General features: G+C 45.4%; 61 protein-coding genes and 2 pseudogenes (1 of these 63 running past the window's edge). 44 read left to right on the forward strand and 19 right to left on the reverse strand.

Annotated elements, in window-relative coordinates; genetic code table 11:
• Positions 1–47: 47 nt before the first annotated feature.
• The 14 genes and pseudogenes from WA325_RS18235 (at position 48) to WA325_RS18300 (ending at position 12,049) form a co-directional block, all read left to right on the forward strand.
• Positions 48–179 carry a class III lanthipeptide gene (locus tag WA325_RS18235; protein ID WP_188323623.1) on the forward strand — a complete coding sequence of 44 codons (132 nt, stop codon included), beginning with the start codon at positions 48–50 and terminating at the stop codon, positions 177–179.
• A gap of 139 nt (positions 180–318) precedes the next feature.
• Entirely contained in the window at positions 319–450 is a 132-nt protein-coding gene (locus WA325_RS18240; RefSeq protein WP_188323621.1) for a class III lanthipeptide, read from the forward strand.
• 253 nt (positions 451–703) lie between these two features.
• Positions 704–847: a class III lanthipeptide gene (locus WA325_RS18245; RefSeq protein WP_181185673.1), complete on the forward strand. Its 144-nt coding sequence runs from the start codon at positions 704–706 to the stop codon at positions 845–847.
• 62 nt (positions 848–909) lie between these two features.
• Positions 910–1,194 (forward strand): YfzA family protein, encoded by a 285-nt coding sequence (locus WA325_RS18250; RefSeq protein ID WP_021481197.1) that lies wholly within the window; start codon positions 910–912, stop codon positions 1,192–1,194.
• A 751-nt stretch (positions 1,195–1,945) separates the two neighbouring features.
• Positions 1,946–2,929, forward strand: coding sequence for a tRNA dihydrouridine synthase (locus WA325_RS18255; RefSeq protein WP_336184053.1), 984 nt, complete (start codon positions 1,946–1,948; stop codon positions 2,927–2,929).
• A 250-nt stretch (positions 2,930–3,179) separates the two neighbouring features.
• The gene (locus WA325_RS18260) at positions 3,180–3,752 is read left to right on the forward strand and encodes a GNAT family N-acetyltransferase (RefSeq protein ID WP_202853451.1); all 573 of its coding nucleotides are present in this window, start codon (positions 3,180–3,182) and stop codon (positions 3,750–3,752) included.
• A gap of 105 nt (positions 3,753–3,857) precedes the next feature.
• Positions 3,858–4,310, forward strand: a complete 453-nt coding sequence (locus WA325_RS18265; protein ID WP_336184054.1) for a DUF6884 domain-containing protein — start codon at positions 3,858–3,860, stop codon at positions 4,308–4,310.
• 29 nt (positions 4,311–4,339) lie between these two features.
• A pseudogene (locus tag WA325_RS18270) lies at positions 4,340–5,031 on the forward strand (YfjL-like protein).
• Between the two features lie 230 nt (positions 5,032–5,261).
• Positions 5,262–6,263: an acetoin:2,6-dichlorophenolindophenol oxidoreductase subunit alpha gene (gene acoA, locus WA325_RS18275; RefSeq protein WP_336184055.1), complete on the forward strand. Its 1,002-nt coding sequence runs from the start codon at positions 5,262–5,264 to the stop codon at positions 6,261–6,263.
• Between the two features lies 1 nt (position 6,264).
• Positions 6,265–7,293: an acetoin:2,6-dichlorophenolindophenol oxidoreductase subunit beta gene (gene acoB / locus WA325_RS18280; protein ID WP_336184056.1), complete on the forward strand. Its 1,029-nt coding sequence runs from the start codon at positions 6,265–6,267 to the stop codon at positions 7,291–7,293.
• Positions 7,294–7,306: 13 nt separating this feature from the next.
• Positions 7,307–8,503 carry a dihydrolipoamide acetyltransferase family protein gene (locus tag WA325_RS18285; RefSeq protein ID WP_202853456.1) on the forward strand — a complete coding sequence of 399 codons (1,197 nt, stop codon included), beginning with the start codon at positions 7,307–7,309 and terminating at the stop codon, positions 8,501–8,503.
• Between the two features lie 16 nt (positions 8,504–8,519).
• Positions 8,520–9,896, forward strand: coding sequence for a dihydrolipoyl dehydrogenase (gene lpdA, locus WA325_RS18290; protein WP_101863598.1), 1,377 nt, complete (start codon positions 8,520–8,522; stop codon positions 9,894–9,896).
• A 103-nt stretch (positions 9,897–9,999) separates the two neighbouring features.
• The gene (locus WA325_RS18295) at positions 10,000–11,817 is read left to right on the forward strand and encodes a sigma-54-dependent Fis family transcriptional regulator (protein WP_336184057.1); all 1,818 of its coding nucleotides are present in this window, start codon (positions 10,000–10,002) and stop codon (positions 11,815–11,817) included.
• Between the two features lie 52 nt (positions 11,818–11,869).
• Entirely contained in the window at positions 11,870–12,049 is a 180-nt protein-coding gene (locus tag WA325_RS18300; RefSeq protein ID WP_010333419.1) for a small acid-soluble spore protein H, read from the forward strand.
• Positions 12,050–12,085: 36 nt separating this feature from the next.
• On the opposite strand, the gene WA325_RS18305 is transcribed toward WA325_RS18300, so the two are convergent.
• The 6 genes from WA325_RS18305 to WA325_RS18330 are packed head-to-tail and all read right to left on the reverse strand — an operon-like array spanning position 12,086 to position 15,921.
• Positions 12,086–12,415 (reverse strand): YnfA family protein, encoded by a 330-nt coding sequence (locus tag WA325_RS18305; protein ID WP_081638253.1) that lies wholly within the window; start codon positions 12,413–12,415, stop codon positions 12,086–12,088.
• Between the two features lie 50 nt (positions 12,416–12,465).
• Positions 12,466–13,020 (reverse strand): YfjD family protein, encoded by a 555-nt coding sequence (locus WA325_RS18310; RefSeq protein ID WP_227599247.1) that lies wholly within the window; start codon positions 13,018–13,020, stop codon positions 12,466–12,468.
• Positions 13,021–13,030: 10 nt separating this feature from the next.
• Positions 13,031–13,585 carry a YfjD family protein gene (locus WA325_RS18315; protein ID WP_105954839.1) on the reverse strand — a complete coding sequence of 185 codons (555 nt, stop codon included), beginning with the start codon at positions 13,583–13,585 and terminating at the stop codon, positions 13,031–13,033.
• A gap of 16 nt (positions 13,586–13,601) precedes the next feature.
• The gene (locus WA325_RS18320; protein WP_059353378.1) at positions 13,602–14,387 is read right to left on the reverse strand and encodes a hypothetical protein; all 786 of its coding nucleotides are present in this window, start codon (positions 14,385–14,387) and stop codon (positions 13,602–13,604) included.
• Between the two features lie 11 nt (positions 14,388–14,398).
• Entirely contained in the window at positions 14,399–15,601 is a 1,203-nt protein-coding gene (locus WA325_RS18325; protein ID WP_024120613.1) for a hypothetical protein, read from the reverse strand.
• 5 nt (positions 15,602–15,606) lie between these two features.
• On the reverse strand, positions 15,607–15,921 hold the full coding sequence (locus tag WA325_RS18330) for a WXG100 family type VII secretion target (RefSeq protein WP_024120614.1): 315 nt from the start codon (positions 15,919–15,921) through the stop codon (positions 15,607–15,609).
• A gap of 334 nt (positions 15,922–16,255) precedes the next feature.
• Between WA325_RS18330 and glvA the strand changes: the two genes are divergently transcribed.
• From glvA to WA325_RS18390, 13 genes and pseudogenes are all read left to right on the forward strand, one after another.
• Positions 16,256–17,605 (forward strand): maltose-6'-phosphate glucosidase, encoded by a 1,350-nt coding sequence (gene glvA / locus WA325_RS18335; protein WP_336184058.1) that lies wholly within the window; start codon positions 16,256–16,258, stop codon positions 17,603–17,605.
• Between the two features lie 65 nt (positions 17,606–17,670).
• A complete protein-coding gene (locus WA325_RS18340) occupies positions 17,671–18,435 on the forward strand; it encodes a MurR/RpiR family transcriptional regulator (protein ID WP_024120616.1) in 765 nt (254 codons plus the stop codon).
• A gap of 14 nt (positions 18,436–18,449) precedes the next feature.
• On the forward strand, positions 18,450–20,036 hold the full coding sequence (gene malP / locus WA325_RS18345) for a PTS maltose transporter subunit IIBC (protein WP_059291626.1): 1,587 nt from the start codon (positions 18,450–18,452) through the stop codon (positions 20,034–20,036).
• Between the two features lie 104 nt (positions 20,037–20,140).
• A complete protein-coding gene (locus tag WA325_RS18350; protein ID WP_202853459.1) occupies positions 20,141–21,862 on the forward strand; it encodes an ABC transporter ATP-binding protein in 1,722 nt (573 codons plus the stop codon).
• Complete coding sequence (locus WA325_RS18355) at positions 21,856–23,670, forward strand: ABC transporter ATP-binding protein (protein ID WP_336184059.1); 1,815 nt, start codon at positions 21,856–21,858, stop codon at positions 23,668–23,670. The genes WA325_RS18350 and WA325_RS18355 overlap by 7 nt, the downstream gene beginning before the upstream one ends.
• A gap of 161 nt (positions 23,671–23,831) precedes the next feature.
• Positions 23,832–24,236 carry a DoxX family oxidoreductase CatD gene (gene catD / locus WA325_RS18360; RefSeq protein ID WP_024120620.1) on the forward strand — a complete coding sequence of 135 codons (405 nt, stop codon included), beginning with the start codon at positions 23,832–23,834 and terminating at the stop codon, positions 24,234–24,236.
• 17 nt (positions 24,237–24,253) lie between these two features.
• Positions 24,254–25,111, forward strand: coding sequence for a VOC family protein (locus tag WA325_RS18365; protein WP_248339826.1), 858 nt, complete (start codon positions 24,254–24,256; stop codon positions 25,109–25,111).
• A gap of 95 nt (positions 25,112–25,206) precedes the next feature.
• A pseudogene (locus WA325_RS21505) lies at positions 25,207–25,282 on the forward strand (hypothetical protein); the annotation flags it as partial.
• A gap of 130 nt (positions 25,283–25,412) precedes the next feature.
• The gene (locus WA325_RS18370) at positions 25,413–26,615 is read left to right on the forward strand and encodes a sensor histidine kinase (RefSeq protein WP_336184060.1); all 1,203 of its coding nucleotides are present in this window, start codon (positions 25,413–25,415) and stop codon (positions 26,613–26,615) included.
• Complete coding sequence (gene lnrK / locus WA325_RS18375; protein WP_095714604.1) at positions 26,612–27,274, forward strand: two-component system response regulator LnrK; 663 nt, start codon at positions 26,612–26,614, stop codon at positions 27,272–27,274. The genes WA325_RS18370 and lnrK overlap by 4 nt, the downstream gene beginning before the upstream one ends.
• 143 nt (positions 27,275–27,417) lie before the next feature.
• A complete protein-coding gene (locus WA325_RS18380) occupies positions 27,418–28,353 on the forward strand; it encodes an ABC transporter ATP-binding protein (protein WP_336184061.1) in 936 nt (311 codons plus the stop codon).
• A gap of 11 nt (positions 28,354–28,364) precedes the next feature.
• On the forward strand, positions 28,365–29,555 hold the full coding sequence (locus WA325_RS18385) for an ABC transporter permease (protein ID WP_326325639.1): 1,191 nt from the start codon (positions 28,365–28,367) through the stop codon (positions 29,553–29,555).
• Positions 29,556–29,569: 14 nt separating this feature from the next.
• On the forward strand, positions 29,570–30,727 hold the full coding sequence (locus tag WA325_RS18390; RefSeq protein WP_326325641.1) for an ABC transporter permease: 1,158 nt from the start codon (positions 29,570–29,572) through the stop codon (positions 30,725–30,727).
• Between the two features lie 113 nt (positions 30,728–30,840).
• On the opposite strand, the gene WA325_RS18395 is transcribed toward WA325_RS18390, so the two are convergent.
• A complete protein-coding gene (locus tag WA325_RS18395) occupies positions 30,841–31,404 on the reverse strand; it encodes a PadR family transcriptional regulator (protein WP_336184062.1) in 564 nt (187 codons plus the stop codon).
• Between the two features lie 390 nt (positions 31,405–31,794).
• On the opposite strand from WA325_RS18395, the gene WA325_RS18400 reads away from it, so the two are divergent.
• Entirely contained in the window at positions 31,795–32,427 is a 633-nt protein-coding gene (locus WA325_RS18400; protein ID WP_336184063.1) for an esterase/lipase family protein, read from the forward strand.
• A 556-nt stretch (positions 32,428–32,983) separates the two neighbouring features.
• Positions 32,984–34,072: an acyltransferase family protein gene (locus WA325_RS18405; RefSeq protein ID WP_336184064.1), complete on the forward strand. Its 1,089-nt coding sequence runs from the start codon at positions 32,984–32,986 to the stop codon at positions 34,070–34,072.
• A gap of 36 nt (positions 34,073–34,108) precedes the next feature.
• On the opposite strand, the gene WA325_RS18410 is transcribed toward WA325_RS18405, so the two are convergent.
• Entirely contained in the window at positions 34,109–34,726 is a 618-nt protein-coding gene (locus WA325_RS18410; protein WP_227599235.1) for a TetR/AcrR family transcriptional regulator, read from the reverse strand.
• Positions 34,692–35,945, reverse strand: a complete 1,254-nt coding sequence (locus WA325_RS18415; protein WP_248339862.1) for an MFS transporter — start codon at positions 35,943–35,945, stop codon at positions 34,692–34,694. The genes WA325_RS18410 and WA325_RS18415 overlap by 35 nt, the downstream gene beginning before the upstream one ends.
• Positions 35,946–36,075: 130 nt before the next feature.
• Between WA325_RS18415 and bstA the strand changes: the two genes are divergently transcribed.
• Entirely contained in the window at positions 36,076–36,612 is a 537-nt protein-coding gene (gene bstA, locus WA325_RS18420) for a bacillithiol transferase BstA (protein WP_202853467.1), read from the forward strand.
• On the opposite strand, the gene WA325_RS18425 is transcribed toward bstA, so the two are convergent.
• Entirely contained in the window at positions 36,609–38,165 is a 1,557-nt protein-coding gene (locus tag WA325_RS18425; protein WP_336184065.1) for an MFS transporter, read from the reverse strand. The genes bstA and WA325_RS18425 overlap by 4 nt on opposite strands.
• A 113-nt stretch (positions 38,166–38,278) precedes the next feature.
• Complete coding sequence (locus WA325_RS18430) at positions 38,279–38,761, reverse strand: MarR family transcriptional regulator (RefSeq protein WP_336184066.1); 483 nt, start codon at positions 38,759–38,761, stop codon at positions 38,279–38,281.
• A 172-nt stretch (positions 38,762–38,933) separates the two neighbouring features.
• Here WA325_RS18430 and mprF point away from each other — a divergent pair, with 172 nt between their 5' ends.
• A complete protein-coding gene (gene mprF, locus WA325_RS18435) occupies positions 38,934–41,504 on the forward strand; it encodes a bifunctional lysylphosphatidylglycerol flippase/synthetase MprF (RefSeq protein WP_336184067.1) in 2,571 nt (856 codons plus the stop codon).
• A gap of 18 nt (positions 41,505–41,522) precedes the next feature.
• On the opposite strand, the gene WA325_RS18440 is transcribed toward mprF, so the two are convergent.
• Entirely contained in the window at positions 41,523–42,500 is a 978-nt protein-coding gene (locus tag WA325_RS18440; RefSeq protein WP_105991393.1) for an ABC transporter substrate-binding protein, read from the reverse strand.
• Between the two features lie 156 nt (positions 42,501–42,656).
• Here WA325_RS18440 and WA325_RS18445 point away from each other — a divergent pair, with 156 nt between their 5' ends.
• The 4 genes from WA325_RS18445 to WA325_RS18460 all read left to right on the forward strand — a co-directional run bounded on the left by WA325_RS18445 (position 42,657) and on the right by WA325_RS18460 (position 46,351).
• Positions 42,657–43,658 (forward strand): FecCD family ABC transporter permease, encoded by a 1,002-nt coding sequence (locus WA325_RS18445; RefSeq protein ID WP_105954859.1) that lies wholly within the window; start codon positions 42,657–42,659, stop codon positions 43,656–43,658.
• The gene (locus tag WA325_RS18450) at positions 43,655–44,686 is read left to right on the forward strand and encodes a FecCD family ABC transporter permease (protein ID WP_101863577.1); all 1,032 of its coding nucleotides are present in this window, start codon (positions 43,655–43,657) and stop codon (positions 44,684–44,686) included. The genes WA325_RS18445 and WA325_RS18450 overlap by 4 nt, the downstream gene beginning before the upstream one ends.
• 114 nt (positions 44,687–44,800) lie before the next feature.
• Positions 44,801–45,679 (forward strand): PhzF family phenazine biosynthesis isomerase, encoded by an 879-nt coding sequence (locus tag WA325_RS18455; protein ID WP_105991394.1) that lies wholly within the window; start codon positions 44,801–44,803, stop codon positions 45,677–45,679.
• Positions 45,680–45,766: 87 nt separating this feature from the next.
• A complete protein-coding gene (locus WA325_RS18460; protein ID WP_106021589.1) occupies positions 45,767–46,351 on the forward strand; it encodes a nitroreductase family protein in 585 nt (194 codons plus the stop codon).
• 38 nt (positions 46,352–46,389) lie between these two features.
• On the opposite strand, the gene WA325_RS18465 is transcribed toward WA325_RS18460, so the two are convergent.
• From WA325_RS18465 to WA325_RS18475, 3 genes are all read right to left on the reverse strand, one after another.
• On the reverse strand, positions 46,390–46,581 hold the full coding sequence (locus WA325_RS18465) for a YfhD family protein (RefSeq protein WP_044163723.1): 192 nt from the start codon (positions 46,579–46,581) through the stop codon (positions 46,390–46,392).
• Between the two features lie 65 nt (positions 46,582–46,646).
• Positions 46,647–46,757: a YfhE family protein gene (locus tag WA325_RS18470; protein ID WP_010333447.1), complete on the reverse strand. Its 111-nt coding sequence runs from the start codon at positions 46,755–46,757 to the stop codon at positions 46,647–46,649.
• Between the two features lie 53 nt (positions 46,758–46,810).
• Positions 46,811–47,722: a TIGR01777 family oxidoreductase gene (locus WA325_RS18475; protein ID WP_336184068.1), complete on the reverse strand. Its 912-nt coding sequence runs from the start codon at positions 47,720–47,722 to the stop codon at positions 46,811–46,813.
• Between the two features lie 88 nt (positions 47,723–47,810).
• Between WA325_RS18475 and recX the strand changes: the two genes are divergently transcribed.
• From recX to WA325_RS18490, 3 genes are all read left to right on the forward strand, one after another.
• Entirely contained in the window at positions 47,811–48,602 is a 792-nt protein-coding gene (gene recX / locus WA325_RS18480) for a recombination regulator RecX (protein WP_105954864.1), read from the forward strand.
• A gap of 7 nt (positions 48,603–48,609) precedes the next feature.
• Positions 48,610–48,930, forward strand: coding sequence for a YfhH family protein (locus WA325_RS18485; protein WP_105954865.1), 321 nt, complete (start codon positions 48,610–48,612; stop codon positions 48,928–48,930).
• 136 nt (positions 48,931–49,066) lie between these two features.
• On the forward strand, positions 49,067–50,260 hold the full coding sequence (locus tag WA325_RS18490; protein ID WP_202853877.1) for an MFS transporter: 1,194 nt from the start codon (positions 49,067–49,069) through the stop codon (positions 50,258–50,260).
• A 32-nt stretch (positions 50,261–50,292) separates the two neighbouring features.
• Here the strand turns inward: WA325_RS18490 and WA325_RS18495 are convergent, their stop codons facing one another.
• Positions 50,293–50,445: a small, acid-soluble spore protein K gene (locus WA325_RS18495; protein ID WP_010333452.1), complete on the reverse strand. Its 153-nt coding sequence runs from the start codon at positions 50,443–50,445 to the stop codon at positions 50,293–50,295.
• A gap of 124 nt (positions 50,446–50,569) precedes the next feature.
• On the opposite strand from WA325_RS18495, the gene WA325_RS18500 reads away from it, so the two are divergent.
• A complete protein-coding gene (locus tag WA325_RS18500) occupies positions 50,570–50,839 on the forward strand; it encodes a YfhJ family protein (protein WP_024120650.1) in 270 nt (89 codons plus the stop codon).
• Between the two features lie 34 nt (positions 50,840–50,873).
• Here the strand turns inward: WA325_RS18500 and WA325_RS18505 are convergent, their stop codons facing one another.
• Together WA325_RS18505 and WA325_RS18510 are read right to left on the reverse strand one after the other, a co-directional pair.
• Positions 50,874–51,257, reverse strand: coding sequence for a hypothetical protein (locus WA325_RS18505; protein WP_095714802.1), 384 nt, complete (start codon positions 51,255–51,257; stop codon positions 50,874–50,876).
• 1 nt (position 51,258) lies between these two features.
• On the reverse strand, positions 51,259–51,471 hold the full coding sequence (locus WA325_RS18510; RefSeq protein WP_010333455.1) for a helix-turn-helix transcriptional regulator: 213 nt from the start codon (positions 51,469–51,471) through the stop codon (positions 51,259–51,261).
• Between the two features lie 192 nt (positions 51,472–51,663).
• Between WA325_RS18510 and WA325_RS18515 the strand changes: the two genes are divergently transcribed.
• From WA325_RS18515 to WA325_RS18535, 5 genes are all read left to right on the forward strand, one after another.
• On the forward strand, positions 51,664–52,182 hold the full coding sequence (locus WA325_RS18515) for an SH3 domain-containing protein (RefSeq protein WP_202853730.1): 519 nt from the start codon (positions 51,664–51,666) through the stop codon (positions 52,180–52,182).
• Positions 52,183–52,267: 85 nt separating this feature from the next.
• On the forward strand, positions 52,268–52,600 hold the full coding sequence (locus WA325_RS18520; protein ID WP_095714800.1) for an SdpI family protein: 333 nt from the start codon (positions 52,268–52,270) through the stop codon (positions 52,598–52,600).
• Positions 52,587–53,450 carry an alpha/beta fold hydrolase gene (locus WA325_RS18525; RefSeq protein WP_105954867.1) on the forward strand — a complete coding sequence of 288 codons (864 nt, stop codon included), beginning with the start codon at positions 52,587–52,589 and terminating at the stop codon, positions 53,448–53,450. Before WA325_RS18520 ends, WA325_RS18525 begins: the two co-directional genes overlap by 14 nt.
• 231 nt (positions 53,451–53,681) lie before the next feature.
• A complete protein-coding gene (locus WA325_RS18530; protein WP_010333459.1) occupies positions 53,682–54,671 on the forward strand; it encodes a glycosyltransferase family 2 protein in 990 nt (329 codons plus the stop codon).
• Between the two features lie 69 nt (positions 54,672–54,740).
• Positions 54,741–57,326 carry a YfhO family protein gene (locus WA325_RS18535; RefSeq protein ID WP_202853731.1) on the forward strand — a complete coding sequence of 862 codons (2,586 nt, stop codon included), beginning with the start codon at positions 54,741–54,743 and terminating at the stop codon, positions 57,324–57,326.
• On the opposite strand, the gene WA325_RS18540 is transcribed toward WA325_RS18535, so the two are convergent.
• Positions 57,323–57,671: the 3' portion of a metal-dependent hydrolase gene (locus WA325_RS18540; protein WP_024120657.1), read on the reverse strand. It continues 635 nt past the right edge of the window; only the last 349 of its 984 coding nucleotides appear in the window; its start codon lies beyond the right edge, outside the window; the stop codon is at positions 57,323–57,325. The genes WA325_RS18535 and WA325_RS18540 overlap by 4 nt on opposite strands.

The raw sequence follows: 57,671 nt of genomic DNA on the forward strand, positions 1-57,671 counted from the left end.
TACTATTAGCAAAGTTGTAATAAATGATAAAAAGGAGGTCAAACCAAATGAAAGATGTATTGGAACTTCAACAACTCAATGAAGGATCTGACGTAGAAGCTTCAAAAGGCAAAGGTGGCTTGCTTACACTAATCACAACGATAGTAGGCACATCTACTATTAGCAACAACTGTGGATAAAAGGCCACACATAACAAAAAAGATTTTCTACGTACATCAAGTGCTGAAGTAGGAACAATGGGTAGGCACTTCTAACAACACTCATTGTCATTTACTATTAGCAAAGTTGTAATAAATGATAAAAAGGAGGTCAAACCAAATGAAAGATGTATTGGAACTTCAACAACTCAATGAAGGATCTGACGTAGAAGCTTCAAAAGGCAAAGGTGGCTTGCTTACGCTAATCACAACGGTAGTTGGCACATCTACTATTAGCAACAACTGTGGATAAAAGACCAAACACACTAAAAAAGTATGCTTGGTCGTTATACATTATATGAAAGCCTGAACAGGAAAAGGACCCCAATCCTTTTCCTGTTTCCAAAAAAAGGAACAAATTTAGCTTTCGTATAAATTCTTTTTACTATCCCATACTTCTTTTTTATTGTCAATGGAAAATGAATGAAGGGACTTAGTTCTTCATTTATATGTAGAACTAAAATCAAAAATGCTAAATTTATAAAATGAAGAATGGAGGAATATTAATGAATAATGTTTTAGCATTACAACAATTAAATAATAGTGCTGAGGTGGAACCGCAAGTGGGACCAACCATAACAACTATTACAGTAATACCTACAATGGTTATATCCTTAATAAGTAATTATTGCGACAATCATGCTTCATAATATAATGATTTTAGATTGACACTTGGCTAAAAAGTATTGCAGAGAAGGAAATGGATAACTAAATGGATAAAGTATATAAAAAACGACCGTTATATAAAAGAAGTTGGTTTCAAACATTTTTGGCATTTTTAGTATCTCAGCTTTATTTTAATTTTGTAGAATTAACGGGATGGGGTCCTAAGTATAGAGAAATGAATGGATTCCCAGCAAACATAGTTGAACTAGATTTCTTTCAAACATATCTTTCATTCTATGATAATCCATGGTTTAATATTATTACTGTTTTCTTGGGAGTTTTCACTATTATACAAATAATTACAGGGATAACAAAGGATATTCGAAATTAAAGCAATAACTTCTGATGCCTTATTTAATGATGAAAGAAAATGAACACTTTCTTAATTATCTTATGAGTGAAGACTGCGACACTTAGTCAGCAGTCTATTTTATTGGTTCTGGATCAGGATTACCGAATTATAATCCTATACAAATATATAGTAGGTTGCCACTTGCTGCGTTGGTTATTTTCTAAATCATGAGCAAATCCCAAATGGTTCAGATTAAAGTTCTTGCATTTTTTTAGTAGGAGTTTATTTTCTCTTCTCATCCTCTTTACTCCATGTGATTCATAAGTGGTAGCAAGCTTAAGTAGAGGTTTTTTCATTCTCTTGAGTACTCAGTTATACCACCCCCAACTCAATTTGCTTAATCAAAGTTTATCTCTTGAATTAGTTTTTCCGCAAATATGATATTGAGATACGGATATGGTGTAGCGATAAATATCTTATCTTCAATAACAGGACAATTATTTTGCGTTGGTAATATGGAGAACTCATATGATATTCTATTTAGGTTGGAATACTATTTATCCAAAAAGTTCAAAAGTAAGGCCACTAAGAAAGACGAAGGTCGGTGCCAGTGTTAGCCACAATATAAAAAATAGGTGTAGATAATCATCCCACGTGAAATGTTCAAAATTTACTATAGATTGATAAGAAATGCTTTCGCATGCGATAGTGTAAAAAAAGCATGGTCAGTCTTTTTATATTGAGATAAAGGTATAGCCGTATCCCCTAATGAAAGGATTTGATTTTTGTTATGACAGATAATTTCTGGCGTGAATTACCACGGCCTTTTTTTGTACTGGCACCAATGGAAGATGTGACGGATGTTGTGTTTCGCCATGTAGTGAGTGAAGCAGGAAGACCTGATGTGTTCTTTACGGAGTTTACAAACTCGGAGAGCTATTGTCACCCGGATGGAAAGGATAGTGTGCGCGGCCGTTTGACTTTCACTGAGGATGAACAGCCAATGGTAGCCCACATATGGGGAGACAAGCCTGAGAACTTTCGCCAAATGAGTATTGGTATGGCGGAATTAGGCTTTAAGGGTCTAGATATCAATATGGGCTGCCCTGTGCCTAATGTGGCGGGAAATGGAAAGGGAAGCGGCCTTATTTGTCGTCCTGAAGTTGCAGCAGAATTAATACAAGCAGCAAAAGCAGGGGGATTGCCTGTAAGTGTGAAGACAAGGCTTGGTTACACAGATGTGGACGAATGGCGTGAGTGGCTGACACACGTACTGAAACAAGACATTGCGAATCTTTCTATCCATTTGCGTACAAGATCGGAAATGAGCAAAGTGGATGCGCATTGGGAGCTCATCCCGGAGATTAAGAAACTTCGTGATGAGGTAGCGCCAGATACACTGTTGACGATCAATGGGGATATTCCTGACCGCCAAACTGGCTTGAAACTTGCTGAACAATACGGTGTCGATGGAATTATGATAGGGCGCGGTATTTTTACAAATCCATTTGCCTTTGAAAAGGAGCCAAAAGAGCATAGCAGTAAGGAATTGCTTGATCTTTTGAGACTGCATCTGGATCTCCATGATGAATATTCAAAAACAGAAGCTCGAGCATACAAACCGCTTCCTCGCTTTTTCAAGATATATCTCCGTGGATTCCGTGGGGCAAGTGAATTAAGAAACCAATGCATGAACACAAAATCAACAGACGAAGTGCGTGCATTGCTCGATGACTTTGAGAGGAAGTATCTTGATGGGGCGGAGCCAAAGTAAAAAGTGTTCCAATTCAAGGTGAGAGTGAAGTGGGGACATTAAACTGGTGTGAATGCGGTATTGCGCCGGATTATTCCTGCAAATTTTCATCTCGATATTCAGGGAGACATGCTGCCTAGAAGCTGTTGAAGTATTATAAGAATCAAGATAGCAGGGAAATTGTCCTTGCTATCTTTTTTTATCTATGGATAAGATAAAATACATGGTAATAACAGGAGATGGTGCGGAAACAATGAAGGGGGAGTTTACGGTGAAAGAATTTCCTATAATTGAAACAAAAAGATTATGTTTAAGAGAAGTAAACTTTGAAGATGCCAAAGATATGCTACCATATCTTTCAGATCAAGATGTTGTTAAGCCGATGGGGTTAGACCCCTTTGAAACAACTAAAGATGTGTGGGAAGAGATCAGGTGGTATAAATCCATATATGAAAAAGGTACAGGAATCAGATGGGGAATTACCCTTAAAGATTCTGGCATCGTAATAGGAAGTTGTGGATTTCTTAATAGACTTGCAAAACATTATCGAGCTGAAGTTGGGTACGAATTAAGCAAAGATTACTGGAGAAAAGGAATCGTCAGTGAAGCATTAGAGGCTGTTGTCAAATATGGATATAACCACTTGCAGCTGGAAAGAGTTGAAGCTCTTATTGAACCTTCTAATATCCCATCGATAAAACTAGTAGAAAAACAAGGTTTTAGCAGAGAGGGTTTGTTGAGACATTATGAATTCGCTTGTGGTAAATTTGAAGATTTATATATGTATTCAATGATCAAAGGAGATTTTACAGCTGGTTTGGGAAAAGATAAAAATAAATTTTAACTAATGCCTCTTTCACAGGAACTAACTGCCCGGGATATGGAAAATGAAACAGGGGCACTTGTTATTTCAACTATTATATGAAACAGAAATAGGGGGAAGAGAAAAATGAAACGACTATGTATCATCCCCTGCGGCAAGAAAAAAATATGGGACATCCATCCAGATAAAGGGCCGGCAAGGGCGGAGGACGCATATTTAAGCCCGTTTCATCAGGCGTGCGAGCGATATGCGAAAGCATTTTTCGATGAGTGGGTGATTTTGTCGGCGAAGCATGGATTCCTTCGACCTGATGATATCATTCCCGAAAATTATGATGTTACTTTTGGAACAGGCCATCCGGAGATCATGACAGCGGAGGAGCTGCGCCGCCAATTTCACGAAAAAGGGTTTTACGACATCGAAGAGCTCGTCATGCTCGGCGGGAAAAAATATCGTAAAGTCCTTAACACGGTCGTAGGAGATCATCAGCATATCAGCTGGCCGCTGGCACCGTACAAAGGCATTGGTTACATGCTTCAGGCACTGAACAGGGCGGTTGAAGAAAAAAAAGAACTGTAATACGTACATAATCGGAAAAGGGTGTGAAAATGAAAAGAATGGTGTTTGGCTTCCTTGCCATTGCGGTATGTGGAAGCGGCTTTTATATCTATCATATTTTATTCGGTGATCCATTTTCAAAAAATGCCGCAGAGCAAAAGCTCACATCATATGTCAAACAGACCTATCCTCAAAAAGAAATCAAGATCACGAATGGAGTTTATAACGCGAAAACCTCGGAATATGTGTTTCAAGCAAACACCCAATCTCAAAGCTACCAAATGTGCGCGATGGGGTTTCTCCATCCTAAGGTAACCTGCGATGGGATTGAAGAAGCCTATACCGAGTCTGTTGCAAAACATCTAAATCAAGAAGCATCAAAGGAAATCGAAACAGGTTTGAAAAAAGCCGTTCCGCAACTTATAACAGCCGAAGCAGATATCAGCGTTGAACACGCCCAGTTTACATTAGATACAAGCTGGAGCAAGCAATTGGCTGAATTAGCGCCGCTAAGTTTGACGATTCAGTTAGATGCAAGCGGAAAAACAAAAACAGATGCCGCGGCGATGGCGAAAACCGTCAGAAAAACGCTAAATCAAAAAGGGTATACATATTTCAGAGGCACGATAGACTGCATGCAGAAGGATGGGGACGGCGGCTTTGGTTATGTAAAATATTCAATTGACTTTACTCTCGAAATGCCATTCAGACAAACGATGCAGAGGCATTAGGAAGTCGATAAGATTTCCGAGGAAATAAATATGTCGATCGACGTCAAAAGACCGGGCAGGTGCCCGGTCTTTTTTATTTGGAATAAAACGAGACACATGGTTTCATATCGAGACAAAATGAGACACCTGTCTCAAACTGTCTCCTGGTATCAACATAGAAGACTGATTTTACAGGCATCTAATAGCTGGCACACTTCTTGCATTCATTAAGGCGAACCCTAAATAGAAGGAGGCACACACAATGGAACTGTTAAAACGAGAAGGCTTGTCATTAACTGAGGAAAAAGCGCTGTGGATGTACCAAAAGATGCTGGAAATCAGGGGCTTTGAGGACAAAGTGCATGAACTGTTCGCAGAGGGAGTGCTTCCCGGATTCGTCCATTTGTATGCCGGTGAAGAAGCGGTAGCTGTAGGCGTGTGCGCTCACTTAGATGATGGCGACAGCATTACAAGCACACACAGAGGGCATGGGCATTGTATCGCCAAGGGCTGTGATCTGGATGGCATGATGGCGGAAATATTCGGGAAAGCGACCGGACTGTGTAAAGGCAAGGGCGGTTCTATGCACATTGCCGATCTCAATAAAGGTATGTTAGGGGCAAATGGAATCGTCGGGGGCGGATTTACGCTCGCATGCGGGTCAGCGCTCACGGCTAAATATAAACAGACTAAAAATGTAAGCGTTTGCTTTTTTGGGGACGGAGCAAATAACCAAGGGACTTTCCATGAAGGCCTCAACTTAGCAGCTGTATGGAATCTTCCAGTTGTGTTTATCGCTGAAAACAACGGCTACGGCGAAGCCACGCCATTTGAGTACGCGTCAGCCTGTGATTCAATCGCTGATCGGGCAGCTGCCTATAACATGCCGGGAGTAACCGTGGACGGAAAAGATATTTTAGCAGTTTATCAGGCAGCAGAGGAAGCGATTGAACGAGCAAGAAACGGCGGAGGCCCGTCTTTGATTGAATGCATGACCTACAGAAACTACGGCCATTTCGAAGGAGATGCCCAAACCTATAAAACAAAGGATGAAAGAGCTGAGCACCTTGAAGAAAAGGATGCCATACAAGGCTTTAAAAACTACCTGTTAAACGAAACAGATGCCAATAAGCTATCAGATATTGAACAGCGTGTCAGCGAATCGATTGAAAAAGCCGTTTCGTTTAGTGAAGACAGTCCATATCCAAAAGAATCAGAGCTGCTGGCAGATGTATATGTCTCATACGAAAAAGGAGGAATGTAAGATGGCAAGAGTCATAAGCATGTCAGACGCGATCAACGAGGCGATGAAACTTGCGATGAGAAGGGACGAAAATGTGCTGTTGATCGGTGAGGATGTAGCCGGAGGAGCGGCAGTCGATCATTTGCAGGATGACGAAGCATGGGGCGGCGTATTAGGTGTCACAAAAGGGCTCGTTCAGGAATTTGGACGGAGCAGGGTGCTGGATACGCCCATTTCTGAAGCGGGCTATATGGGCGCCGCTATGGCTGCGGCATCAACAGGGCTGAGACCGATTGCGGAGCTGATGTTTAACGATTTTATCGGCACGTGCTTTGACCAGGTCATCAACCAAGGGGCAAAATTCCGCTATATGTTCGGCGGAAAAGCGCAAGTGCCGATTACCGTCCGCACCACATACGGAGCGGGTTTCCGGGCTGCGGCACAGCACTCCCAGACGCTGTACGGCCTTTTCACAAGCATTCCGGGGCTGAAGACGGTTGTTCCGTCGAATCCGTATGATGCCAAAGGTCTGCTGCTTGCGGCGATCGAAGACAACGATCCGGTGTTCTTTTTTGAAGACAAAACGTCCTACAACATGAAAGGCGAAGTGCCGGAAGAGTATTACACAATTCCGCTCGGAAAAGCGGACATCAAACGCGAGGGCAGCGACATTACGCTGTTTGCGATCGGCAAGCAGATCAATACCGCACTCGAAGCGGCAGCACAATTATCAGAAAAAGGCATTGAAGCCGAGGTGCTTGATCCGCGCAGTCTGTCTCCTCTGGATGAGGAAGCGATTTTCACATCGTTAGAAAAAACAAACCGGCTGATCATCATTGATGAAGCCAACCCGCGATGCAGCATAGCCACAGATATAGCCGCGATTGTGGCGGACAAAGGCTTTGATCTGCTGGATGCGCCGATTAAGCGAATTACAGCGCCGCACACACCTGTGCCGTTTTCGCCAGTGCTAGAAGACCAATATTTGCCGACACCAGATAAAATCGTCAGCGTCACGCTTGAATTGCTTGGCGAGCCGGCAGTGAATTAAAGGGGGGACACATATGGCGGTCAAAGTAGTGATGCCAAAGTTGGGAATGGCCATGAAACAAGGAGAAGTATCGATTTGGAACAAAAAAGTGGGAGATCCGGTTGAAAAGGGAGAAAGCATCGCCAGCATTCAGTCGGAGAAAATTGAAATGGAAATCGAAGCGCCTGAAAAGGGCACGCTGATTGATATTAAGGTGAAAGAAGGGGAAGAGGTTCCGCCTGGCACGGCCATTTGCTACATCGGGGACGCTAATGAATCGGTACAGGAAGAAACGGAAGAGCCAGCCGCTGAAGCTAGCAGGCAAGCCAATCCCCAGCCTCCTAAACAGGAGAACAAACCCGCAAACACTAAAAAAGACAGACTGAAAATCTCTCCAGTCGCCAGAAAAATAGCGGAAAAAGCAGGGTTAGACCTGAAAAATCTGAAGGGCACGGGACCGGGCGGACGAATCGTAAAGGATGATGTCACAAAGGCGCTTTCTGAACAAAAAAGGGAACAGGCTGAGCCAGTTTCCGAACAAAAGGCGCAGGAAACGGCAGTTACAGGCATGAGAAAAGTGATCGCGTCCCGAATGCAGGAAAGCTTGGCAAACAGCGCCCAGCTGACGATTACAATGAAGGCTGATATCACGAAGCTGGCAGCTCTTCAAAAACAGCTTTCGCCGACAGCTGAGGAACGGCACGGCACGAAATTGACGATCACTCATTTTGTCTCAAGAGCTGCGGTGCTCGCTCTCCAAGCACACCCTATGCTGAACAGCTTCTACAAAAATGAGCGCATTATCACACATCCTCATGTTCATCTCGGAATGGCTGTTGCTCTTGAAAAAGGGTTGGTTGTGCCTGTCATTCGTCATGCTGAAAAACTGCCGCTGATTGAGCTGGCCAAAACCATTTCAGAAAACGCCAAAAAAGCACGCGAGGGACGTACGGGGAGCGAAGAATTGCAAGGCTCGACCTTCTCAATCACAAACCTTGGCGCATCCGGCGTGGAGCATTTTACGCCGATATTAAATCCGCCCGAAACAGGCATTCTCGGCATCGGAGCAAGCTATGACACGCCGGTTTTTCAAGGGAAGGAGATTGTCAGAGGTACGATACTGCCGCTCAGCCTGACGTTTGATCACAGAACCTGTGACGGCGCTCCGGCAGCTGACTTTCTGAAGACGATCAAAACATATCTGGAGGAACCGGCAGCGTTAATTTTATAGAAAAGCAGGTGAGAACATGACACTAGCCATTATCGGAGGGGGACCAGCGGGCTATGCGGCAGCAGTCTCAGCGGCACAGCAGGGAAAAAAGGTGCTGCTCATTGACAAAGGCTCACTTGGAGGAACCTGTCTGAATGAAGGCTGCATTCCGACGAAGTCTTTGTTAGAAAGCGCAAATGTGCTCGATAAAATCAAACATGCCGGGCGCTTCGGCATTGAACTTCCGCCCGGTGCAATATCGGTTGATTGGGACAAAATGCAGAGCCGAAAACAGCAGGTTGTCAGCCAGCTTGTCCAAGGCGTACAGTACTTAATGAAAAAAAATCAAATACAAGTCGTGAAGGGAGAGGCCTCCTTTCTTTCTGACAAGAAGCTCTTGATCGAAGGGGAGAACGGAAAAGAAATCAGAGAGGCTGAACAAATATTGATTGCTTCCGGATCAGAGCCGATCCAGCTGCCCTTTGCCCCGTTTGACGGCAAATGGGTGATCGACAGCAAAGATGCACTCGGCCTTTCTGAAATTCCCGGTTCGCTTGTGATTGTCGGCGGCGGTGTGATCGGCTGCGAGTATGCCGGATTGTTCGCCAGACTTGGATCGAAGGTGACGATCATTGAAACGGCCGGCCAGCTGATCCCGGCAGAGGACGAGGATATCGCCCGTCTCTTTCAGGAAAAGCTTGAGGAAGACGGAGTTGAAGTTCACACCTCCTCCCGGTTAGAGCGTGTTGATCAAGCAGCCAAAACGGCGATATGGAAAAGCGGACAGCGTGAGTTTAAGACGAAGGCCGATTATGTGCTGGTGGCGATCGGCAGAAAACCTCGTCTGGATGGATTACAGCTTGACCAGGCGGGAATTGATTTTTCCCAAAAAGGTATTCCCGTAAATGAGCAGATGCAGACCAATGTGCCTCATATCTACGCATGCGGGGACGCCATCGGCGGCATTCAGCTGGCCCATGCTGCTTTCCATGAAGGAATCATCGCAGCTTCACACGCTTCAGGACGCGACGTCAAAATGAACGAAAAAAACGTGCCCCGATGTATTTACACATCGCCGGAAATCGCATGTATCGGATTGACGGAAAAACAGGCAAGACACGTTTACGGAGATGTACAGATCGGTGAATTTCCTTTTTCCGCAAACGGGAAGGCGCTCATCAAACACCAAGCGGAAGGAAAGGTCAAGATCGTGGCGGAACCGGAGTTCGGCGAAATCGTCGGAGTCTCAATGATCGGACCGGATGTGACCGAGCTTATCGGCCAGGCGGCTGCCATCATGAATGGAGAAATGACGGCGGATATGGCAGAGCATTTTATCGCGGCCCATCCGACACTGTCGGAAACGCTGCACGAAGCATTGTTAAGCACAATTGGGCTTGCGGTGCATGCATAACAAGAAAAGCTGGCGAATGCGCCGGCTTTTTTTATTGTTGAAAGCGCTTTAATTTTCCCCTACAATAGATGAAAACGGCGTGTAAGGGAGGAACGATCAAGGAATGAATTCGATCCCGAACGATTTGCAAACCTGGAAACGTTTTGTGAAAGACGGCGTGCTGGACGAAGCCCGAATAAGAAAAAGGATAGCCGAGTCCTGGCACCGCTGCAGAAAGGCTGAGGTTAACCCCTATTTAGAAAAAGGCCCGAAGGTTTTGCAGCAAACGGAACTGGATCAGCAGTTAAACAAGCATTCATTCTTTCTGTCGACCGCAATGCCTTACCTGGAAAAACTGCTGCCCGCCATAAAAGAAATGGAAATGATGGCGCTATTAATTGATGCGGACGGCATGGTGCTGGCGCTTGACGGCCATCGCCGCGCGCTGCATGAAGCCAAACGCATTAATTTTGTCGAAGGCGCGTGCTGGACAGAAACTGCGGTTGGCACCAATGCAATTGGCACGGCGCTTCACATTAGCGAGCCGGTTGTCATTCAAGGATCAGAGCATTATTCTGTCGCCTCCCATCACTGGAATTGCTCAGCAGCACCGATTCATTATGAGGACGGCAGTCTTGCGGGGGTGATTGATATCTCTTGCCCGGCAGCGCACACACCCCTAAATATGCTAGGCATTTCCGCGGCCATTGCCTTTGCCGCGGAAAGGGAATTGGCAGCCAAAAGCAGGGAGAAAGAACTCGAACTGCTCAGCCGCTTTGCCGATAAGGCAGCGTCCCGTGTGCCGATCGTGCTTTGCAATGCCAAACAGCACATCATCGGCGCAAGCCTGCCGATACGAACGTCAATACCGGATTGGCAAGGCCGGCATCTTTATGAGTTGAAGGAAAGGGGTTTTACGATCGAAAAAGCGGTCACAATGGGGGACAGCGGCACTTGTTTTTATTTATCGGAACAAAAGAAAAAGCCGGCCTTTCGATTTAATGGAGTCCTCGGACAAAGCAGGCAATCGCAAGTAATGCTCAAAAGCCTCGAACGAGCGGCCGCGGCTGATGCGACAGTTTGCCTGTCGGGCGAAACCGGCACGGGGAAGGAAGTCGCGGCCCGCGCGCTTCATGAAAACAGCGACCGTAAGAACGGCCCGTTTGTGGCCATTAATTGCGGAGCGGTCCCGTCGGATTTAATCGAAAGCGAGCTGTTCGGCTATGCAGAAGGCGCTTTTACAGGAGCGAAACGAGATGGCTACAAAGGCGCCTTCCAAAAAGCGAATCACGGCACCTTATTTCTAGATGAAATCGGAGAAATTTCCCACTCGATGCAGGTGGCGCTTTTACGGGTGCTTCAGGAACGCAAGATTACACCGGTCGGCGGGACAAAAGAAATCCCGGTTGATATCAGAGTGATTGCTGCCACACATTGTGATTTGCGTGAACTCGCAGAAAGCGGAAAAATCAGAGAGGATCTGTTTTACCGCCTTCATGTCTATCCGATTCAGCTTCCTCCGCTGCGGAACCGTCTCGAAGATATTGAGGCCCTCTTTGCGTACTACACACAGAAAAATGGATGGCCGGGAGAGCTTCCGCCTGCCTTTTTGGACGTACTGAAGCAATGGAAGTGGCCGGGGAATATTCGCGAGCTGTTTAATGTCTTTGAACGCCTTTCCATCAGGTTTCCGGACGGACGGCTGAGTGACGAGCCGCTTTCCTTATTGCTCGAAGCGTCGGGCTTGCCGATCGGCCCCGTAAAAGAAAAGGGGGCTGAAACAAAGGCGCTTAATCTCCGTGAGCAAATTCAAAAAGATATCCTCATCAATGCGCTTGAAACGGCAAAAGGAAACGTCTCCCAAGCCGCGAAAATCAGCGGCATTCCGCGCAGCACCTTCTACAAACGATTGAAAAAATTTAATATGACCGCTGGATCATAAAGCATACTTCTTTCAAGAAATGGAAACGTTATGGGTGAAGGAGGGTGTTGAGATGAATATACAGAGAGCGAAAGAAATCGTGGAATCACCGGATATGAAGAAAGTAACGTATAACGGAGTTCCGATTTACATTCAACATGTGAATGAAGAAACCGGAACAGCGAGAATTTATCCGCTGGACGAACCGCAGCAGGAGCATGAAGTGCTGCTGAACAACTTAAAAGAGGATTAAACAAACATGGCCCGCTTTCATAAGCAGGCCATTTTGTTATGCTCGCGGCGCAAATAAGATCACACAAACACCGATCAGACAAATCAGTGCGCCGATCCAGTCATACAGATCTGGAGTTTTCCGATCGACAAGCCACCCCCAAAAGACAGCTAGTACGATGAACACCCCTCCATAAGCGGCGTATACACGGCCGAAGGAAGGGAAGGATTGAAACGTCGGGAGAATGCCGTATACAATCAATATCAGCGCCCCGGCTGCCCCGTATCCGACGGGCTTCGCTTCTCTCAGCCACAGCCAAATCAAATAGCCTCCGCCAATTTCAGCAAGTCCCGCCGCGAGAAATAAAAGAATGGTCATCAGCATCACGCGCACCCCTCAAACTTCAATTACATTTCATTATAAAGGAGAGAGAGGTGTTAAAGCTTTGGATTCTCTTCAAATTCCTTCAAATACACACTGCGCTGAATCTCTGTAAACTGGCTGATCCAATTGTTTTTCGCCTCTTCCGTCATATGGGGCAGCATATAACGTTCAACCGCTTCGAAAAATAATGGATTGGCTATGATGTTCCAAGTCGGAATACGAACGATCTTGCCGTCATTCTTCTCAATGATAATATCCTCAAAGAAAATCCCTTTCAAACTGTATTGGTGGCGTCCCATATAAATGCGCTTGATTTCAGTAAAAGGCACGCTGCGTTTTTTTGTGAAGATTTCCCCATCAGGCCCTTGTTTAATACGAAAAATAACATGTCCTCGGCTTGTGAACGCCGGTAAAACCATAGAAAATGTGATCAAGCCATAGACAATCGCCATCAATCCGCCGCCAAAATAAAGCAGAGAGTACTTGGATTCGAACGTAATGGCTTCTGACACCAGCCACACGCCTGCAATCACGGCGCCGCCTGTTGCGAGAAACAGCCAGATTCTGAAAAACATTCTGCTTTTGACTTCGATATCATGTGATTCCAATGTGCTGCTCCTAAAGCTTCGGATGATTCTCAAATTCTTTTAAATACACATTGCGCTGAATCTCTGTAAACTGACCGATCCAATTCGTTTTCGCTTCATCATTCATATGTGGGACAATATAACGTTCAACCGCTTCAAAAAACAAAGGGTTCGGAATGATATTCCAAGTCGGGATGCGAATCGTTTTGTGGTCAGTTGTTTGAATTATGACATCTTCCTGAAAAATCCCTTTTAAGCGGTATTTATTGCGATTCATTTCAATTTTCTTGATATCGGCAAATTTCACAGTTGCTTTGTCAGTGAATATCTCACCATCTTTTCCGGTTTTAATACGGAAGATGATATTTCCCCTAGGGGTAAAGGCAGGGAAAAAGATGATAAATAAATATAAACAAAACAAGGTGAATAGAAAACCTGCTGGAATGGCTAGGAGATAATATTTCGTTTGAAAGGTAATCCCCATATAAAACAGCCATAAACAAGCAAGCCCCATACCGGCAGATCCGACAAAAGCCCATATTCTCAGGAACATTCTGCTTTTGACTTCGACTACTTGATTTTCCAATGCTCTTCTCCTTTTATCAATTCAGATTCTCGTTCGGTTTTGAAATGATTTGATTCACAACATCCTTATGAGCAGCCATGACAGTAAATTCATTCTGGGTGATACCCGTTACAAGCCAAGTATGGCGGGTGCCGGGCAGGATAAAAGCCATGTCATCCACTTCCGGTGCGTTATCTTTATCGTAAGACAGGCGCATCAGGGTATCCATCTTTCCTTTGCGTAATGACAAATCATTTATAAACCGGGTAATGTCCTCCTGGTAGTCGTGCTTTCCAAGGAATTCCTTCAGGTATGAGGGAGTCTCGGAAGCACCTTCCAGAAGTGCTTCAAATTCTTTTGATGTCAAAGTCAGGATAGATTCGCTTTTATCCTCGGTATCTATTATATTTAAAAACTCAGCTGTTTTTGTAAGTAATCCGTCGCTTGATTCCATTTTTTTTATACTATGTACTTGCTCATCAAAAAGAAGCTCATGGGAGTAGGTGCCAAATTTTGAAACATGGCAGGAAACATTCCGTTCGCTGCCTTGCTCGTCAAACTTGGAAAGCTTCACTGTATAGTCCGCGTCATTTAATACATGGATAAACGGGCAATACTCGTCCTTTAACCTGTATTGATGATTCCGATATTCAGCAGCATCCTTCGCCAAAAGCGAACGGCAGGCCGCTTCAAATAAAAATCCGAGCTGCTCATCTTCTATTTCAGGAAAATAGGCTTGCTTCAGTGACATGCCCTGTTCAAAAAAGCCTTCGCTGTAAAAACAAAATATGAGCTCCTCTAAGCTGATCGTAAACTGATTCATGGTTTATTCTCCTATCCGAATGAAAGTTTGCCTTTAAGGAAATGGGTTGCGCCGTGTATGAGCGAGTCCGCCGTTTTCTTTGCTTTGGCCATTCCTTTATGAATTGTTTTATTGGCCGCATCTATGCCGTCATTCACCGTTTTTACGACTTTGCCGGCCGCTTCCAGCCCCTTTTTGGCAGTATTTACAACAGCATGAATCGGTTCTTTCAGCTTTAAGGCTGCCTTTTCGGCGAAACCTGCCGTAAATTTGGCAATTTGTTCTCCTACCACTCCGCCAACATAAGAGCCAGCTGCGCCAAGGAGGACAGTACCAACAGGGCCTGCAAAACTTCCGATCGCCCCGCCTATTACAGCGCCTGCCGTTGCGCCGCCAGCGACAAAAATAGTGTTATTCACTGCATTGCCTACAGCTTTTGCATTTTCCCGTTTGAGCACTTCGGGTTTGTCTTCGTATTTTGCGTAATTTTCTGCGATCTTTAAGCCTGCTCCAAACGTTTCTGTCGCTCCGGTTATGAGTGTCGCTGTAATGGCATTTCCTTTTGCGAATTTCAAGCCTGTTTTTCCGACATCCTTCAGTGTTGAGCGTACGCCGGCTTCATTAACAAATCCTCTTGTATAGCTCCTTACGCTGTTTGAAAAATCCACCGTGTCCTGCGGAAAGTATTTTGTAAACTTTTTATGTACCAAATCAGAAAATGGCCGGTTTGTCTTTTTAAACAGATATTTTGGGTTCAAAAGCACTCTGGCTGCTTTTTGATAACGGGAGCTGTCTACTGCTCTGGAAATGTCCAATAGAAGCTTTGAATGCCGTGCAGTATGTAAGCCGCTTGGCTGTTTCACAAACTTTGTAAGCCCTAATCCGTAGTATTTTCCCTGGGTCAGCATCAGGGCAGTTAAGCTTGTCATCGTTCCGTATTTGTCGTAAGCGTTATAAAGCTTTCGTAAAATATTGTCCTGCTCAACAAATTTGTCGCTCGTTTTTCTGATGAATATCTCATTGTCACTCAGCTTGCTGACGAGTGCTTTTCCTGAGCTCCAAGCATCCCCAACACCCGAAAAACAGCTGCTGTAGCGGGGATCGCATTGTAAAATCAGCTGTCCCAGCTCCGCATGCAAATCCTTATATTTGTTTTCCATATCAGTTAATTCTGTGACCACATCATTTGCCAGCTGTTCAAGCTTATCCGGATCAACTGCAATGTTTCCTGACACGCTATTCACCTCTCGAGTTTATGTCTTTCCTCTCTTGCTTTTCTTTCTAATTCTTCCATTCTGGCAATCTCAGCTTTTCGTTCTTCTATTTTTACGGCAGCTGCCTTAAGTTCCTGGCTTGTTTCAAGCAGCTCCTGTTCGAACTGATCGTAGGCGGCTTTTGTTTCCTCGAAATCCTGGTCGAATGTGTCTCTTGCTTTTCCCTGCCACGCATCGCCCAATGCAGATAACCGGGAGTCAAGGAGCATTTTTGAGCTTCTGACCTCTTCTGCGGCTGCACTGTACTGATTTGCAAGCTCGATGACTTTATGTGAGTCCAACTTTTGTCCCCTGCCTTTCCTAAATTAACGCACAAATGGATGTTTTATATAAATGATTATAAATAATTCGGCATGTATCCGAATCGTACAAAAGAACCTTTTCATAAGAATTGGAAGGGCGTATATTCACTCAAATTTCACAGATGATGAGACTTTGAGATTACAAAAAAGGTAAAAAAATCAAATTGTTGAACTGATAGATAAGTGAGAAATTTCCCGCTCAATGGGAAAAAAAACTAAAACTGATCAAATGACCTAAGTGCGCCAAAAGCATTACGAGACAAGCTGTCACATGATATAAATAAAATGTAAACGTTATCAAGGAGGTCGTCATATGAAGAAAAAATCATTCTCAATCGTAATAGCGGGCGGAGGGAGCACATTTACTCCCGGGATTGTTCTGATGCTCTTAGACCATTTGGATGAGTTTCCGATCAGAAAGCTGAAGCTGTATGACAATGATAAGGAAAGACAGGAGCGGATCGCGGGGGCCTGTGACGTTTTTATCAGAGAAAAAGCACCCGAAATTGAATTTACAGCGACGACTGACCCGGAAGAAGCTTTTACAGACGTTGATTTTGTCATGGCACACATCAGGGTAGGGAAATACGCGATGCGTGCGCTTGATGAGCAAATTCCGCTGAAGTACGGAGTTGTGGGCCAGGAGACGTGCGGACCGGGCGGTATCGCATACGGTATGCGTTCAATTGGCGGCGTGCTTGAAATATTAGATTACATGGAAACATACTCGCCAGATGCGTGGATGCTGAATTACTCCAACCCGGCGGCGATTGTGGCGGAAGCAACGAGACGCCTCAGACCGAACTCGAAAATCCTCAACATCTGTGATATGCCGGTCGGTATCGAAGACCGTATGGCGCAAATTCTCGGCCTGTCCTCAAGAAAAGAAATGAAGGTCCGGTATTATGGATTAAATCATTTCGGCTGGTGGACATCCATTCAGGATCAAGAGGGCAATGATTTAATGCCGAAGCTGAAGGAACATGTGTCTCAGTACGGGTATATTCCGAATGCAGAGTCCGAAGCGGTGGAGGCGAGCTGGAATGACACGTTCGCAAAAGCGCGTGACGTGCAGGCCGCCGATCTGGACACATTGCCGAATACGTATTTACAATATTATCTGTTCCCGGATGACATGGTGAAAAAATCAAATCCGAACCATACGCGGGCAAACGAAGTCATGGAAGGACGCGAAGCCTTTATTTTCAGCCAATGCGACATGATTGCACGCGAGCAGTCCTCTAAAAACAGCGAAATCAAAATAGACGATCACGCGTCATATATCGTCGATCTTGCCCGCGCCATTGCCTACAATACAGGTGAAAGAATGCTTTTAATCGTTGAAAATAACGGCGCAATCGCAAACTTTGACCCGACAGCAATGGTAGAGGTGCCGTGTATCGTCGGCTCAAACGGGCCTGAACCGATCACAGTCGGAAACATTCCGCAGTTCCAAAAAGGACTGATGGAACAGCAGGTATCAGTTGAGAAATTGACAGTTGAGGCGTGGACGGAAAAATCCTTCCAAAAGCTATGGCAGGCGCTCATTCTCTCAAAAACAGTGCCGAACGCCCGTGTGGCAAGGCTTATTCTCGAAGATTTATTGGAGGCCAACAAAGATTTCTGGCCTGAGCTTGATCAAAGCCCGAGCCGTATCTCATAACTGAAAAATCCCCCATTTTCGAAATTTATATTGTATATAATAGAAAGAAAATGGGGGGATCTGATATGCAGCTCGAAGAACTGATTAATCAGCATTACAGTAAATTAAATGACAATGATTTTCATATTTTGAAATATATATTGAATCACAAGAACACGTGCTATCGTCTTGGAATCGATGCCCTTGCGAAAGCATGCAGCGTATCGCGTTCCTCGATTTTGCGCCTTGCCCAAAAGCTCGGTTTCAGCGGCTACAGTGAATTTCGCGTTTTTTTGAAGTGGGAAGATCAGCCGGAAGAAGGCGAGAGTATGAGTTTTCAAAAGCTGCTGGATGATATTGAAGCAAATTTGAAATTTATAAGGACAAAGGACATGACGGACATGTGCCAGCTGATTGATGAAGCGGACCGCATTTTCGTGTATGGGTCCGGAACGGCGCAAAAGATATGCGCCCATGATTTGCAAAGAATGTTTATCCCTCTCAATAAGTATCTGATTTTAATCGAGGGCAGAAATGAATTTGACCAGATGCAGGATGATTTTAAGGTGAATGACCTGTTTATCATCATTTCGCTGTCCGGAGAAACGCCTGAGCTGATTCCGCAGGCCAGGATGCTTTCCGCAAAGGGAGTTCCCTTTATTTCCATAACGAATTTGAAAAACAATGTCCTCGCCCAGCTCACACCGCATAATCTTTATGCGACAAGCAAGCCCGTGACATTGAGTGATAAAAAAGAAATTGTCGCTTTTGCGCCGTTTTTTCTCGTTGGCGAAGCATTGTTCCGCGCATATGTTGATTACAAAGAAGCTGAAAAAAACGACATTGAGTAGCAGGGGGTTTTGGTATGATGCAAAAAGTCCAGCGCTTTGGAAGCGCGATGTTTGTGCCTGTATTATTATTTGCGTTCGCCGGCATTATTGTGGGTGTCAGCACGCTTTTCAAAAACGAAACCCTGATGGGGCCGCTCGCTGATCCTGACGGGTTTTGGTATCAGTGCTGGTATATCATTGAGCAAGGCGGCTGGACGGTGTTTAATCAAATGCCGCTTTTATTCGCCATCGGCATTCCAGTCGCTTTGGCGAAAAAAGCTCAGGCGCGCGCTTGTTTGGAAGCGCTTACGGTTTACTTGACGTTTAATTATTTTGTCAGCTCGATCCTGACAGTCTGGGGAGGCGCCTTTGGCGTCGATATGAATCAAGAGGTCGGCGGAACGAGCGGATTAACGATGATTGCCGGCATTAAAACGCTTGATACCAACATTATCGGGGCAATCTTTATTTCTTCCATTGTCGTATTTTTGCATAACCGCTATTTTGATAAAAAACTGCCTGATTTTCTCGGCATCTTTCAAGGCTCCACGTATATCGTCATGATTTCCTTCTTCATTATGATTCCGGTCGCTCTGGCCGTGTCTTTTATCTGGCCGATGGTCCAAACGGGAATCGGGTCGCTTCAAAGCTTTCTTGTCGCTTCCGGGGCGGTGGGCGTTTGGATTTACACATTTTTGGAACGGATTTTGATTCCGACCGGTCTTCATCATTTTATTTACACGCCGTTCATCTACGGCCCGGCTGTGGCGGAAGGCGGGATCGTCACGTATTGGGCGCAGCACCTCGGTGAATATTCACAAAGCGCCAAACCGCTGAAGGAGCTGTTCCCGCAAGGCGGATTCGCGCTTCACGGCAATTCAAAAATCTTCGGCATTCCGGGGATTGCGCTCGCGTTTTATGTCACAGCCAAAAAGGAAAAGAAAAAACTCGTTGCCGGCCTGCTGATTCCTGTCACACTCACGGCCATCGTCGCCGGCATCACAGAGCCGATTGAGTTTACTTTCTTATTCATCTCTCCTTTCCTATTTGCGGTTCACGCCGTACTCGCCGCGACAATGTCGACGGTCATGTATATGGCCGGTGTTGTCGGAAACATGGGGGGCGGGTTAATTGAGGCGGTTACCCTGAACTGGATTCCGCTCTTTGGCAGCCACGGTATGACGTATGTGTATCAAATTCTGATTGGACTCTCATTTACTGCCATTTATTTTTTCGTCTTCCGATTTCTGATCCTCAAATTCAATATTGCCACACCGGGACGGGAAATTGACGATCAGCAGGAAACAAAGCTGTATTCGAAACAAGAATACAGAGAAAGAAAAAACAAAAAGGATGAAACAGCCTCCGCGGCAGAAACGGCAGATGAAACCGCTGCATTGTACATCGAAGCGTTAGGCGGAAAAGACAACATCACCGAGGTCACAAACTGCGCCACCCGCCTCAGAGTCAGCGTCAAGGATGAAAAAAAGGTCGAACCCGACAGTGTCTTCCGCGCGCTTGGCGCACACGGCGTCGTCAGAAACGGAAAAGCGTTTCAGGTGATTATCGGATTGAGTGTGCCGCAGATGCGGGAGCGTGTGGAAAAACTATTAGACCAATAAAGCAGACCCTCCTTTTTGGGAGGGTTTTCGTTTGCCGTCAAAAAGACCATCATAGTAAAGTAAAGAAAGAGACAATCGAGTATAAGGGATTTGGAGGCTTTTACATGTCAAAGGCTTTATCATATTTAAAACCATACTCACTTCTGGTGGGAATTGCGCTGATTCTCATGCTGACGGAACTCGCGGTTGAACTGGTACAGCCTCTATTGATCGCAAAAATCATCGACGATGGGATTTTGAAGCAAGACATGCGGCACGTTTGGATATGGGGTGCGGTCATGATCGGACTGACCATTTTATCATTTGCGGCGGGTATGCTGAATTCCTTTTATGCTGCCCATGTGAGCCAAAGCTTTTCCTACGATACGAGAAAAGGGCTTTTTCAAAAAATCCAGTCCTTCTCTTATTCAACATTTGGACAGTTTTCGTCCTCATCCTATATGACAAGGCTGACAAACGATGTAACACAGGTGCAAAACCTGATTTTTATGAGTCTGAGGTTTATGCTGCGTGCGCCGCTAATGATTGTGGGCGGCATTGCGCTGTCACTCGCTGTTAATGTGAAGCTCGGCTTTTTTCTTCTTGTGACGATTCCGATCCTGATTTTGTTTTTGCTTTGGGTACTGAAAAAGGGCGGGGCGCTGTTCCGGTCTGTGCAGAAACGGCTGGATCAGGTGAATACGATCATGCAGGAGAATTTAACCGCGATCAAGCTGATTAAAGCGCTGCTGCGCGGAAGCCATGAGGTCAAGAGATTTATCAAAGCAAACACGATGCTGATGGAAAAAACGGTCTCGGCATTTCAGCTTGTAGAATTTACGATGCCTGTGCTGATGCTGCTGATGAACCTCTGTATTCTTTTTATTTTATGGGCGGGAGCTCACAGCATCACAAGCGGAGGTTCTCAGGTCGGCGATGTCGTTGCGGTGATTAACTATGCGACACGAATTACGGGTGCGCTTTCTATGTTCCCGTTTTTGATTATGATTTTCACCCGGGCAAAAGCCTCAGGCGACAGAATCAGCGAGGTGCTTGAAACAGAAGGTGACGAGCAGGAGGAAGGATTACTCTCAGCTCGCTTGTCAGGCCGAATTGACTTTCAGGATGTGTCCTTCCGATATCTGGATATGGACAGAGAAGCGCTGCGCAATGTCTCATTTTCCGCAAAGCCGAAAGAAACGATCGCGATTCTCGGGGCGACAGGATCAGGGAAATCGACGCTTTTTCAGCTCATTCCGCGGCTTTATCAGCCGGATTCGGGCAGCATTTACATAGATGAAAAGCCTATTGATGACTTTCCGGCGGAGGGCCTTCGCAAGCAAATCGGATTTGTGCCCCAGGAAGTGCTCTTGTTCTCAGGCACTATCAAAGAAAATATTGCTTGGGGCAAAGAAAATGCTTCACTTGATGAAATAATGGAAGCAGCCAAACATGCGCAAATCCATGAAACGATCATGAAGCTTCCGAAGGGATATGATACCGTCCTGGGACAAAGAGGCGTCAATTTGTCCGGCGGCCAAAAGCAGCGGATTTCTATTGCAAGGGCACTGATCAGAAAACCATCCATCCTTCTTTTGGATGACAGCACAAGCGCGCTTGACCTGCAAACGGAAGCGAATCTGCTTGAGGCGATTAGCACATATGAGTGCACAACCTTAATCATTACACAAAAAATAACAACGGCCATGAAAGCTGATGAAATATTACTGCTCGAGGATGGAGAGCTGATAGAGAAAGGCACACACAGCCAGCTGCTTTCTGACTCACATTTATACAAGCGCATTTACGAGTCGCAATTCGGAAGGGAGGGGAGCGAGTCGTGCTGAAAGACATCCGCAAGCCTTTCCAATATCCCAAAATCCCAATCGATAAAAAAGAACGCGCCAAAAAAAGAGCGAAAGCAAAGGATACAAAAGGCACCCTGAGACGAATCTGGTCTTACCTGGCAGAACGAAAAGGGCTGCTCATACTCGTTATGCTGATGGTCGTAATCAGCGCGATATTCGGCCTCCTCGGACCCTTTGTGATCGGAAAGGCCATCGACCATTTCATTGTCGGCCAGACGGTCAGCGGGCTTATTCCCGTTCTGCTCATTCTGCTTGGCATATATCTCATTCAATCTTTATCACTCTGGTTTCAAAACTATTGGATGATCACGATTTCGCAAGGCACTGTCTTTAGAATGCGAAGCGAGCTGTTCACCCATCTGCATGAACTGCCGATCCCGTTTTTTGATAAACAGCGGCATGGCGAGCTGATGAGCCGGGTGACCAATGACATCGAAAATGTCAGCTCCACTTTAAATACGTCAGTGATTCAAATTCTGTCGAGTGTCATCACCTTCGTCGGAACGATTGCCGTCATGCTGTATATGAGTCCGCTGCTGACGGTGATCACGCTGACGATCATTCCGGTAATGGCGGTGAGTCTGAAATGGATCACAAACCGTACGGGAAAACTGTTTAAAGAACAGCAAAAAAATCTTGGCGAGCTGAACGGATATATTGAAGAAAGCATTTCAGGCGCAAAGGTCATCAAAGCGTATTCACGGGAAGACCAGATTACAGCTGAGTTTCTGGAAAAAAACGCAGCACTCAAGACTTCAGGCTTCTGGGCACAGACGATTTCCGGCTTTATCCCGAAAGTGATGAACTCTTTAAACAATTTAAGCTTTACGATCATTGCTGCAATCGGCGGACTATTTGCGCTGAAAGGCTGGATATCCATCGGCACCATCGTTGTCTTTGCCGAGTACTCAAGACAGTTCACGCGTCCATTAAATGATCTGGCTAATCAGTTTAATACGATGCTGTCCGCTATTGCCGGCGCTGAACGGGTGTTTGACGTACTGGATGAAAAAGAGGAGCGTGAGGATGAAAAGAATGCCCTGCATCAGCCGATACAAACAGGCAGCATTGAATTCCGAAATGTTTCCTTCGGCTACGAGGAAAACAATCAGACACTGAAACACCTCCAATTCACAGTGCCGGCCGGGCAGTCAATCGCCTTTGTCGGCCCGACGGGAGCGGGAAAAACCACTGTTACCAATCTGCTTGCCCGTTTTTATGAGCCCAATGAGGGGAGCATTTTAATTGACGGGATTGATATTAAAAAGCTGACAAGGGCGAGCCTGAGAAAAAATATGGGGTTTGTGCTTCAGGATTCGTTCTTGTTCCAAGGCACGATCAGAGAAAATATCCGCTACGGCAGGCTCGATGCCTCCGATCAGGAGGTCGAGGCCGCAGCAAAAACAGCGAATGCCCACAGCTTTATTGAGCGGATGCCAAACGGATATGATACAGTGCTGACGCAAAACGGCTCGGGCATCAGTCAAGGACAGAAACAATTGATCTCCATAGCAAGAGCCGTGCTGGCCGATCCGGTTCTGCTCATTTTGGATGAAGCGACAAGCAACATTGATACCGTAACAGAAGTGAAAATCCAAGAAGCGCTTGCCCGTTTAATGGAGGGGAGAACGAGCGTCATCATTGCCCACAGGCTGAATACCATTCAAAGAGCGGATCAGATTGTCGTATTAAAAGACGGCGAAATGATTGAAAAAGGCAACCATGATGAACTGATACGCCAAAAAGGATTTTACAGTGACTTATACGAAAGCCAATTTCAGCAATAAAGAAAAAGACCTTTGACCTGCACAAAGGTCTTTTTTGTTACAGATTTATAGTACTTTTATTTCAATTTCGTAAAATGTAACAAAATTACTTGACGTAAACAAGTTATGTATATATACTAGCTTACATTAAGTAAGTGATAACATTTATCAAGGAGGATAAAATGAATAAATCATTTGAAATTGGCACATTACTTTTAAGAGTCATCACAGGTATTATCTTTTTTGTTCACGGTTTATCAAAGTTTCAGGCAATGGAGGGCACGATTCAATTTTTCGGCAGCATAGGCCTTCCAAGCTTTATGGCGTATGTCATCGCAGCGATTGAACTCGTTGGCGGAGTGCTCGTCTTTTTCGGATTGGCTACACGTATTGTAGGTGTTCTGTTTGCTCTCACATTGATCGGAGCCATTATTACAGTGAAGCTGAAAGCGCCATTTATGGGCAATGCAGAATTTGATTACCTTCTGCTTTTGACATCCATTCACCTGGCACTTACTGGAAGTCGTTTCTTGGCGCTGGACCCATTTGTGTTTAAAGCAAAAAAGAACGAAAACGTATCAGCATAAGAAAAGAGGCATACAGCATGACCAGCATTCATGAGGATACAACCATTGGCTATGTCAAACTCACAATCCGCAGTCTGGAGCGTTCCCTTCAGTTCTACTGCAACGTGATCGGCTTTCAAGTCTTGAATAAGACGGACCGCCAAGCTGAATTAACGGCTGACGGAAAACGCCCCCTGCTTATTCTTGAAGAAAATCCAAGCGCTGTCGTCTTGCCTGAACGCACGGTAACGGGCCTGTATCACTTTGCGATTCTGCTTCCCAACAGAAAGGAACTTGGTATCGCACTCGCCCGCTTGATTGAAAACGGGATTGCCCTAGGACAGGGAGACCACGCTGTCAGCGAGGCGCTCTATCTCTCTGATCCTGACGGAAACGGAATTGAAATGTACGCTGACCGCCCCCGCAGCACTTGGCAGCGGGATCGTGAAGGAAACTACGTCATGACAACAACAGCTGTCGACATCGAGGGCCTTTTGGAAGAGGCCGGAGAAGAGCGGAAAACAACACTTCCAAACGGTACGGTCATCGGGCACATTCATCTGCATGTCAGCGATCTGAAAGAAGCAAAAGCGTTTTACACAGATGTGCTGGGCTTTGACCTTGTCGGAGACTATGCGGGCATGTCTGCTCTCTTCGTTTCAGCCGGAGGCTACCACCACCATATCGGCTTAAACATCTGGGCTGGGAAACATGCGCCGCCTAAGCCGGCAAATGCGAGCGGGCTCGACTATTACACCGTTGTCCTGCCTCATCAGGAGGAACTCAAACGTGTGGCGGACCGAGTCAAAAACGCTGGATATTCGCTTGAAGAAACGGAAAACCATTTTCTTGTGAAAGATCCTGTCTCCGGAGCACATATCAAATTTGTGATTTAACTGTCATCCCTTTGCCGTAAAAAACGGCAGGGGGTTTTTTTATTTCTGTCCGCCTTGTTATGATGGGAGAACCAACCTGTTAGGGGGCGTTTGACATGGAACTGAACCATCTTGTAACGGGCACAATCGCTTTAAATAGAGCAAAATGATGCCTCATTTTACATCCATTATTCGAATAAATAAGTGGAAGCGCCGCATATGACATAAAGTTCATATGCGGTTTTTATTTTCCAGAAACACCTGTAAAAAATAACAAGAGGCAGGTATGATAAGAAAGGAATTGCTTATAGGAGTGATGAGCGTGAAGGCTCTTTTGTTTACAAGAATTTTCACCTTGATGGTGAGCTGTTCGATGTATCTGTCCCTTGTAAAGGATGATAACTGGTTTGAATATCTATTTATAGCGTTAGGAGCTGCCGTGTATGCAGCCAATCATTTTCTGCTGAAAACAGAGAAGTATGACGTCTGGTTTTGTCTGATTGATCTTACGGTCGGCTTTTCGTTTGGATTCATGTTTCCCGGCAATGGCTTGTTCATTATTATGCTATGCCCGGTAGCTGTCGCATTTTTTCTGCGCGGGTTCAATAGAAAAATGGCATGGTTTTTGTTATGTCTTTGCTCAATTTTGTTTTCAATTGTCCTCATACGTACATATCTGCTAGCCGGCAATGAATACGTCATGGATCACATTACCAGCATGACATTTGTTGTCTTCTGCGGAGTCGTAGGCAAATTAATCCGCAAGCTGATGGATGCGGAGGAAACGGCAAAACAGCAGTATCAGGAACTGACGAAGTCCCACCTGGCGCTGTCTGCTGCGCACCAGGAGCTGCATTTATATGCGAAGCAGGTTGAAGAACTGACTGCCATTCATGAGCGGAACAGAATGGCAAGGGACATCCATGATACAGTCGGGCATAAAATGACGGCGCTCCTCGTCCAGCTGCAGCTTCTGCGTGAATGGCAAAAAAGAGACAGTCAAAAAGCGGAGGAGACAGTCGGCGTCTGTGAAACGCTCGCCCGTGAAGCACTCGGCGATATCCGCTTATCAGTCCGAACTCTGCAAACGGAGAACGATCCCTCATTCATTGAATCGCTGAAACAACTGACAGAAGACTTTTACAAAAATGCGGGCGTCACATCTGAACTGACGGTCAGCGGCGATCCTGCGCTGGTCCCGCTGTCTCTGCATCCGACTTTGATCAGAACGGTGCAGGAGGCGCTGACCAATGCAAAACGTCACGGCGGCGCCACTGCCTGCTCGATTCAGCTCACGTGTTCACCGGAAACAGTCAGTCTTTTGATTAAAGATGACGGAAAAGGAAATCCTGAGGCCGCGCTGGGATTTGGTCTCTTGAATATGAAAAAGCGGGCGGCCGAACATGGCGGGATGATCCGTTTTGAAAGCGAGCGGGATCAAGGATTTACCGTGATTGCGGAATTTTCTTTGGCCAATAAAAAATGGAGCTTTGGGCCCGCACAGCAAAAGGAGAGTTTATCATGATTAAAATCATCATTACCGACGATCAGGATATCGTCAGAGAAGGGCTGGCGTCTCTGCTTCAGCTCCGGGAAGAGCTCGATGTCATCGCCACGGCGCGAAACGGACAGGAAGCCTTTGAAAAGGCGAAAGAGCTGGAACCGGATATCGTATTGATGGACATCCGCATGCCGGTGTCCAACGGGGTGGAGGGAACAAAATTGATCACCAGCTCGCTGCCGGGCGTAAAGGTGCTGATGCTGACGACCTTTAAAGATTCAGAGCTGATTGCCGAAGCGCTTGAAGAAGGGGCAAGCGGGTACCTGTTAAAGGACATGTCAGCCGATACGATTGTGAAAGCGGTGATGACTGTTCAATCAGGAGGAATGGTGCTCCCGCCGGAACTCACAGCCCAAATGCTGAATGAATGGAAACGGGAAAAACAGCTGAAAGGAACGGAAGAGAAAGAAAAACCGAAGGAGCTGCTCGACCTGACCGAGCGTGAAATGGAAGTGCTGGCTGAGCTTGGGTACGGGCTGAACAATAAAGAAATTGCCGAAAAGCTGTACATTACAGAAGGAACAGTGAAAAATCACGTGTCAAACATTATCAGCAAACTGTCGGTCAGAGACAGAACCCAAGCCGCCATTTATTCCGTCAGACATGGCGTATCTGTCTTTTGATAGATGACGTTTGGCATATGCGTTGCCCTGAAAAGGCCTGTCACAGGCCTTTTTTTTATGCCCGATGTTCTATCCGGCGCCACATGTTTTACCCCTCAATCTCTTCTACAATGGCAATGGGACAAAAAAAGGAGTGAAACGGCGTGCTTCAAGCAGAAAATATCAAAAAGGCATACGGAAAAAAAACAATTGTCAAAGGAATCTCTTTTTCCTTGAGAAAGGGTGAGTCGTTCGGACTTCTCGGACCGAACGGAGCGGGGAAGTCCACAACCATTTCTATGATTTCCGGACTTGTGCCGCTTGACGGAGGGGAGATTACAGTCGGCGGGTATGTTATCGGTAAAGACACGAACAAAGCCAAACAAAAAATCGGCATCGTCCCGCAGGAAATCGCCCTGTACCCGACACTGACGGCTCAAGAAAATCTCGTATTCTGGGGGAAAATGTATGGACTCACGCATGGAGAGGCCAAAAAAAGATCAGCAGAAGTCCTTGAATATGTAGGGCTTACTGAGCGGGCTAAAGATAAAATCGAAACATTCTCCGGCGGAATGAAACGGAGAATCAACATCGGCGCCGCCCTTATGCATAAGCCTGAGCTGCTTATCATGGATGAACCGACCGTCGGCATCGACCCTCAATCGAGAAATCATATTTTAGAAACGGTCAAACAGCTCAACGAAACAGGCATGACCGTGATCTATACGAGTCACTACATGGAAGAGGTCGAGTATTTATGTGACCGGATCGGCATTATTGATCAGGGAGAAATGATTGCGATCGGCACAAAAAACGACTTGTGCAGCCGTCTTGGAGGAGACACGATCATCCAGATGACTGTCAGCGGGGCAGATGAAGGATTTCTTTCTGCTATCCGCTCGCTTGCCCATGTGAATGATGTAACAGTGAATGAATCAGAGCTCAAAATTGAGGTTGCTGCGGCGCACAATGAGAAAGTAGTCACCGGCCTGCTCACGGAAGCCGCTGCCCATCAAACGAATCTCCTGTCTCTTCAGGTTCAGGAACCAAATCTGGAACGGCTGTTTCTGAATCTGACAGGCCGCACATTGCGGGATTAGGAGGGGCGACGATGAAAAAAGCAATATGGATTGCATGGAAAGATGTCAAAATCAGAATCACGGACAAAAAAGGGTTTATGATGCTTATCCTAATGCCGCTGATCTTAACAGCCATATTAGGGACCGCTCTTGGATCAATCCTTGGCGGAGGCAGCGAGATTGATGAAATCAAAGTTGGCTATGTCCAATCTGATCAGTCAGGCGCGTCGAAGATGTTTAAAACAGACGTACTTGAAAAAATGAAGATGATCAAGGTCACAGAAGCGAGCAGTAAAAAGGAAATGAAAAAGCTGCTGGCGGAAAAGAAAATTGATGTCGGAATTGCCGTCCCGGCACATTGGGGATCCGGCAAGAAACCGGCCGCTGTCTATGCTGGCACTGATCAGGAATTAAAAAGCTCTATCATAGAAACGGCTGCAGTGTCTTTTATAGACCAATACAAGGCGGTACGAGAAGCGGCATCCGCCTCGATGGAATATGTCACCAAGACGGAAGCTGTAAAACAAGGAAAGCTCAATCCTTCCCTCATAGCAGAAAATCTTGCTAAGACGCTTGAAAAAGAAGCGGGTGCCAGGCTTGCTGTTACTGAGAAATCAGTCGGCGCAAAAGAAGTTACCAGTTTTCAATACTATTCGGCGGCAATGCTTTGCATGTTTATGCTGTTTCATATGACGGTCGGCGCGAAATCATTTTTGCTGGAAAAGGAAACAGAAACCCTTGCCAGACTGCTGATGACGCCTGCACAAAAATACGCCATTCTCTTCGGGAAGTGGCTCGGAACCTATTTGTTTGCCATTATACAATTTTTCATTTTTCTTATTGTGACCATCAATATATTTGATGTGGACTGGGGAGACAATCTCTTGTTTGTGTGCGTGCTGGGGCTTTCCTTCGCAGCAGCTGTATCCGGCATTTCAATGCTTCTTGCTTCGTGCATCAGCGATATGAAGTCAGCAGATGTTTTAGGAGGTTTTGGAATTCAGGTGCTTGCTGTTCTCGGCGGTTCTATGCTTCCGTTTTATCAATTTCCGGATTTTCTGCAATCTGTTTCAAAGGCGGTGCCAAATCGATGGGCGCTCGAGGGCTTTCTTTCCTTAATGGAGGGGGGAGGCTGGGCTGAACTTCAAACGCCGGTCCTTCTTTTTGCGGCAATCGGTCTTTGTTCACTGGCTGTTGGCATCAGAAGGCTTCACACAAGATAAGGAGGTAAAACACGGTGAAAAAAATCATAGCCATTTGCGGCGTTGAGCTTTCTCTCATTTTTAAGAAGCCGCAGAACTATTTAATGATGTTCGCTGCCCCGCTGCTGCTGACCTTTGTATTCGGCGGTCTGCTCGGCGGAAATGATAATAAGGTGCGGCTTGCGATCGTCGATCAGGATGACACGCTTCTTTCACAGCATTATTTCCGGGAGCTCAAGCAACATGATGATATGTATACATTTCAAACGATGACTAAAAGCAAAGCTTCAGAAAAACTGAAACAAAAGAAAATTGCCGGAGTCATCACCATTTCTCGCTCTTTCCAAGAGAAGCTGGAAAAAGGAGAGAAGCCGGAGCTGGTCTTCAGCCACGGTCCAGAGCTGACAGAAGCGCCAGTCGCTAAACAGTATGCCGAAAGCAAGCTGGCAAAGCTCAACATTCAGGTAACCGCGGCAAAAACCGCGGCCGAGGCGGCGAGGGAAAGCTGGAAATCGGCTTATAAAACGGTAATCGCCAAAGATTATGAAGATAGCGCCCCAGCTGTAAAACGGGAATCTCTCAATGATAAAAAAGAAGGCAAGGGCGTAAGTGACACAGCTTCGCGAGCTGCAGGCTTTTCCATTCTGTTTGTGATGCTGACAATGATGGGGGCAGCGGGCACGATATTAGAAGCGCGAAAAAGCGGCGTCTGGCCGAGACTGCTCACCGCGTCTGTCAGCCGCGCGGAAATCGGAGCGGGGTATGTGCTGTCGTTCTTTGTGATAGGCTGGATTCAATTTGGAATGCTGCTTCTCGCATCCCATTGGCTGTTCGGAATCAGCTGGGGCAATCCGGCTGCACTGATCGTGTTAGTATCCTTTTTTCTGTTTGCAGTCGTGGGCATCGGGCTGATGATTGCTGCCAATGTCAGAACACCAGAACAGCAGCTTGCTTTCGGCAACTTGTTCGTTATTGCGACGTGTATGGTGAGCGGAATGTATTGGCCGATAGAAATTGAGCCGAAGCTGATGCAGTCCATTGCTGACTTTCTCCCTCAAAAGTGGGCGATGAGCGGACTGACAGAAATTATCGCTAACGGGGCAACCATCACGGATATACTCGGCATTTGCGGCATCTTGCTTGCTTTTGCCGCCGTCACCTTCACAGCGGGGCTGAAAGCGCTCCGAACGTAAAAGCATCCGCCTCCGGGCAGGTGCTTTTTATTATTATAATATCGTGTGTTCTGTCAGGTTCAGTCTATGTTCCAATTGTTGTTTGACGGACGGCCGATAATGCTGTAACAGCCTTAAGGCCGCTCCTGGGTATCCTCTTGTATCAGGGCTAAAATATGCTCCAGCCATGATACGTAATTCTTCTCCCGTTCCAGCGCTTTTGTCAGTACCAGATAGTGGCCGAAATCCGGTGATGAAAACGACATCGGCTCCGCTGAGGCCATTAGCTTTTCATAACTGCCTTGCAGATCAGCGAGCTTCTCCTTGCGCTTCAGCAGCTGGTCTGTAAACAAGTCGGCTGCCTCCTGGCGTGACAGAGAAGAAATGAAATAAGCCTTCAGCATAAATTCATCCTTCACCGTTTCCGGAATAGGGTGGTGGCGGGTCAGCCACACGTGAAGCTCCTGTTTTCCGCTGTCAGTCAAGGTATACATTTTTTTCTCAAGTTTTGTGCCCTGAATCGTTGTCCGGAATGTGATAAAACCTTCATCTGTCAGCTTTTTGAGCTCCGGATAAATCTGGCTGTGCTTGGCGCTCCAAAACTGGCCGAGCTCCGCTTTGAAATAACTTGTAATATCATATCCGCTCAATTCGCCTTTTCGTAAAAGCCCTAATATGGCATATTTTAATACTCTCATGCTGTCCTCCGTGTCTATGGCTGTTTTTGCAAAAAAGAAACTTTTTAAATTCCCTGCCGCCGCAAAATCGTATCGTTCTTTTCTCTTATACCGGCAAAAACAAATGTGAATTCTTATATAAAATAGTGAATGCCATCTATTCTCATGTCTAGCTTTCATCTGTTCCCTATATTATAGGAAAGGGAGACTGGGAACACAACCGCATGTCTCCTTACGCTTATAGTCCTTTCAAGTTTCTTTCGAGTGTATGGAAGACAACTGCCAATAGACAAATTTATGCTTTCATCAAAATAATAATGAAATTGAATATTCTGATAAGTTTATATTTACCAAGTTTAAATTTAACTGTATAATCATTTTGGTAATTACATGATTGAGGAGAAACGGAAAATGAAAAGATTACTTATTGCATCATCTATTTGTCTATCAATGATTTTGTCTATTCTAGCAGCTCCGCCTTCAAGTGCAAAGGCGGAAACAGCACATAACCCTGTTGTTCTTATTCATGGGATTAGCGGTGCATCATACAATTTTTTTGCTATTAAACATTACTTAATCTCTCAGGGCTGGCAAAGCAATAAACTGTATGCAATTGATTTTTATGATAAAACAGGGAATAACCTAAATAACGGGCCGCAGCTTGCAGCATATATTGATCGCGTGTTAAAAGAAACAGGAGCTAAGAAAGTAGATATCGTGGCTCATAGTATGGGAGGAGCCAATACGCTGTATGCTATAAAATATTTAGGCGGGGGCAATAAGATTCAAAATGTTGTCACGCTCGGAGGGGCTAATGGTTTAGTGTCATCTGTTGCGCTGCCGGGTACAGATCCTAATCAAAAGATCCTCTATACATCGATCTACAGTCTGAATGATGAAATTGTAATCAATGGCTTGTCTCGATTACAAGGAGCCAGAAACATCCAGCTGTATGGCATTGGACATATTGGATTGCTTTCTAATAGCCAAGTCAACGCCTATATCAAAGAAGGATTGAATGGCGGGGGACTAAATACGAACTAATGCTTCAAGATATGCGGCTATGTTAAAACCTGCTGTTCAGTTACAGCAGGTTTTTTGTATTCTGACAGGTTGAAAAGAGCAGAAAGTCAGAACGAAAACTGACCTTTTTGTAAGTTCTAATCCAGTTATTCAGCACTTCCCGAATGAATACTTCATATAACGGATAATCCTGCTCAAACACTTCTGCTGAAGCTTTTCGCAAATGCAGGAGCCGCCACCTTCATGACAAATGGTCCCTTCCGCAACGCCGGCTTTTTTGGTAATTTTACTCGTGGATGCCAGACAAACGCGGATTGGATTACTATCAAAAAAGGCATTTTGTAATTTTGCGGAATCAAAAAAGTGAACAGGACACTGTTCCCGCGCCTCAAGCATAGCAGACCGGCTGTACGGGACAAATGGCTGAGGGCGGTATGCCAAAAAGTTATGGGTCTTTATGGGTCTTAGTCGTTCATGCATACTGAAAGATAAGAAATCAGGCACTTTTTTCAATGGAAGCAGGTGTGTTATGGTACAACCATCGATTTCTAAAAATTTGAAATAAAGGAGCGCTGTTATGCAAATCAAAGAAATTTTTGTGATCCGCTGCATTTCGTGCTTAAGTGTCGTTCTGCTCCATATCATTTCAATGGTCCTGATGCTTCAGGCGGAAGCACTTGCTGATATTTCTCACACGGTTGATTCTTTGCGCACACTCCTGATGTTCAGCACGCCTGCTTTCATTTTCATCTCTGAGTTTTTGCTGGCGCGTTCTTATCCTGACGGGGTGCCGGAGGGGTTTTTGAAGAAGAGAGGAAAAGTGATTTTTATTCCCTTTTTGTTTATCGCAGCCATTGATGCCTTGCTGATGGCCAGTGCAATGGGGGGAAAGCTGACTTTTCTGGCGTTTATGCAGAAATATCTGGAAAACGTATTTTTAGGAAACTTTATCGGATATTTCATTCTTGTCATCTTCCAATTTTATATCCTGCACATGCTCTTTCATGAGTATTTGAAAAAAGCATCGCCAAAATGGGTGCTGTCTGTTTCGTTTGTGGTGACAGCCGCTTATTTGGGCTATTTCTCAGCAGTCAGTCCGGCACCCGCTTCTGAACAAGACGGTTCATTTCCGTTCTTCTGGGTTCCGTTTGCAGGCTGGCTTTTCTACTTTTGTCTCGCTTATTACTGCGGAAAAGAGTACAAGCGGTTTTTAGCGCTGCTGAATCAATACCGCTGGGCGGTATACGGCGCTGCGGTCGGGTCCGCCGCGTTGGTTGTGGCTGTTTCTTATTTCGGAGAGGTCGGCATGATCAGCTCAAAGCGGCCTGACATCATGCTTTATTCAACAAGTATGATTTTCCTGTGCTTTCACCTGTTTTCTAACATAAAGCAGGTGCCGAAAATCATTATGTTTATCAGTAACTATTCCTTTTCGATTTATCTGCTGCACGCTTATTTTATGATCATTGGCTATGTTTTGCTGTTAAATATGCCAGACATTCCCGCCATGCCGGCCGTTTTCTTGCTGTTTGCCGTCTGCACAGCGGGCCCGATCCTGACATCCTGGGCACTGAACAAGTTTAAATATGGATATTTGTTTGTAGGGAAAATCTATCAGCCGAAGAGGCGAAAAGTAAAAATGGAAGTGCGAGACCACGCAGGCTGAAAAATCACGGCAGGAGAAACGTTCCTGCCGTGATTTTTATGTTTCATTCACTTGCAATACTGTTTTTAAATACAGTTTAGCTGCTTCTGCCATTCCTGATACATCAGCTTTATCTTCATTGAAATAAAGCGCGTTCTGGATTATGCCATCGTTCACATTAAGAAAAAACTTAGTAATCGTCGCCAGAGGCTGCAGCGGCTGAAATTCCCCTTGATCGATTCCTTTTTGCAAAAGCTTCGAAAACCTTGTCACAAAAAGATCATAACGCTTCTCCAAATACTCGCGCCGTTCTTCATTGCGCCAAGCCGTCACCAAATATTCAAATTGTACCGGCGCCAATGTATCCGCCGCTTCACGCAGGCCTTCAGTCAGTCCATCGAGGTAGCTGGTAATAGTCTCCCAGACACTTCGGTTTTCAGCTGATTCATCCAGCTTTCGGAGCCCTTCATCGAGGTTGGCCTCAATGATGCGGCGAAACATCTCTTCTGTACTGGAAAAATAAAGATAGACGCCGCCTCTGCTGAAGCCCGATTCTTCCACAACGTCCTTCATTGTCGTTAATTCAAATCCTTTTCGTTTAAAAACGGTTTTGGCGGCTTCTAAAATCTCCGCTTGCCGTTTATCTTTGTGCTCCTTTGTTACTTTCGGTGACAAAATATCGCCTGCTTTCTGCCATTTTCTTACCTATAAGTGTAGTCAACCCGGCCGCAATCAGCAAGCAGCCACAGATCAGAAAAGCAAGAGATACGCCGATCAATTCGGCCAGCACGCCCCCGCCCGCTATGCCGAGAATGGAGGCGAGAGTCGTCATGCTCTGAATAGCGCCAAACACTCTGCCGCTATAATCAACAGGCACGGACGTCTGAACAAGAATTTGAAACGGGATATGAACGAGCCCGAAAGCTGCTCCCATGATGAAAAAAGCGAAGATAAAAAGTGCTGTGCCAACAATTCCGAGGCCTCCCAGAAATGGCACACATCCAGTTGCTATTCCAAGCAGACATGCCCCCAGTGTGAAATAAAGCAGATAAGAGGAAATTCGCCTTTTCCCTACAATGGCCGCCGTCAGCAACATGCCGGCCCCGCTTACGGCCATGCACCATCCTGCAAGTTCGGGCGGCGCACCGGGAAAAGAGCGGATGAGAATAATAGCCTGTGAATCGCCTATCTGCAATATGAAGAGAACAAAGCAAGCCGTGAACAAGCCCGTCAATAGAAGAGGTGTCTGTTTCATAAATAGAAAACCTTCTTTTATAGAAGCAAGTGCTGATGTTTTGTCTTGAGGTGTATTGGATGTTTGCTGAAATGCATCTCTCGGAAGCAAAAACAAAATGACAGCAGATAGAAGAAAAGCGCCCGCGTTGATGAAGAAAACGGAATGAATGGAGACTGCGGCGACCATTATGCCGCCAAGCGCGGGACCGAAAATTTTTGCAGTGTTATCGATGATGCTGCTGATAGAAACGGCCTGCTGAAGGAAAGCTTCTGATGTCAATTCCTTAAGCTTACCGTTTTTAGAAGGTGAAAACAATGAAGAAAAACAGCTCTGAAGGCTGAGCAATACGTAAAGCTGCCAAAGCTCACTGACATAAACACAGCTGATAACGGTGAGGGTGCGGCCGATTTCAGACAGAAACATGATCATTTTTCTGTCAAATCTGTCTGCAAGCACACCCGATACGGGGCCGAGAACAATGACAGGCAGTGCAAATGACATCATTAAAAAAGACATATCCAGTGAAGAAGCATCCAGCTGAAAGGCGGCTAATGTTAAGACGGCCAAAATGTGCAGCCAGTCGCCAAGGGAAGAAATCGTTTGCGAGGCTAACAGCGTCATCAGCCCTTTATTTCTCCAAAACAATGATTGACCCATAGTTTTCTCCTCCTGTTCATAAAAGTGACACTAGTGTCGTTTTTTTATTGTATGGGAAAATAACACAATAAACAATCGTTTTCTTGTAAAATAATAAAGATTGAATAAAGCATTCAGGAGGGAGATGCGCATGTCAACAGCCAATTTAAGCTATCCAATAGGAGAGTACAAACCTAGTAAATTCATATCAAACGAGCAGAAAGAAGAATGGATTCAAGTGCTGGAGGAAGTGCCGGCTAAGCTGAAGCAAGCCGTTGAGGGAATGACGGACAGCCAGCTTGATACACCGTACCGAGACGGCGGATGGACCGTCCGGCAAGTTGTTCATCATCTGGCTGACAGTCATATGAATAGCTATATCCGTTTTAAATTAAGTTTGACAGAAGAGACGCCGGCCATCCGTCCGTATGATGAAAAAGCATGGTCGGAGCTTGAAGACTCCAAAACAGCGGAGCCGAGCGGTTCACTCGCGCTTTTGCAGGAGCTTCACGGAAGATGGACGGCTCTTCTTCGCACTCTGACGGATCAGCAATTTCAGCGCGGATTTTACCATCCCGATACAAAAGAGATCATTACCCTAGAGAACGCGCTTGGGCTGTATGTCTGGCACTCACATCACCATATCGCTCATATTACGGAGCTTTCCAAACGGATGGGGTGGTCTTAACGCTTTTGCCGGCGGAAAGCCGGGAGACTGATTGCTGTAATCACCAGCAGAGAAATCACAGCCGCCGCCGCATATAAATGATCATAGCCGCTGGCAACACTGGCATGAATGGCATCGCTTATCGCAGTTTTGACTTCAGGCACAGGAATGCGTTCGATTTGTTCTTGTAAAGAAGAAACATCTGAACTGTCGATCTCGGGAATCATTTGCATAGCCTTCCCTGACTGTCCGCTGTCCGATAAGCGGCTGCTGATTTCATCGCCGATTTGGTCAAACCCTGCTGTGATAAAACCTGCATAAAGAGTAGGCGCCAATGTCAGTCCGATTTGCCTTACTAATGAAAGCGTGCCGAGCGCCGTGCCCTTATTCGCTTTAGCTGCTTCTGATACAAGAACATTCAGCGGAGCGCCTAGCAGAAAGCCAAAACCGATGCCGGCCGCCACGCTTGCAATGACAAACTCCCATTTTTCCGTCACCCAAAGCGGAAATAAAGCAAATCCCGCGCATGAAATGATTCCTGATAGCACAACAGTTTTCACCGGTCCTTTTTTGTCGGTGAGCGCTCCGCCAAGCCAAGCGCCGATTCCGGAAGCTAAGGCAAGAGGTGTCATCCAATAGCCCGCTTTTGCGGCAGGAACGCCTAAATATTGCTCAACATATGACGGAATAAAAATAACCGCCGCCAAGAGGCCCCCGGATAAAAAACCGATGATAAGCGTTCGCTGAAACATGTGATTCCGAAGTAAAGAATACGCCAGAATGGGATCGCCCCCGCGCATTTCCATCCGCTTCTCAAACCATACGAGCGCCGCAAAACAAAAAATACCGAAAACAATACATCCATAAACCTCAGGGTCTCCCAGGCTTTTTAAGAGATTTGCCCCGTCCAGGTTTGTCATGCCGTACATGACAGCCAAAATTGACAAGGACAGAAGAAAAATTCCGGCCGTGTCGAGACGTTTGGCCTCCGGCGCTTTGGTTTCCACAATAAAAAATGCACCGAAAACAACCAGCAGCACTGCAATCGGCAGGTTAATCAAAAACAGCCAATGCCATGACCCGGTCCAATCAAGCAGAAAGCTTCCGATATTGGGTCCGAGCACAGCAGCCATCCCGTTCATCGCCCCTAGCAAACCAAGGGCCTTCCCTTGCTTTTCCTTTCGAAGTGTAGCAAGGACGTGAGAACTTCCGATGATGAAAATCCCGCCGCCTCCAAGCGCCTGAATCAGCCGTGAGATAAGAAAAAGCGGAAAGCTTTGGCTTAAAGCGACAAGCAAAGAACCAAGCCCGAAAAGGCAGACTTCAATAAGAAACAGCTTTTTTCTGCCGTAGCGGTCGGAAAGCTTTCCGACGATCGGCACACTGACGCTGAGACCGAGCGTATAAAGCGTAATGCCCCATGAACCCCAAGACGGAGAAACGGCAAACGATTCGTTTATCGTGGTCAGCGCAGCGGAGATGATCCCGTTATCCAGCGCAGCCATAAACACACCGATGGTAAACAGGCTGATCGCCCACTTTTGGCTTTTTTGATCTGCCAATGCCTTATGCATATTCATCAGCTCCTTTTACTTCACTCGGAATATATTATTCATTCAAAATGAATCAAATGTCAAATAAAAAAAGTCTGCCTCCGCAGTTTGCGTGAGGACAGACTTCGCTGACATTATTCTTTTTTAGCCTGCTCCAGCGCTCTGGAAAGAATAGAAAGCCCTTTGGAAACAGCTTGCTTTTCATCAGGAGACAGCATCTCCAAGGAACGCTTCAATTTCATATGGCCCTTTTGATAAAGCCCGCGAAAAATATTTTTCGCATCCTCCGTTAAATGAACAACCACTGAACGGCGGTCCTCTTTAGAGTGTGAGCGTTTAACAAAGCCGGATTTCTCAAGACGGTCAAGCAGCCCGGTTGTATTTGACAGGGAAGCCCCCATTTTCTCTGCAATTTCACTGACCTTCAGCGTTCCGTGATTGTTTAAAAGCATGAGCACTTTCATTTGCGGCATGCTCATATCCAGCTTCATCCACTCAGACACATCACCGAGCCCGGCAGATGTTAAGACTTTCATATAAAGCACCCAAATTTCACGTTCCTCAGATGAAAGAATATTTTCGTTTAATACTGTTGTATCATGTAAGTTATATTCCATTTGATCACTTCCTCGTCATTCGCTCCTCTTACCATATTACTCGATTTTAACCGCTGAAAGAAAGTCAGCATAAACCGCAGATGAGACTTTGTCCGAAAAATAGCGGTAGTGTATAATGAGTTGGAGATTATTGGGGAAAGAAATATCGAACTGTATATGATTGGAGAGACCATTGCTGATTAAAAAGAATGCTTTATCAATTTTAAAAATCGTTTTTCCTGTTGCTGTTTTACTATTTGTGTTTTATCAGTCGAAAAAAGAATTGACAAACCTGTCATTCAAACGAACGCTTATGGTAATCAACGGGCTGGAGCGGACCGACTTATTCATTCTTGTGCTCATCGGCCTGCTCGCTGTTGCGGCCATGTCACTATATGATTACGTTCTTAAATATTCGCTGCGCCTTTCGATCACAAACGGAAAGGTGTTCAGAGTATCCTGGATTGCCAATTCATTTAATAATGTCCTTGGCTTCGGAGGGCTAGCCGGAGTCGGGTTAAGAATGATGTTTTATAAGGAGCATACAAAAGACCATAAAGCGCTGGTGAAAGGAATTGCCTGGCTTACATCCTCTATGCTGCTCGGCCTTTCAGTTTTCAGCATTTTCGTTGTCGCAAGATTGCTGCCCGTGGATGAAGTCATCAATGAAAAACCATGGCTGTGGGCGGTTGTTATCGGCTTCGCGCTAATTGTGCCGGTCTCTTTGGCGGCGGCTAAACGAAAAGGCCGCAAAGCAGGGGATGAAGAGGGCGCAGACAAAGTGAAAAATCCGATTTTCGCTTATATGGGCGCTTCCGTTGCAGAATGGCTTATGGCTGGAATCGTAATCTATCTGTCTCTGTTCGCCATGGGGATTCATGCTGACATCAGGTATGTGTTCGGGGTATTTGTGATTGCAGCAATCGGAGGCATGATCAGTCTTGTTCCGGGCGGCTTCGGCTCGTTTGACCTTTTGTTTTTGCTCGGAATGGAGCAGCTTGGCTACCATCAGGAAGCCATTGTGACGTCGATTGTGCTGTACCGGCTCGTCTATTCATTTATCCCGTTCGTTTTGGGACTGTTCTTTGCTGCCGGCGACCTGACCGAAAGTACGATGAAACGGCTTGAAACGAACCCGCGAATTGCACCGGCTATCGAAACGACAAACGTGCTGCTTGTCGTACAGCGGGCCATGTTAGTGAGGATTTTGCAGGGATCGCTTTCACTTATTGTGTTCGTAGCCGGTCTCATTGTCCTTGCGTCGGTGTCACTGCCGATTGATAGGCTGACAGTCATTCCGCACATTCCCCGTCCGGTCCTTTTGCTGTTCAACGGGCTGTCCTTAAGCTCAGCGCTCATTTTGCTGATATTGCCGATCGAGCTTTATAAACGGACAAAACGGTCCTATACAATGGCGATTACAGCGCTTGTCGGCGGGTTTGTTTTCAGCTTTTTAAAAGGGCTCAATATCAGTGCAATATTCATATTGCCGATTATCATCGTCTTGCTTGTGCTGTTGAAAAAACAATTTGTCAGAGAACAGGCTTCCTATACGCTCGGGCAAATGATTTTCGCTGCGGCCCTGTTTACTGTGGCGCTGTTTAACTATAACATTATCGCAAGCTTCATCTGGGATCGGATGAAAAAGGTGCTGCGCCATGAATATTTCGTCCACAGCACTTCCCATATTACACATGCGACCATCATGGCAGTCATCGCCGTTCCGCTGTTCTTCTTTATCTTTACAGTGGTGTATCATAAGAAAACCAAACCAATTGGGGAAAAAGCTGATCCAGAACGTCTTGCTGAGTTTTTGAATGAAAAAGGCGGCAACGCGCTCAGCCATCTCGGCTTTCTGGGGGATAAGCGGTTTTATTTCTCAAGCGACGGCAATGCATTGCTTCTGTTTGGGAAAATCGCAAGACGGCTGGTCGTGCTCGGCGATCCGTCCGGCCAAAAGGAGTCGTTCCCGCTTGTGCTCGAAGAATTTCTTAACGAAGCACATCAAAAGGGATTCAGTGTTCTGTTCTATCAAATCGAACGAGAGGACATGGCGCTGTACCACGATTTTGGCTACAACTTTTTTAAACTTGGCGAGGAAGCCTATGTGGACTTAAACACGTTTACCATATCAGGGAAGAAAAAAGCCGGCCTGCGGGCAATCAATAACCGGTTTGAACGGGAGGAATATACTTTCCATGTAGATCATCCTCCATTTTCAGAAGCGTTTTTAGAAGAGCTCAAACAAATCTCCGATGATTGGCTCGGCTCGAAAAAGGAGAAGGGCTTTTCACTCGGGTTCTTTGATCCGTCATATTTACAGAGAGCGCCGATCGCCTATATGAAAAATGCCGAAGGGGACATTGTAGCTTTCGCCAATATCATGCCAATGTATCAGGAAGGCGAAATCTCGGTCGATCTGATGCGCTATCGCAGCGACGCCCCGAACGGTATTATGGATGCATTGTTCATCCGCATGTTTTTATGGGCGAAGGAGGAGGGGTGCACGTCATTTAACATGGGCATGGCGCCCTTGGCCAATGTCGGCACGGCCTTTACATCCTTCTGGTCAGAACGCTTCGCGGCTGTCATTTTTAATAATGTTCGGTACATGTACAGCTTCAGCGGGCTCCGAGCATTTAAAGAAAAATACAAACCCGAATGGCGCGGAAAATACTTGGCGTATCGGAAAAACAGATCTCTTTCTGTCACCATGTTCCTCGTCACGCGTCTGATCGGCAAAAGCAAAAAAGACTCCGTCTAAACAGACGGAGTTCTTTTTTTATTTAGACTTTAAGAAATACGTTTCAATATCGTCAAGCAGATAGTTTGCGGCTTTGATTCCGCCTGCGGTTGTCCACACGACGTCATCGACCTCATGGGCGTTCCCTGATTTCACAGCTTTGAGGTTTTTCCATAGTGAACTGCTCGTCCACTGATTGGCCCATTTTTCATTATCTTTTGCATTATCGGCTTTATAAGTGAAATAAAAAAGCACATCGCCATCCATATCAGGAATGGATTCTTTGCTGTCTGTTGAGAACGTGAATTGGTCCTTTTGTTTCTTGAATAGCTCCACTTGCTTTTCAGGACGTTTAAAACCAAGCTGGTCTAAAATAATGCCTGAGAATGAATCTTTATAATAGATTCTTGACTCGCCGGACAGAAAGCGTACAACAGACACAGTTTTGTTTGTCTGATCGCCAAGCTTATCTTTCATATCGGCAACGCGCTTATCAAAATCGGCAATGACTTCTTTGCCTTTGTCCGCCTTATTCACCGCGTCGGCATAAAGAGTCAGGTTATCCTTCCAGTTCCCGGCTAAAGATTCAGCAAAAACCGTAGGCGCAATCGCATTTAACTGATCATAAATCTTTTCTTGGCGCACTTTATTTCCAATAATCAAATCAGGCTTTAACTCCGCGATGGCTTCCACATTCGGTTCAGTTTCTAGCCCGACGTTTTTAACACCTTCCATATCGTCTTTCAGGTAGTCATACCACGGGTCGCCCTTCCATGACTTCACGGCCCCGACAGGTTTAATGCCAAGCGCTAAAAGCGCCTCTGTTCCTTCATTTGTTAAGACGACAATCCGTTTTGGGTGGGCTGGAATGTTGTCTGATGTCCCCATTGCATGTTTAACCGTTCTTGTTTTGCTGCTTGACCCCTCGCTGTTTCCGGAACTTTCTGAACTATTACAGGCAGAAAGCACCATAACGGCCATAAGTAATACAAATAGCATGCTGATATGCTTTTTCATCTTTTTCCTCCCAATATTGAAATTCATTATCATTTAGATCATAATAAGCAGTGGTGAGAGTGTCAATCATTAATTGAGGATGATTCTCAAAAACAATCAATTTACTGCAGTCATGATGAAGAATGTTACATAGTAAATCACTAGGAGAATTGGATGATGATCTTCAAAAAGGCTTATTCGAAATGGATTTTGTTATTATGTCTGCTTTTCATTTTGCTGGCGGCTGTCTGCGCAAGTGTCATATACGGCTATACCGGTACGTCATGGGGACAGGTCTATCAAGCGTTTACATCTTTTAACGGATCAAATGAGCAAGTCATCATTAAAGACGTCAGGCTCCCGCGCGCCTTGGTTGCCACGGTCGTCGGCGCTTCCCTTGCGGCTGCCGGCGCTCTGATGCAGGCGCTGACAAAAAACCCGCTAGCATCACCAGGGATTTTCGGAATCAACGCAGGGGCCGGCTTTTTTATTGTTGCCGGATCATTTTTTCTGCATATTCAATCACCCCAAGCGCTTGTATGGAGCTCGTTTCTCGGTGCTTCCTTTACCGCCGCGATTGTCTATGCCGCAGGTTCGCTTGGAAGGGAAGGGCTCACGCCGATCAAATTGACGCTGGCTGGAGCAGCCATGGCGGCAATGTTTTCTTCGCTGACACAAGGCATGCTTTCCGTCAATGAACTCGAGCTGGCTCAGGTGCTATTTTGGCTGACGGGCTCTGTGCAGGGCAGGAGTCTCGATTTGCTGATGACAATGCTTCCGTATGCCGCGGCGGCGCTTTTGATCAGCTGTTTCCTCGGCCGGAAAATTAATCTTCTTGTCATGGGAGAAGATGTTGCCAAAGGACTTGGTCAAAAAACGGGACTGCTGAAATTCGCTATGGCACTATGCATTGTCCTGCTTGCCGGTTCAGCTGTCGCCATTGCCGGGCCGATTTCCTTTATCGGCATCATCATCCCGCACTTTGCCCGCTTTATCATCGGCAATGATTATCGCTGGGTTCTGCCGTTTTCCGCTGTTTTGGGTGCGATTTTACTAGTTGCCGCGGACATCGGGGCCCGATATATCATTATGCCTCAGGAGGTTCCTGTGGGGGTTATGACGGCGATTATCGGCATGCCTGTGTTTGTTTACATCGCAAGAAGGGGGGCGAATCTATGAAACTTCGTTTTGGCTTTACAGCGGCTGAAAAGAAAGCATGGATTGTCTTTTTTGTTTTACTCGGTTTAACAGCGGCTGTGTTCATCATAAGCGCCGGTCTCGGACAGCGGTTCATTCCTCCTTGGGATGTGGCCAAAACATTTTTCGGTGCAGGTTCAAAGCTCGATGAAATGATGGTGATGTCGTTCCGCATGCCAAGAATTTTGACAGCTGTATGCGCCGGCGTTTGCTTGGCTGCAGCAGGCGCAATTTTGCAGGGGCTGGTCAGAAACCCTCTCGCATCCCCGGATATTATCGGAATCACGGGCGGAGCGGCTGTGGCTGTGGTGCTTGTCATGATGTTCTTCTCAGACCGAAGCGATTCACTGACGATCAGTCTGTCATGGCTTCCGGCTGCCGCATTTATCGGGGCATCAGTTGTTGGACTTATCGTTTATTTACTCGCATACAAAAATGGCGCCTCCACGTTTCGGCTGGTGCTGATCGGAATCGGATTTTCAATGTCTGCACAAGCGATGACCACATTGCTCATGATCAAAGGACCGATCTACAGGGCGTCCCAAGCCAATGTATACATAACAGGTTCGGTCTACGGATCTAACTGGCAGCATGTAAAAATAGCCGTGTTGCTGTCTGTCATTCTCTTATTCATTTGTTTTATCTGTCTTAAAAATATGAATATACAGATGCTCGGTGAAGATATTGCGGCAGGCGCGGGAAGCTCCGTGCAAAGAAACCGGTTCTTCCTCCTGCTGCTGAGTACGGCTCTTACGGGCTGTGCGGTTTCGGTTGCCGGAACGATTGGTTTTGTCGGTCTGATGGCGCCGCACATCGCAAGGCGTCTCGTCGGCTCGTCTTACGGTGCGCTGCTCCCGGCATCTGCACTGATCGGGGCTCTGCTCGTATTAGGAGCAGACATCATCGGCAGAACCTTATTTGCCCCGGTCGAAGTTCCGGCAGGCGTTTTTACAGCGGCGATCGGCGCCCCCTATTTTATTTATTTGCTCTATAAAACAAGAAATTCCTGATTGTAAGAACCCATTTTCTCTGCAAAGAAAATGGGTTTTTGGTATTGACTGAAAATTCCCTCTAATATTTTGTTATACTGACAGAGACATTGATGTAGAAAGGATGGCAGGCGAATGAAAGCAGAGGTATTAAAATATGAAGCATTTACGGAAAATCCCGGCAAAGGAAACCCCGCGGGAGTGGTATTGCACGGGGACCATTATACAGAAGAAGAAATGCAGAGAATAGCTGAAATCGCAGGATATTCAGAAACCTCCTTTATTCGGAACAGCGAGGCGGCTGATCTTGAACTCCGTTACTTCACTCCTGGACACGAAATGAATTTATGCGGGCATGCGACGGTCGCTTCCCTATACGCATTATGTGAAAAAGGAAGGCTGGAGATTGGTAAAACGTACAGCATCCAGACAAAAGCCGGTATCTTGCCAGCAAACATTTCTGAAAAAGAGGGGCGCATCCATATCACACTTGAACAGGCTGCTCCGAAATTCAAACCATTTACGGGCGACCGGGAAAAGCTCGCGGACGCATTGGGAATTACGGCCGAGGACTTTCATGAGGACCTTCCAATTGTTTTTGGCAGCACAGGCATATGGACTGCGATCGTTCCGCTCAAATCATTAGAAGCCTCTAAAAAAATGGTGCCGAATAACAAACAATTTCCGGATGTTCTAGTTGATCTGCCAAAAGCCTCAGTGCATCCATTTACCTTTGAAACGATTCACTCTGACAGCGACCTGCACGGGCGCCACTTTTCGTCGCCGTATTCAGGAACAATAGAAGATCCCGTGACTGGCACAGCATCCGGTGTGATGGGAGCTTACATGCAGCAATACGGCCGGTCCGGGCAGCGTACATTCATCATTGAACAAGGACAGGAGATGGGGAAAGACGGAAGAGTGGAAATTGAAATAAATGGAGAAAACGATCACATCAAAGTGAACATGACAGGGACTGCCGTTTACTCAGAAACTCGGATTCTTGAAATCTAATATGGCTGACGGTTTACAAAAAGCTGCACTTTCCGTTATGATTATGATTGATAATCATTTTCAATTGGACAGAAAGGGTGAAGCGGTATGCCTCAAGCCGAACAGATAAATCAAGATTCAGCACTGCGGGATATCATACGCAGCAGAAGATCAATCCGTAAATTTAAACAAGATCCCGTACCTCCGGCTGTCATCCTTGACATGCTAGAAACGGCAAAATATGCGCCAAATCACAGAGTGACGGAGCCTTGGAGATTTATTTACGTTTCCAGTGAAACTGGAAAAGCAAGCTTGATTAAAACCTTTGCTTCATTTTCTAAAAAATCAAAGCCGGACATGACGGAAGAAAAACTCCAAAACTTCAAAAAGACACTCAGCCGTGTGCCGGGATTTCTGCTCGTTGTATTTAAGGAAGATGAGAACGAAAGAGCAAGAGATGATGATTTTGCGGCAACCAGCTCATTGATTCAAAACCTCCAGCTTCTTGCCTGGGAAAAAGGAATCGGCATGGTTTGGAAAAGCGGAAAGATCCTCTATGATAAAGACGTGCATCAAGCCTTCGGTTTACAGGATAACGAGCGCTTCGCCGCGATCATACAAACAGGCTATCCTGATGAAATGCCGGAAGTGAAAAAACGCACACCGATAAAGGAACGGTTCACCGAGCTGTAAAAAACCCCCTGTCTCAAGCAGAGACAAGGGGTTTTTCATTAACGTTTTTTGCTTTTCGCTCTGCTGTCGGCCGCTTTTGCGCGCTCCTGCGCTTCGCGGTCATCCGCATCAGCGAGTTCGCTTGAATATTCCTCGTAAACGCCGTCAGTTTCTCGTTTTAACGCATCGGGAACCTGAGGAAGTTTTTGTTTGTTTTTATCACGGTTTTTGTGGATATGATTTCTGCCCATATCAAATTCCCCCTAAAAAGTGATATCAAACAAACATAGTATCTGCTTTCCGGCGCTATGTATCCCTACTTCCGCTTAGCAGCTTTTTCCGCCTTTTTAAATTCACTCGAATAAAGAACTTCCTGCATTTTCTTCAGGTTGGCTCCTTGCTGGTGCTTCTCCCTCTTCTTTTCCATAAAAGGACCTCCTTCAACCATGTTATTCTTAAGGTTGACGCTTCCTTCCGTTTTTATACAGCATTTCGGTCCGTCAGCAGCTGCGAGAGGGCGAATTCAAGATCTGAATATGTAAAACGGAATCCGGACGTAATTGCTTTTTTAGGCAGAGCGCGCTGTCCTTTCACAATAAGCAGGCTCATCTCACCCAATGCTTTTGATAAAAAGAATGCTGGAACGGGGAGCCAGTGGGGACGATGTACCACCCGTGCAATCGTTTTTCCGAACTGCTTCATTTCAACCGGATTAGGCGCTGTCACATTAACGGGACCTGAGATGCTGTCGTTTTCGATTGCATATACAATCAGCTGGGCGGCGTCATCCACGTGAATCCAGGACAGCCACTGATGGCCCGTCCCGATCGTTCCGCCGGCCAGCAGTTTATATGGCAGAATCATCAGCGGGAGAGCGCCTTTTTCTCCGAGCATCACGCCAAATCTCGCGTAAACCGTTCGAATGCCCATCACCTCTATATTTTGCCCTTCCCGTTCCCACATATGTGCAGTGTGGCTGAGAAAATCCTCGTCCGACGTGGGGGAGTCTTCTGTAAAGGTTTTTTCAAGGCTGGTGCCGTAAATGCCCACTGCACTGGCTTGAATAAGCGCCTTCGGTTTTTTCGCCTGTTTATGAATAAGCCGCCGTACTTCCCGGGTTGCATCGATCCGGCTGGAGAGAATTTGCTGCTTCGTTTTTTCGTTCCAGCAGCCAAAAATCGATTTTCCCGCAAGATTTACCCAAACATCAATATGGGAAAGTTCTTGTTCAGGCGCAGCTTCTTCAGTCAGCCATTGGACATAAGTGATATTTTTTTGTTCAGTTTTTGGCGCGTTTCTTGATAAAATATAAACATGATGTCCTTGGCGGGTGAGGACGCCAGTCAGATGCGTACCGAGAAAACCCGTTCCGCCCGTCATTGCAATATTCATAAACATCTCTCCTCATCGTTCTGATAACTATACTTTACCTCATTTTGATCATAGAAAACGCATTTGAGACCGGAGAAGGGAGATTAAGATGCCATTTATTACAAAGATTTCAGCGCAAAAGAAGAATACGGAACGCTTTAATATTTTTCTGGATGAAAAATATGCTTTCAGTGTTGACGCAGATGTGCTCGTGAAATTTGAGCTTACAAAGGGAAAAGAGCTTGATGACCTCGAGATCATTGAGATTCAATACGGCGATGAAGTAAAAAAAGGCTTCAACCGTGCGATTGATTTTTTATCCTATCGAATGCGGTCAACGAAAGAGGTAGAAGACCACTTAAAGAAAAAAGAAACCTCGGCGCCCGTCATTGCGGAAGTGATTCATAAGCTGAACGATTACAACTATTTAAATGACCAAGAGTTTGCGGCGGCCTACGTGAGCACTCACAAAAAAACAAACGGAAAAGGGCCTGACGTTTTGTTCAGAGAGCTGAAAGCGAAGGGGATCGATGACGACACCATCAAAGATACGCTGAGTTCTTTCTCCTTTGAAGAACAGACGGACAAAGCAGTTAAGCATATCGAAAAGCTTCTGAAGAAAGACAAGAAACTCTCTTCAAAAGAAATCAAACAGCGAGCACAGATGCAGCTGCAGCGCAAAGGCTTCTCATTTGATGTCATCTCTGCGGCGCTGGAGCAGATTGAATACGAAAATGACGAAGATACTGAAAAAGAAGCGCTGCGTCTTCATGCGGAAAAAGCGTTTAGAAAATACCGTTATGACGGCTCCTATGAAAGTGCTATGAAGGTCAAACAATTTTTATTCAGAAAAGGATTCTCACTCGATTTAATCGATCAATTTCTGCAGGAAGAGGAGTAGCTGAAAAATGGAGAAACGATACAGTCAAATGACAACGCACGAACTCAATACAGAAATCGCAGGACTCTCTGAAAAAGCAAGAAAAGCGGAACAGCTTGGAATCATAAATGAACTGGCAGTGCTCGAACGGAAAATTGCGATGGCAAAGGCATACTTGCTGAACCCGGAGGACTTCTCGCCGGGAGAAACGTATGTTGTGGACGGCTCTGAGGACGAGTTTCACATTAACTATTTAAATGGCGTTTTCGCTTGGGGATACAGAACATCGGCTCCCGATCAAGAAGAAGCGCTTCCAATCTCAGTATTACAGCAAAAGAAGCAGGGATAACCGAGAGGCTGAATATCAGCCTCTTTTTTATTTGAGCACACTCAAGGCGATTTTTAGAGAAAAAATGATTGAATTCACCCTGGATTTCTTTTAAGATGGAACTCGTTGTTTTTTCACATTAAAGGAGGCGATGACGTTGAGTATGAAAAATCCATCAGTAAAATTAATTATTTTTGTTCTAATGATCTGCACGTTTTCAATTGGATACACAGAATATGCGGTGATGGGTATTTTGACGTCGATTGCCGATGACTTTCATATACATGTTTCCTCTGCGGGACTCCTTGTCACCGCTTATGCGGCAAGCGTCTGTGTAACAGGCCCGCTCGTCACGATTGTTTCTGTCAAGCTCCCGAGAAAGCCGGTACTTCTTGGGTTGATGGGGATTTTCATCCTTTCCAACCTGATGAGCGCACTGGCACCGAATTTTGCGGTATTGGCGGTCTCAAGAATTTTATCTGCTTCCATTCACGGCGCTTTCTTTGCGATTGCGATGGTATTCGCTAGTGAAATGGTGCCGCCGGAAAAACGCGCCGCAGCCGCTGCGTCTATGAACGGCGGTTTAACAGTGGCTTTGATGCTGGGTGTTCCATTCGGTTCCTGCTTGGGTGATGTCCTAAACTGGAGAGTCGTGTTTTCCATCATTACGGTGCTTGGAGTGATCGGATTTTTAGGCCTGATGGCTACCGTGCCGAACAGAAAACCAAAAGTCATCCCGATGCTCATGAATGAGTGGGGAGTATTTAAACACAAACAGGTGCTGTACTCCTTTGCGATTACAATTTTAGGCTATTCAGGCGTATTTATCGCGTATACGTTTATCGAGCCGATTTTAAGAAATTCAGCGGGTTTCAGCACAGTCGGCATTACAGGCGCCCTCTTCGCCTATGGTTTGGGAGGGGTTGCGGGAAACTTCTTTGCGGGAAAAGTGCCGCTTCCTCTGCTGACCCGGACCATGATTGGCGTCATGATCGGTTTGATCGGCGTACTTGCGGTATTCCCGTACATCGCCGTTTATCCGGCCGCAGCCATTGTCGCGACTTTCTTATTTGGAGCTTGCGCATTCGGCACACCGCCTCTTTTGCAAACAAAGGTGCTTTCTTCATCTGAGAACGGAACAACGATCGCCGCAGCTGTGAGCGTGTCTGCATTTAACCTGGCCAATGCGCTCGGCGCGTGGATCGGCGGCATCATTTTAAGCGGAACTGGTTCTTATTCCTGGCTGTTTGCGGGAGGAGCGCTGATGACCGCGTGCGGACTGGTGCTCTCAACATTTGCGCATCTGTCTGAAAAGAAAAGCGTCTATGAGTATCAAGTCAATAAAGGCTAAAAAACAGCTGCACATGTGCAGCTGTTCTTCTTTTATCGTTTGCCGGAGGCTCTCATTTTTTCCTGAGGATGCTGGTTGATTGACCCGTCAGGACGCTTTGAAGCATAGTCGTCCTTTGCTCTCGGTTCACCTTGAAACTTGTTTTCGTTTTCGTAAGGAAATCCTTTTTCTTTATTGCGGACCATGTCATATCCCCCTAGGTTCGAGATCAAAAAGTTGCGTCTTGCCAGATGAAGACGTAAGGTTAGTATATGGAGAACATGAAGTTTTAAAGCGTAATTTTTTTCCTGAAGGAAAGGAGACCACCAAATGAATACGTATATTGAGAAACTGACAAATCTGCTTCTGGAAAAAAACGATATGATCAGCTACATTCAGGCGAAAACATGGGTGGAATTGTTATGGAGCGACTTTGAAGCAACCTATGCAAAAGCCGGACACGCCTACCAAGGCGAAAAAATGACCGAAAAAATCGTCACACAGTGGATTGAGAACTATGGCGGCCAGCTCCACCTTTTCCAAAGCGGCCGTGAAGACGTGAATGATTACTTAAACCAAAGCAGAGGGCTTTTACATTAACACAGCCTGCCGGCAAAGTACGGCAGGCTGTTTTTTACACATTTGTATTAAGCACATCACTAATCACCATTCTAAGCATAAAACCAAGAAAAGCAGTATATGCAATCAGCTGCAGATAGGACAGAGGAAGCATGGATTGATGAATAAGAACAACACCTATAAGCAAAATAACAATCATCACCCAATGTGATATATAGCCCGCGAAATGAGCATTTGAGCGGGTGCGTTGGTCATTCTGAAAGTGTACGTTTCCCCAGAGTTTATTTCTATGAATATGTGCGGCAGAATAAAGAACTCGTGCAGTTCCGATGACTGCTAACAGAAGTGTTAAAGTTGAAGGTGAATGCCAATAAAGGACATACAATAAAATGGGAAGCAAAGTTTGCAAAAACAATCCGGTACGATACGTCATGTTCATATTATTTGTCTCCTTCTATCCAGAATAATTGATCTAATGAGCACTCTAATACTGAAGATAATTTAATTGCAGTGCCTATCGAGGGTTCATATCTTTGTTTTTCAATTGCAATGACCGTCTGTCTTGTCACTTGAATGTTTTCTGCCAGCTGATCCTGTGTCCATCCTTTAGCTTTTCTGTATTCTTTTACACAATTACGAACCCCGTGCTTCATCTTATTTGATCCTCTCTCGTTATGTAACGTATACCTTACATAATGTATCATACAAAGATTAGAATGTAATGTACACCTTACAAACCTTAACATTTCCTTAACTGTTAGAAAAAATAAACAAAAAGTGTTTCATCCTCCAGGCAATCAGGGAATACCTCTTATATCTTGTCAAAATCCGAGGAGGAGCTATGTATGAAAAAGAAACAAGTATTGCTCGCTTTAACTGCCGCCGCAGGACTGAGTTTCACAGCATGTAGCACTGCTCCCGCAGCAAAAGCTGCAACCCTTCAGACCATAAATGTCACTATGCCATCATCAGATTCTTATATGATTAAAGCAGGAAAACTGAATGTCCGGGCTGAGCCAAAACAAAAAAGCGCGATTCTCGGCACAGTATCATCTGAACAGAAAGTCACTGTAAAGGGGTTTGCTAATGCTGATTGGGCTCAAATCGAATTCAAAGGAAAAAAAGCATATATTTCAACACACTTCTTAATGAAAACCGCAAGTCAAGCAAAAACAGCAAAACAGACTGCCTTCTATTCTCCAACACCGGAAAATGGAAAAGCCAAGCAGCTTTCCTCGGGGACAGAAGTCACTTTGCTCGGCTGGGGATTCAGTGAAAACGGAGGATTTGATTTCAGCTGGGCATTCGTTGATCACGGCGGGATAAAAGGCTATATTCCGACAAAGGATTTACAAATACGCTAAATAGACAGGCTCATGCTTGTCTTTTTGTCAGGATATTGAAACATTTCTTCTTTCTGAACGTAACAATGAGAGAGGAGATGATCATATGGCATGTTTAGTCGGCGGAGGGCTCATGATGATTGCAGGTCTTTTCATCAAATTGTTCCCTCCAAAATCCATTAACAGTGTATATGGATTCAGAACGAGACGCTCAATGTCAGATCAAAAGTTATGGAATGAAGCCAACCGTTACAGTGCGGCGCTCATGATCCTGTCAGGTTTGATTGTCCTGGGGGCCGGGGTGCTCCTGAGATCAAGCTTTATCATCCTTCAGCTGATCTTGCTTGTTGCTGCTTGTATCATCACTTTTATACTGACAGAGAAAAGGCTGAAACATATGACGCAAAGTCAAGGAGGAGATTTAAGTGGAAGGAGTTAACAGCCAGTTTGTCAAAACAAATGGAATCACACTCCACGTTGCTTCTGCAGGACCGGAGGACGGCCCGCTTATCGTCCTGCTCCATGGATTTCCTGAGTTTTGGTATGGCTGGAAAAACCAAATCAAACCGCTTGCGGACGCGGGGTACCGGGTGATTGTTCCTGATCAGCGAGGTTACAATCTCAGTGACAAACCGGAAGGAATTGAGGCATATCGGATTGATACATTAAGAGATGATATCATTGGGCTTATTTCACAATTTACTGATCAAAAAGCAATCGTGATCGGACATGACTGGGGAGGAGCAGTAGCCTGGCACTTGGCATCAACACGTCCGGAATATCTTGAAAAGCTTATCGCCATTAACATACCGCATCCGCACGTCATGAAAACCGTAACGCCAGTCTACCCTCCGCAATGGCTGAAAAGCTCATACATTGCCTTCTTCCAGCTGCCGGACAAACCGGAGGCCGCGTTAACAGAAAACGACTATGAGAAATTAGATAAAGCCATCGGGCTATCTGATCGGCCGGAGCTTTTTTCTTCTGAGGATATCAATAAGTACAAAGAAGCGTGGAAGCAGCCTGGCGCCCTGACATCAATGCTGAACTGGTACAGGGCACTCAGAAAAGGCAGCCTTGCAGAAAATTCCCGCGAATGCCATACAGCCCCTTATCGGATGATCTGGGGAATGGAAGACCGCTTTTTAAGCAGAAAGCTTGCAAAAGAAACAGCAAGACGCTGTCCAAACGGGCATTTAATATTTGTGGATGAAGCGTCCCATTGGATCAGCCACGAAAAGCCGGCCATCGTGAATCAGCTTATTTTAGAATATCTTGAAAACCAATAAGTCAGATTTTCTTTGCACCGTCTGTCGAAATGGCAGACTTTTTCTATGCTTTTTTTTCATACTCTATTTTAATCCTGACAAAATAACATTACATATACTCAAATGTCATACCAAAAATGTAACAAAAAACAGGTTTAAACGACTTTAAAAAAAGGAATAGCCTTACTGAAGATTTGTGTACAATTCCCCTAAGGCAATACTTAAAAAGAATAATAAAAAGAAGGTGCCTTAATGAAGCAAGGATTAATCTCGATTATTATCCCGTCTTACAATGAAGGTTATAATGTCAAACTCATTCATGAATCTTTAAAAAAGGAATTCAAAAATATTCATTATGATTATGAAATATTCTTCATTAACGACGGAAGTATTGATGACACGCTTCAGCAGATCAAAGACCTGGCATCCAAATGCAGCCGAGTGAAATACATATCATTTTCGCGAAACTTTGGAAAAGAAGCCGCGATCTTGGCCGGATTTGAACATGTTCAAGGCGAGGCAGTTGTCGTGATGGACGCCGATTTGCAGCATCCGACCTATTTGCTGAAGGACTTTATTAAAGGCTACGAGGAGGGCTATGATCAAGTCATTGCCCAGAGGAACAGAAAAGGGGATAACCCAGTGCGTTCGCTTCTTTCGTCCCTTTACTACAAGTTCATTAATAAAGCGGTGGAAGTTGATTTGCGTGACGGTGTCGGAGACTTTCGGCTGTTAAGCCGCCAAGCTGTGGATGCACTTTTGAAATTGAGCGAAGGCAACCGCTTTTCAAAAGGCCTGTTTTGCTGGATCGGCTTCGAACAGAAAATTGTTTTTTACGAAAATGTCGAAAGAAAAAACGGCACATCCAAATGGTCATTCAGCAGCCTTTTTAATTACGGAATGGACGGCGTTGTCTCCTTTAACCATAAACCGCTGAGAATATGCTTTTACACCGGCATTTTTGTATTGCTGCTCTCTCTTATTTATATCATAGCCACGTTCGTCAAAATTCTTACAAACGGTATTTCTGTACCCGGATATTTCACAATTATATCTGCGGTCTTATTCCTTGGCGGGGTTCAGCTGTTAAGCCTTGGCATCATAGGAGAATACATCGGCAGAATCTATTATGAAACAAAAAAACGTCCGCATTATTTGATCAAAGAAGCAAATATCCCGAGCAAAGATCTGCCTGAAACGAACGAATTGAAAAACATGCGGCGCCTGACCAAACTGCACTGAAATGAATCAATTGCCATTGGCAGTGCTTTTTTGCATGCTTACAGTTAACGGCAAGACTGGAGAATCCTTATGAAAAAAAGAAAACATGTCATGATTTATGCGGCCAGTCTGTTCATAGCCGTTCTTGCGCACGCTTTTTTTGTGAAAGAATGGGCGGAAGGCAGATATATGACAGGTCCCGGTGACGGACTGGCGCAAATGATCGTATTTAAGAAATTATTATATGAACAATACACGCAAGGAAACTTTTTCTATCATTATTCATTCGGACTCGGCGGCGGCACATTCAGTCAGCTTGGCTATTATTTTTCTGCTTCTTTCCTTTTTCTTGCGACAGCCGCCGCAGTATGGCTGCTGCAATCCGTTCATCTCATCGGTGAGGCGGACACGCTTTTTTGGGCACAGTCAGCCGTTTTTATCAGCATTTTTAAGCTGAGTCTGATTATTTTTACAGCAGCTTCTGTTTTCAGCTATTTGCTCAAACACAGAGCAGCGGCGTTTACGGGTGCTGTACTATACGGAGTATCGATCATTTACTTTCGCCACGAAGCGTATTGGGAATTTTTCACCGATACAATGATTTGGCTTCCGCTTCTCGTGCTCGGAGCGGAAAAAATCATCAGGGAGCGGCGTCCGGCATGGTTTATCATTGCTTGCTCACTGAGCTTAATCAACAATTTTTACTTTGCATACATAAATCTGATTTTTATTGGAATTTATATTTTGTTCAGATGGCTGATCAAGCTGGAAGATCATGAAGTGAAAAAATGGGTTCAATGCAGAATGTTTTTAGTCTCGGGACTCATTTCTTTCGGTATCAGTGCGGCGGTATTTGTGCCGGTGGTTTACGGGTATTTAAATAACCTGCGTCCTCCGTATAATGAAAAAATAGAGTGGCTGAATTTCGATGATAATATTTTATTTTCAAGCAGGATTATCGTGGTGCCAGCCATCTTTTTGCTGTTTTTGTTTGTCATTTCTTTTTATAAACACCGGGTGTTTCGCCTTTTTGCCGGATTGAGCCTTCTGTTTATCCTCTTTCATTTCAGTCCGTACGCGGCAAGCGCCTTTAACGGCTTTTCCGCACCGCAAAACCGGTTTGAATATATTTTGGCCTTTACAATCGCCGGAGCAGCCGCCGCAGGTTTATCACAGCTGCAGGAGCTGAGGCGGAAAGAACTGCTTCCAGCAGCAGTGGTTGTTCTGCTTCTTTACTGGTATCATGTCCAAAGATATGAGCTTGATATATGGAAGCCAGCGAATGAAAGCATCCTACTGCTTTTGTTCCTGACAATCGCTGCTTTGTTTGCCGCAGTTTTTGTGAAAAAACGGGCAAAGCTTGCTGTATACGGTGTGGTGATTTTGTCTTCGCTGCTTGTCGCTAACACCTATCAGAAATATGCGCTCTCAGAAGGAGGCGGGCTGGACAGTGTCTCAAAATCCTATATTACAAGCGAGGAATACAAAGGAGACGAACAATCTAAGCTCATCAGACGTGTGCAAAAGGAAGACAATGACCCGCTCATGAGAATCGACTGGATGAATGGCGTCCGCAATAACACTCCGATTATTTACGGATTTAATGGGTTCAGCGCCTACTCGAGCATTTTAAACAGCCACTTGCTCTCCTTCTATTGGAATGATCTTCGCATCGATATGGGAAGAGAAAGCGTCAGCCGCTACGCTTCATTGGGGGACAGAGCGAATTTGTACAGCCTGCTTTACGGCAGATATTATATGACAGAAAAAGTAAACGAAGCGAATGTTCCATACGGCTTTACAAAACATATGGAATCAGAGCACTACACCGTTTATGAAAATCAATACATGCTTCCTTTCGTCAAATCAGCCGATAAAGTTTACTCAGAAAGGGATTTGGAAAAATTGCCCGCTCTTGCGAAAGAGCAAGCGATGCTGAAAGGAATTGTGTTAGCAGATCCAACTGAAAAAACAGAGCAGCCGCCTGATCTGGCGAATCTGATCTCCAAATCGGACATCACTGCAAAACAAGCTCAATATCAAAACGGACTCCTTACGGTAACTGGAGAAAACGGCGGAGAATTGATCATCACTCCGAAAAAGGCGTCAGCCGGTCCGGGCGATTACTATGTCAGTTTTTATTTAAAAAGCAAAGCAAAAGACAAAGGATTTACGCTAAAGGTAAATGATTATGTCACAACAAGAAAATCCAATCAATCGATCTATAAAACGGGTGTAAATGATTTAACCATCAGAGTGCCTCAATCAGATCATATCTCGATCAGGCTTCCGAAAGGAACGTACGAGCTTTCACACATAGCGCTTTATGAAGAAAATTATCAAACATTAAAAAACGCTGTGTCGCAAAACAAAACAGAGAGAACAGACAGCCTGAAATGGAATAAAAACAAGCTGACATTCACATATCACAATTCCAAACCCCAGTACATCATGCTCCCGATTCCGTATGAGAAAGGCTGGGAGCTGAAAATTAACGGAAAACAGCGGAAAATGGAAAAAGCCGATTACACTTTTATCGGTTTTAAGGCGCAAAAGGGAGACAATCAAATTGAACTGACCTACTATCCGCCATATTTTAAAATATCAGCACTGATTTCTTTCATCAGTCTGCTCTTAGCTGTTATTTATACAAGACGCAAAAAAGCCCGGCTCTAAATAGAGCCGAGCTTTAATTTTTTCTGAAGCTTTTCTTCGCTGAATATCCAGCCGGTATAAGATGAGCGTATCTCAAGATCATGGCTGATATGAACGATTGCCACAAACGGATAGTGCCCTTTACTCCGATAACGCAGGTCAATAAACCGTACCTCGTAATGATCCTTATACGTATCCACTTCCCACCTGTAAACCGGGGAGAACGAAAGAAACGCCGCAATGTTATCATCCTGCTTCGCCGCTTGCATAACGTCGGTTTCAGGAACAGGCACCCGATTAAACGTATCAAGTATCACCACATGCCCGTCCATGCTCCTTCCTACATAAAAAGCATGCGCAGTCGTA

Source organism: Bacillus sp. 205(2023), from assembly GCF_037027485.1.
Lineage (GTDB): Bacteria > Bacillota > Bacilli > Bacillales > Bacillaceae > Bacillus > Bacillus halotolerans.

Bases quoted from the DNA above. Each gene is read 5' to 3' on its own strand.
- WA325_RS18235 (WP_188323623.1), top strand. From the start codon at position 48: ATGAAAGATGTATTGGAACTTCAACAACTCAATGAAGGATCTGACGTA.
- WA325_RS18240 (WP_188323621.1), top strand. From the start codon at position 319: ATGAAAGATGTATTGGAACTTCAACAACTCAATGAAGGATCTGACGTA.
- WA325_RS18245 (WP_181185673.1), top strand. From the start codon at position 704: ATGAATAATGTTTTAGCATTACAACAATTAAATAATAGTGCTGAGGTG.
- WA325_RS18250 (WP_021481197.1), top strand. From the start codon at position 910: ATGGATAAAGTATATAAAAAACGACCGTTATATAAAAGAAGTTGGTTT.
- WA325_RS18255 (WP_336184053.1), top strand. From the start codon at position 1,946: ATGACAGATAATTTCTGGCGTGAATTACCACGGCCTTTTTTTGTACTG.
- WA325_RS18265 (WP_336184054.1), top strand. From the start codon at position 3,858: ATGAAACGACTATGTATCATCCCCTGCGGCAAGAAAAAAATATGGGAC.
- acoA (WP_336184055.1), top strand. From the start codon at position 5,262: ATGGAACTGTTAAAACGAGAAGGCTTGTCATTAACTGAGGAAAAAGCG.
- acoB (WP_336184056.1), top strand. From the start codon at position 6,265: ATGGCAAGAGTCATAAGCATGTCAGACGCGATCAACGAGGCGATGAAA.
- WA325_RS18285 (WP_202853456.1), top strand. From the start codon at position 7,307: ATGGCGGTCAAAGTAGTGATGCCAAAGTTGGGAATGGCCATGAAACAA.
- lpdA (WP_101863598.1), top strand. From the start codon at position 8,520: ATGACACTAGCCATTATCGGAGGGGGACCAGCGGGCTATGCGGCAGCA.
- WA325_RS18295 (WP_336184057.1), top strand. From the start codon at position 10,000: ATGAATTCGATCCCGAACGATTTGCAAACCTGGAAACGTTTTGTGAAA.
- WA325_RS18300 (WP_010333419.1), top strand. From the start codon at position 11,870: ATGAATATACAGAGAGCGAAAGAAATCGTGGAATCACCGGATATGAAG.
- WA325_RS18320 (WP_059353378.1), bottom strand. From the start codon at position 14,387: ATGAATCAGTTTACGATCAGCTTAGAGGAGCTCATATTTTGTTTTTAC.
- glvA (WP_336184058.1), top strand. From the start codon at position 16,256: ATGAAGAAAAAATCATTCTCAATCGTAATAGCGGGCGGAGGGAGCACA.
- WA325_RS18340 (WP_024120616.1), top strand. From the start codon at position 17,671: ATGCAGCTCGAAGAACTGATTAATCAGCATTACAGTAAATTAAATGAC.
- malP (WP_059291626.1), top strand. From the start codon at position 18,450: ATGATGCAAAAAGTCCAGCGCTTTGGAAGCGCGATGTTTGTGCCTGTA.
- WA325_RS18350 (WP_202853459.1), top strand. From the start codon at position 20,141: ATGTCAAAGGCTTTATCATATTTAAAACCATACTCACTTCTGGTGGGA.
- catD (WP_024120620.1), top strand. From the start codon at position 23,832: ATGAATAAATCATTTGAAATTGGCACATTACTTTTAAGAGTCATCACA.
- WA325_RS18365 (WP_248339826.1), top strand. From the start codon at position 24,254: ATGACCAGCATTCATGAGGATACAACCATTGGCTATGTCAAACTCACA.
- lnrK (WP_095714604.1), top strand. From the start codon at position 26,612: ATGATTAAAATCATCATTACCGACGATCAGGATATCGTCAGAGAAGGG.
- WA325_RS18385 (WP_326325639.1), top strand. From the start codon at position 28,365: ATGAAAAAAGCAATATGGATTGCATGGAAAGATGTCAAAATCAGAATC.
- WA325_RS18395 (WP_336184062.1), bottom strand. From the start codon at position 31,404: ATGAGAGTATTAAAATATGCCATATTAGGGCTTTTACGAAAAGGCGAA.
- WA325_RS18400 (WP_336184063.1), top strand. From the start codon at position 31,795: ATGAAAAGATTACTTATTGCATCATCTATTTGTCTATCAATGATTTTG.
- WA325_RS18405 (WP_336184064.1), top strand. From the start codon at position 32,984: ATGCAAATCAAAGAAATTTTTGTGATCCGCTGCATTTCGTGCTTAAGT.
- WA325_RS18415 (WP_248339862.1), bottom strand. From the start codon at position 35,945: ATGGGTCAATCATTGTTTTGGAGAAATAAAGGGCTGATGACGCTGTTA.
- bstA (WP_202853467.1), top strand. From the start codon at position 36,076: ATGTCAACAGCCAATTTAAGCTATCCAATAGGAGAGTACAAACCTAGT.
- WA325_RS18425 (WP_336184065.1), bottom strand. From the start codon at position 38,165: ATGCATAAGGCATTGGCAGATCAAAAAAGCCAAAAGTGGGCGATCAGC.
- WA325_RS18430 (WP_336184066.1), bottom strand. From the start codon at position 38,761: ATGGAATATAACTTACATGATACAACAGTATTAAACGAAAATATTCTT.
- WA325_RS18440 (WP_105991393.1), bottom strand. From the start codon at position 42,500: ATGAAAAAGCATATCAGCATGCTATTTGTATTACTTATGGCCGTTATG.
- WA325_RS18445 (WP_105954859.1), top strand. From the start codon at position 42,657: ATGATCTTCAAAAAGGCTTATTCGAAATGGATTTTGTTATTATGTCTG.
- WA325_RS18450 (WP_101863577.1), top strand. From the start codon at position 43,655: ATGAAACTTCGTTTTGGCTTTACAGCGGCTGAAAAGAAAGCATGGATT.
- WA325_RS18455 (WP_105991394.1), top strand. From the start codon at position 44,801: ATGAAAGCAGAGGTATTAAAATATGAAGCATTTACGGAAAATCCCGGC.
- WA325_RS18460 (WP_106021589.1), top strand. From the start codon at position 45,767: ATGCCTCAAGCCGAACAGATAAATCAAGATTCAGCACTGCGGGATATC.
- WA325_RS18465 (WP_044163723.1), bottom strand. From the start codon at position 46,581: ATGGGCAGAAATCATATCCACAAAAACCGTGATAAAAACAAACAAAAA.
- WA325_RS18470 (WP_010333447.1), bottom strand. From the start codon at position 46,757: ATGGAAAAGAAGAGGGAGAAGCACCAGCAAGGAGCCAACCTGAAGAAA.
- WA325_RS18475 (WP_336184068.1), bottom strand. From the start codon at position 47,722: ATGAATATTGCAATGACGGGCGGAACGGGTTTTCTCGGTACGCATCTG.
- recX (WP_105954864.1), top strand. From the start codon at position 47,811: ATGCCATTTATTACAAAGATTTCAGCGCAAAAGAAGAATACGGAACGC.
- WA325_RS18485 (WP_105954865.1), top strand. From the start codon at position 48,610: ATGGAGAAACGATACAGTCAAATGACAACGCACGAACTCAATACAGAA.
- WA325_RS18495 (WP_010333452.1), bottom strand. From the start codon at position 50,445: ATGGTCCGCAATAAAGAAAAAGGATTTCCTTACGAAAACGAAAACAAG.
- WA325_RS18500 (WP_024120650.1), top strand. From the start codon at position 50,570: ATGAATACGTATATTGAGAAACTGACAAATCTGCTTCTGGAAAAAAAC.
- WA325_RS18505 (WP_095714802.1), bottom strand. From the start codon at position 51,257: ATGAACATGACGTATCGTACCGGATTGTTTTTGCAAACTTTGCTTCCC.
- WA325_RS18510 (WP_010333455.1), bottom strand. From the start codon at position 51,471: ATGAAGCACGGGGTTCGTAATTGTGTAAAAGAATACAGAAAAGCTAAA.
- WA325_RS18515 (WP_202853730.1), top strand. From the start codon at position 51,664: ATGAAAAAGAAACAAGTATTGCTCGCTTTAACTGCCGCCGCAGGACTG.
- WA325_RS18520 (WP_095714800.1), top strand. From the start codon at position 52,268: ATGGCATGTTTAGTCGGCGGAGGGCTCATGATGATTGCAGGTCTTTTC.
- WA325_RS18530 (WP_010333459.1), top strand. From the start codon at position 53,682: ATGAAGCAAGGATTAATCTCGATTATTATCCCGTCTTACAATGAAGGT.
- WA325_RS18535 (WP_202853731.1), top strand. From the start codon at position 54,741: ATGAAAAAAAGAAAACATGTCATGATTTATGCGGCCAGTCTGTTCATA.